The organism is Achromobacter insuavis, from assembly GCF_902859645.1.
In the GTDB taxonomy this organism is placed as follows: Bacteria; Pseudomonadota; Gammaproteobacteria; order Burkholderiales; family Burkholderiaceae_B; genus Achromobacter; species Achromobacter insuavis.
Genome location: NZ_CADIJR010000007.1, coordinates 1 through 57,671 on the forward strand (window position 1 = coordinate 1; position 57,671 = coordinate 57,671).

A 57,671-nucleotide genomic window follows, 5' to 3' on the forward strand; every position below is an offset into this window, starting at 1 on the left:
CGACTTCGCCGCCGCGCTGCAGGCGGCCGGCGCGCCGCTCAAGCAGACCTGCCCGGCCGGGTCCGGCGCCGCCAAGGCCCCCGGCAAGGCCGCCGCGCGCGTCGCCGGCCACTACTACCTGCGCGGCATGCGCGAAGTCGGCAGCGAGTTGCTGCTGTCGCCCGATGGCCGTTTCGATTACCTGATGAGCTACGGCGCGACGGACATCGAGGCCAGCGGCACCTGGCGCCTGGAGGGCAGGCAGGTGCGCCTGGACACGCCGCCGATCCAGCCGTTCTCGGCGATCGCGAAGGTCGGCGCGGACACGCGGCCGGCCCAGGGCGAAGACCTCACGGTGCGCGTGTACTACGAGGGCCGGCCGGTCAAGGTCGATGTGGCGATGTCGTCGACCAGCGCCGATTACGCCGGCACGCCGAAGCAGTCGGAAGGCGCCGATGGCGTCAGCGCGCCGATCGCACCGGGCGAGCTCAAGGCGCTGGCGGTGTTCGTGCCGCTGCCTGCCGGCGCGCGCTGGCACAGCGTGGATGTGAGCAAGTCCGATATCTCGTCGCGCGCGTTGCGCATCGATCTGGAACTGCCGGAATCGGCCAGTCGCACACCGTTGCACATGACATTGGCGTTGCGCGAAGACGGCGCGCTGGTGGCCGCGCAAGGCGGGCGCGAACTGCGCTATGAGAAAGAGTAGCGTTTACGCGCGCAAGGCATAAACACATGCTTGTTAACCCCGCGCCGCCGCGGGGTTAACGCGGTATCCTCGCAGAGTTGCCGATACAATTGAACGGCTTGATCGTGCACTCAACAGAAGGAACCGACACATGGCACATACTCTTCCCCCCCTGCCTTACGAACTGGACGCGCTGGCTCCGCACATCTCGAAAGAGACGCTGGAGTTCCACTACGGCAAGCACCACCAGACCTACGTCACGAACCTGAACAACCTGATCCCGGGCACCGAGTTCGAGACCCTGTCGCTGGAAGACATCGTCAAGAAGTCCTCGGGCGGCATCTTCAACAACGCCGCGCAGATCTGGAACCACACCTTCTACTGGAACAGCCTGGCTCCCAAGGCCGGTGGCGCGCCGACGGGTAAGCTGGCCGACGCCATCAACGCCAAGTGGGGCAGCTTCGACGCCTTCAAGGAAGCCTTCAACAAGTCGGCCGCCGGCAACTTCGGTTCGGGCTGGACCTGGCTGGTCAAGAAGGCCGACGGCTCCGTCGACATCGTCAACACCAGCAACGCCGCCACCCCGCTGACCACGGCCGACAAGCCGCTGCTCACCTGTGATGTCTGGGAACACGCCTACTACATCGACTACCGCAATGCCCGTCCCAAGTACCTGGAAAACTTCTGGGCCCTGGTGAACTGGGACTTCGCGGCCAAGAATTTCGCCTGATTCCGCTGCGCGCCCGGCGCGCACCGCTAGGCCTGGGCCCCTCGCGTCGCGAGGGGCCTTTTTGTTTTGGCGCTTTGCAAAACCCGACTGACATCCTGGATTGCAGTCCAAAATTTTGTATATTGTCGAATCCATTTTGTAGAAAATGAGAATGAATCTCCCTCTCTTCCTGGGTACCCGGGAGGAAAGCTGCCGCTATCGTTGATGGCAGTCTGCGGCTGAGCCATGGGGCCAACGATCGCGGCATGCCCGCCATAAAACACCGTGGTGTTTGACGGGAAGGGAAGCATGTTGCGGTTTTTTTCGGGGTTGAATATTGGCGCGCGCATCGGCGGGCGCCTGTCGGGGGGCTTCCTGATGGTGGCGCTGCTGGGAGGCATCATCGGCGCGTTCGGGGTGTGGGGCCTGTCCCGCATCAACGACATGAACGACCGCATCTTCGATACCGAATTTCGCGGACTCTCGGACATCAAGGAAGCCAATATCAGCCTGATTGCAGCGGGCCGCGCCCGCAAAAGCTATCTGGCGGCATCCACTGAAGAAGAGCGCCAGACGCTGCGCAAGCAGTTCGACCAGTCGCTCGAGAAGCTCGAGCGCATGCGCGCCAAGGCCGCCGACACCTTCATCCGCGAGAACGGCAAGCGGCTGCTGGCGCAATTCACGGAAGCCGAAGAGGTCTGGAAGCACGAGTCCATCGAATTCCTGGAGGATGCGCAGAAGTACCCGTTGGCGCAGGTCGATCCCGAGGCCGCGGCGCTCACCAAGCGCGCGGCGGCGGCGTCGGACAAGGCGGAGAAGCTCATGCGCGAACTGGCCGCGGCCAAGGAACAGGCCGCCGAGCGGGCCGTGCAGGAAGTCTCCGAGCTGTACTCGAGCACGCGCCTGATTCTGATCGTGCTGTCAGTGGCCGGCGTGGTGCTTGGCCTGCTGCTGGGCTGGCTGGTGACGCGCGGCATCGTGCGGCCGCTGGGTCAGGCGGTGGCGGCGGCGCGGCGCGTGGCCAATGGCGACCTCAGCGGCAACATCCAGGTCACCTCTCGTGATGAAACCGGCGACCTGATGGCCGCGCTCAAGGCCATGAACGAGAACCTGTCGCGCATCGTGCGCGACGTGCGCGACGGTTGCGAGAATATCGCCACGGCGTCGGCGCAGATCGCGCAGGGCAACGCCGACCTGTCGCAGCGCACCGAGGAACAGGCCGCTTCCCTGGAGGAGACCGCCGCCTCGATGGAGCAGCTGACGAGCACCGTACAGCAGAACGCCAGCAATGCCGGCGAGGCCGAAAAGCTCGTCACCCAGGCTTCGGCCGTGGCGTCGCGCGGCGGCGAAGTGGTCGATGTCGTGGTGCGGACCATGAGCGAGATCTCCGAGAGTTCGCGCCGCATCGCCGATATCACCAGCGTGATCGACGGTATCGCGTTCCAGACCAACATCCTGGCCTTGAACGCCGCGGTCGAGGCCGCGCGCGCCGGCGAGCAGGGCCGCGGCTTTGCCGTGGTGGCGGGCGAGGTCCGCACCCTGGCGCAGCGCTCGGCCGTCGCCGCCAAGGAAATCAAGGCCCTGATCGACGAGTCCGTGCATCGCGTCGAGGGCGGCACGCGTCAGGCCGACGAGGCCGGCAACACCATGCGCGAGGTCGTGGAAAGCGTGCGCCAGGCCGCGATCCTGGTGCACGAAATCGCCAGCGCTTCGGCCGAGCAATCCACCGGCATCGGCCAGGTCAACCAGGCCGTGGCGCAGATGGATACGGTGACCCAGCAGAATGCCGCGCTGGTGGAGCAGGCCGCCGCCGCGGCCGGCAGCATGCAGGACCAGGCCGGTCGCCTGTCGCAGCAGGTGCGGCGCTTCAAGGTCGATGCCGGCGTGGTGGCGATGGGCGCCGAGCCGCAGGCCCGGCTGATCCAGGCCGGCCGGGCCACGCCGCATCCGGCGGCGGTGGCGGCGCGCCAGGAACCGGTGGTGGCGCGTCCGGCCCTCATCAAGCACGGCGCGGACGAGGACGACTGGTCGTCGTTCTGAATGGCGCGCCGTTGTGGGCTGGCAGTCAGGCGGCAATGGTAAGGTTGAGCCACTTCTGGTTTCGCCGCCCTTTGCCGCTTGGCCCCGCTCATGTTCCTGCCCACTCCGCTGCGCCGCATCGCCACCGGTTCCCGCCACTTCCTGCGCCGCAAGCTGCGGCAAACCAACCGCCTGTCGCGCAAGAGCCTGCAGATGGCGCTGTTGCTAGGCGGCGCGGCGCTGGTCGCGCTGGTGTCGCTGGGCTTTGCCTATCTGGCCGACCGCGCGCTGGAATGGAATCGCGAATGGGTCGGGCACGCCGGCTGGCTGGCGCTGCTGGTGCTGCCGTGCGCATTGGCCATCCTGCGCTGGGCCACGCTGCGGTTCGCGCCCAACGCCGCCGGCAGCGGCATCCCGCAGGTCATCGGCGCGCTGTCGCTGCCGCCCGGCGCGAGCCAGCGCAGCCTGGTGTCGCTGGCGCAGGCGTTATGGAAGATTCCCCTGGCGTTCTTCGGCATGCTGGCCGGCGCCTCGATCGGCCGCGAAGGGCCGTCGGTGCAGGTCGGCGCCGCCGTGATGCTGGCCTGGGGCGATTTCTGGAAACGCCGCGGCCTGCAGCTGCGCGGCTTCCATGCCAACGAACTGATCGCGGCGGGCGCCGCCGGCGGCCTGGCCGCGGCCTTCAATGCGCCGCTGGCGGGCGTCATCTTCGCCATCGAGGAGCTGGGCCGCGGCACGGTGCTGCGCTGGCAGCGGCTGGTGCTGATCGGCGTACTGGCGGCGGGTTTCCTGGTGGTGGCGGTGCAGGGCAACAACCCCTATTTCGGCACCTTTGGCGGCGCGGTGCTGACGCACGGCATGCTGTGGTGGGTGCTGATCTGCGCCGCGCTCAACGGCGCGCTGGGCGGCATCTTCGCGCGCCTGCTGGGCAAGGGGGCGGCGGGCATGGCGCCCGCGTCCTGGCGCGCCTGGATCCGCGCCCATCCCATCTGGACCGCCTTCGCCATGGGCGTGGCGCTGGCGCTGATCGGCCTGGCCACGGCCGGCAGCGTCTACGGCACGGGCTACGGCGCGGCCGCCGACCTGCTGTCGGGCGAGACGCAGCACGCCTTGCCCGCCGGCTTCGGCCTGGCCAAGCTGGCCGCCACCGTGGCCTCGTACTGGGCCGGCATTCCCGGCGGCATCTTCACGCCGGCGCTGACCACCGGCGCCGGCATCGGCCATCACATCTGGCAGCTGGCGGGCGAGGGCGTGGACCAGCGCGTGCTGGTGCTGGTGTCGATGGCCGCCTTCCTGGCCGCCGCCACCCAGGCGCCGTTGACGGCCAGCGTGGTGGTCATGGAAATGACGGGCAGCCAACCGATGCTGTTCTGGCTGCTGGTCGGCTCGCTGCTGGCTTCGGGCGTGTCGCGCCAGTTCTGCCCGCAGCCGTTCTATCACCTCGCCGCCGGCCGTTTCCGGCGCCAGGCCATCGTCGACGCGGGCCGCGCCGCCCGTGCCGGCACACCCGCGCCGTGAGCGCGGGCCGTACGGTGAGTGAACAGCTGCTGGACACCGTCCGTTGTGCGGACATCCGCGGGATGCACCAACTTGGCGCGAAACCGCTGCGTTAAGATCGTGCGCATCCGATTCCTCCACTTCAATCCGAGCATCTCATGACCGTGCATGCCTATATTTGTGACGCGATTCGCACCCCCTTCGGCCGCTACGGCGGCGCACTGGCTTCGGTGCGCCCCGACGACCTCGCGGCCGTAGCCATCAAGGCGCTGGTGGCGCGCAATCCTGGCGTGCGCTGGGAAGAAATCGACGATGCCATCCTGGGCTGCGCCAACCAGGCCGGCGAAGACAACCGCAACGTCGCCCGCATGGCCACGCTGCTGGCCGGCCTGCCGGTCGAAGTGCCCGGCGCCACGGTCAACCGCCTGTGCGGTTCGGGCCTGGATGCCATCGGCAGCGCCGCGCGCGCCATCCGCGCCGGCGAAGCCGGTCTGATGCTGGCCGGCGGCGTCGAAAGCATGAGCCGCGCGCCGTTCGTCATGGGCAAGGCCGACAGCGCCTTCTCGCGCAACGCCGCGATCTATGACACCACCATCGGCTGGCGCTTCATCAACAAGCTGATGAAGGCCCAGTACGGCGTCGACTCGATGCCGGAAACCGCCGAGAACGTCGCCGACGATTTCAAGATCAACCGCGAAGACCAGGACCTGTTCGCGCTGGCCAGCCAGCAGAAGACGGCCCGCGCCCAGAAGGAAGGCTTCTTCGACGCCGAGATCGTGCCGGTCTCGATCGCGCAGAAGAAGGGCGATCCGCTCGTCGTGTCCAAGGACGAACACCCGCGTGAAACCAGCCTCGAGGCGCTGGCCAAGCTCAAGGGCGTGGTCCGCGAAGGCGGCACCGTGACCGCCGGCAACGCCTCGGGCGTGAACGACGGCGCCGCCGCGCTGCTGCTGGCCGACGAGAAGGGCGCCGCGCGCCACGGCCTGACGCCGCGCGCCCGCGTGGTCGGCATGGCCACCGCCGGCGTCGCGCCGCGCATCATGGGCATCGGCCCGGCGCCCGCCACCCGCAAGGTGCTGGCCCAGACCGGCCTGACGCTGGACCAGATGGACGTGATCGAGCTGAACGAAGCGTTCGCCGCCCAGGGCCTGGCCGTGCTGCGCCAGCTGGGCATCGCCGACAACGACCCGCGCGTCAATCCCAACGGCGGCGCCATTGCCCTGGGCCACCCGCTGGGCGCCAGCGGCGCGCGCCTGGCCACCACCGCGATCAACCAGCTGCACCGCACCGGCGGCCGCTACGCGCTGTGCACGATGTGCATCGGCGTGGGCCAGGGCATCGCCCTGATCATCGAGCGCGTCTGATTTTCGCGACGGCCCCGCTCGTCCGGGGCCGGGCCGGCCGCCGTGGCGGCGCGGCCAAACGACAAGGGAGCCCGCGGGCTCCCTTGTTGCGTGAGAAGGCGGGCTGGCTCAGGGCAGTCCGTCGATCTTCCTGCCGGCCTTCATGCCGTGGCTGTCGTACCAGCCCTGCGCCATTTCCAGCGCGTAGCGCACCGGTTTCTTGGAGCAATGGGTGTCGTCGGTCTGGGGCGCCATGTCCTCGATGTTGACGATCGTGCCGTCGTCGGCGATAAAAGCGATCGACAGCGGCAAAAGGGTGTTGCGCATCCAGAAGCACTGCACGTCGGGCTGCTCGAAGACGAACAGCATGCCGTCGTTGCCGGCCAGTTCCTTGCGGAACATGAGGCCGTCGCGGCGGCTGGCTTCCGTATTGGCGACTTCTGCGCGGATAATATGGATGCCGGCGGCCAGTTGCGCGATGGGCAGCGTCGGTTGCGGGCCGGTCGGCGTCTGGGCGCCAGCCGTCGCGGGCAGCGCCAGCGTGGCGGCGCCGAGCAGCGCCGCTATCGTCCCGCGCATCGCCGATTTAATGAACGCTGTTTTGAGCAACGCACGACCAACATGAAACAAAGCAGCATTCTTCAGCATAACCAGACGCGGTAATCGCAGTAATAAGAAAATAACAAGGCGGGGCCCGAAAGCCCCGCCTGATAATGGCGCAACCTTACCGTTGCGCTTTAAAGAGTAACTCAGGCAGCGGTGATATTGAGCGCCTGTTTGCCTTTGGGCCCCTGGATAATCTCGAAAGCCACTTTCTGGCCTTCTTTCAGGGTTTTAAAACCATTCATCTGGATGGACGAGAAGTGGGCGAACAGATCTTCACCGCCGTCGTCGGGCGTAATGAAGCCGAAACCCTTTGCATCGTTGAACCATTTGACGGTACCCGTCGATTTGGGATTGTCCCCTTGGACGGCGGTTGCGGTCGTATCAGACATGCGGACTGCCTCATTGAATCGTATGTTGACAGAAGGGCATCGCGGCCTAGACCCCTGTCCCCCCTCCGGCCTCCTGGCAGGTTTTCGATGAATTGAAAACCCCAGAATGCGTGGATAATGCGCCGCTTTTCTTTGCGGAGTCAAGTATGGAAACTACGCATTTCTACGTGTAATTTTGCGTAAGTTACATGCAAGCCGTCCCCTGATTAAATAGAATAGCCGCCCTATGAGTTCTACCTTGGATACCCAACAAGATTTGGCCGTCGAGAAGGCGCCGGCCCGCGTCGCGCCGCCTCCGATGTACCAGGTCCTGTTGCTGAATGACGACTACACCCCGATGGAGTTTGTCGTGAAGGTGCTGCAAAAGTTCTTCAACAAGAATCACGAAGAAGCCACGCGCATCATGCTGCAGGTGCATCACGAAGGGCGCGGCGTCTGCGGCGTCTATCCGCGCGACCTGGCCGCCACCCGGATTGCCCAGGTGGCCCAGTATGCGCGGGCGCGCCAGCACCCGTTGCAGTGCGTGATGGAACCGGTCTGAACTCGCAAGAACAGCGCCGCCGGAACAGGCGGCGTTCTGCTGTACAGGGTTGCAAAGCAGGAACCGCGCACCGAGAAGCGCGCGGCAATATCAGGTCGGCAGCTCCGCCGCAAAGGAGCATCGCATTCGAGTAGGCGGGGAGGTTTGCCGTGAGTGGAAAGAACAGCAAGACCTGGCTGGCGGTAGCCGGCGCGATCGTGGTGGCCGGCGCCATCGGCGTGGGCTGGTGGATGGGCAAGGGCGGTCAACCGTCCGCGCCCGCGACGCCGCAGACGGCCACGCCGGCGGCAACCACGGCGGCGCCCGCCACGGCGGCCGGCGGCGCCAAGCCCGAGGCCTTGCCGGCGACGGCCACGGTCGGCAGCGCCGATCCGTTCGCGGTCCTCAATTGCCAACCGCGCCAGTACAACGACTCGCTGTCGCTGGCGGTCACCTTCACGCAGCCGGTCGAAGCCAAGGCCGACCTGAGCAAGTTCCTGCAGGTCACCGACACCGGCGCCCCGTCGGGCAAGGCGGACCAGGACACCGAGCGCAGCGCCAACGGCATGCAACCGGCTTCGGTCCAGCCGGGCGACGCCGCGCCCAAGGGCAAGATCGTCCAGGGCAACTGGGTGGTCGGCTCCAACCCGCGCATGGTGTATTTCCCCTACGTGCAGCCGCAGCGCTCGTATTCGGTCTCGGTGCGCGCGGGCCTGCCCGGCGCCGGCGACAAGGTCGCCCTGGCCAGCGGCTCGCACTGCGACGTGGTGACCGACGCCATGCCGCCCTCGTTCTATTTCGCCAGCCGCGGCGTGGTGCTGCCGGCCGGCCAGAACGGCGGCCTGCCGGTGGCGACCGTCAACATGCCCGAGGTCGACGTGCAGTTCCTGCGCGTCGCGCCCGAGCGCGTGCCGGAACTGTTCGAGTCGGTGCTGGGCATCGGCCGCAACGCCCCTTCGTCGGACGATGACGAATCCGGCGGCTACGACGAAGACGGCTGGCGCTATTCCGACAACCGCAGCCTGAAGGGCTCGGTCAGCAACTGGGACCTGGACCGCTTGAATTCGCTGACCACCAGCGTCTACCAGGGCCGTTTCGTGACGGACGACAAGCCGAACCGCCGCCACGTCACCTTCCTGCCGGTCGAAGGCATCAAGGAACTGCAGGAACCCGGCATCTACGTCGCGGTGATGAGTCAGCCCGGCCGTTTCCGCTATGAATACCAGGTCACCTATTTCTACGTCAGCGACATCGGCCTGCACGCGCGCCGCTACAGCGACCGCATCGAGGCCTACTCGGTGTCGCTCAAGAGCGGCCAGGCGATCTCGGGCGCGCTGTTCGAACTGGTGGACGGCGCCGGCAAGACGCTGGCCAAGGCCCAGGCCGACGGCCAGGGCCACGTGCGCTTCGATGGCACCTTCACCAATGCCCGCGTCATCCGCGCCTCGCGCGACAAGGAAATGACCGTGCTGGCGCTGGCCGAGCCGGCGCTGGACCTGTCCGAATTCGATACCGGCGGCCATATCTCCCGCCCCAACAACCTGTTCGTCTACGCCGGCCGCAATCTGTACCGCCCCGGTGAAACCTTCCATGTCTCGGTGTTGCCGCGCGACCTCGACGGCCGCGTGATGCCGCCCGCGCCGCTGACCGCCACGCTCAAGCGTCCCGACGGCCGCGTGGTCTCGACCAACCTGTGGCAGCCCGCCAAGGACCTGCAGGGTTATGTCGAGCGCGCCATCGACCTGCCGCCCGACGCCCAGACCGGCGCCTGGATGCTGGAATTGCGCGTCGACCCCGCGTCGCGCGCGCCCGATGCCTCGTGGAAGTTCCAGGTCGAGGAATTCCTGCCCGAACGCATGAAGATGGCGCTGACCTCCGACCAGGACGTGTTGTCGCCCAATGACACCCTGACCGTCGACGTGCAGGGCGACTATCTGTATGGCGCGCCCGCCGCCGGCAACCGCCTGCTGTCCAGCTTCCAGGTCAAGCGTGACCGCTTTGCGCTGCCGCAGCAATGGCCCGGCTTCATCTTCGGCGACGTGGCCGACGATTCCCGCCGCCATTTCGAGGAACTGCCGGAAGCCGCGCTGGATTCGACCGGCGCCGCGCAACTGGAAGTCGAACCGCGCACCGACGGCACCCATTCGCCGATGAAGGTGCGGGTCTCGGCCAGCCTGCTGGAATCGGGCGGCCGCCCGGTGGTGCGTTCGATCGAGCGCAGCGTCTGGCCCGCCGACAAGCTGATCGCCGTGCGCCCGCAGTTCGACAGCGATGTCGCGCGCGAAGGCGCCCCGGCCTCGTTCGAGGTGCTGCGCGTGGACGCGCAGGGCAAGATCGCGCCGCTGGCGCAGGCCCAGATGCGCCTGTACCGCGAGGAACGCCAATACTACTGGCGCTTCGACGACCAGCGCGGCTGGAACAGCGGCTACACCGAAACCGAGGAACTGCTCGACTCGCGCGAGATCGCGCTGCAGGACCGCAGCCAGTTCACGGTGCAGGTCAAGTGGGGCCGCTACCGCCTGGAAATCGCCGATCCCGAGACCGGTGAAACCCTGCGCTACCGCTTCTATGCGGGCTGGGACGCCCAGGACGCCGACGCCATGGGCAACCGCCCCGACCGCGTCCAGATGAAGCTGGAAGGCGTGCCCGCCAAGCCGGGCGACAGCGTCAAGCTGACCCTGACGCCGCCGCACGACGGCCAGGCCCTGATCACCGTCGAGGGCGACCGCATGCTGTGGTCGACCTGGGTGGCCGTGAAGGCGACCGGCACGCAAGTGGAAATCCCGATCGACAAGAGCTGGAAGCGCCATGACCTGTACGTGGCCGCGGCGGTGTTCCGTCCCGGCAGCGAAGGCGACCGCGTGACCCCGGCGCGCGCGCTGGGCCTGACCTTCCTGCCGATCGCCAGCGCCGACCGCAAGCTCGACGTCAAGCTGACGGCCGCCGCCAAGACCGAGCCCGAGACCAAGACCACGGTCCGCGTGAAGGTCGATGGCGCCCAGGGCAAGCAGGCCATGGTGACGCTGTCGGCGGTCGACGTCGGCATCCTCAACATCAACCAGTACCGCACGCCCGACCCGCTCGACTTCTTCTTCGGCAAGCACCGCTACGCGGCCGAACTGCTGGACATGTACGGCAAGCTGATCGAGAAGATGGACGGCACCAAGGGCAAGCTGAAGTGGGGCGGCGACGCCGCCATGCGCGGCGACAGCAAGAGCCTGCCCAAGAAGGTCAAGCTGGTCGACCTGTTCTCGGGTCCGGTCAAGCTCAACGACAAGGGCGAGGCCGACATTACGCTGGATCTGCCCGACTTCAACGGCACGCTGCGCCTGATGGCCGTCGCGTTCACCGCCGACAACTTCGGCAGCACCGACACCGAAATGGTGGTGGCGGCGCCGATCGTGGCCGAGCTGAACACGCCGCGCTTCATCACCCCGGGTGACCAGGCCGCCATCGCGCTGGACGTGACCAACCTCAGCGGTTCCGACCAGAAGGTGACGGTCAAGCTGGAAGCGCTGGATCCGGTCGGCATCGTCGACGGCACCCGCACCGTGACGCTCAAGGACAAGCAACGCACCACGCTGCGTTTCACCGCCAGCACCACCGGTTCCTACGGCCTGGGCCTGATGCGCCTGACCGTGGACGGGCAGGGCGGCGCCAAGCCGATCCACATCGTGCGTGAATCGGTGCTGCAGGTGCAGCCGGCCTACGCGGCCGAGCGCCAGATGCGCCGCCTGCGCCTGAACCCGGGCGAGTCCAACACGCCGCAGGCATCGTGGGTGGCGTCGTACTACCCGGACTCGACCACGATCAGCATGACGGTCTCGAACCGTCCGCCGATCAACGTCAACCGCGTGGTCGAAGGCCTGCTCAACTACCCGTATGGCTGCACCGAGCAGACCATCAGCGCGACCCTGCCGTGGGTGCTGATCGACGAGGAAGCGGCCAAGCAGTTCGGCCTCAAGCCGCGCACCCAGGCCGAGCGTGAAGCCAAGGTCGCGGGCGCCATCGGCCGCCTGTCGGGCATGCGCAATGCGGTCGGCTCCTACAACCTGTGGAGCAGCTCGTCGGCGCGCGATGTGTGGCTGACGGCCTACGCCGTGGGCTTCCTGCAGGATGCGCGCGACAAGGGCTTCTCGATCCCCGAGGCCTCGCTGGACCGTTCGCGCCAGTGGCTGCTGGAGCAGGTGCAGCAGAGCAGCGGTTCGTTCGGCACCTGGTCGGCCAACCTGAAGCGCGACTTCGAGTCGGGCCGCCTGGACAGCAGCGGGCTGAACGTGCTGCGCGAGGACCATCGCCGCTTCGCCGGCCTGGCCACCGCCGCCCTGGCGCTGGCCCGCGACAAGAAGGCGCCGCTGTCCACGGTGCGCCAGCTGTTCGACAACTACCAGGACCGCGCGCGTTCGCCGCTGCCCCTGATCCAGCTGGCCGCCGCGTTCAAGCTGATGGGCGACGAAGGGCGCATGAAGAGCGCGCTCGACCTGGCCATGACGCGCGAATACGGCATCACCCGCCGCGCCAACAGCTACTACGACGACTGGCTCGGCGACTACGGCAGCGCCGTGCGTGACTACGCGCTGGCCTACGCCCTGGCCAACCAGTACGAGCTGCGCCATGACCGCGTCGAGAACCTGATGACGCAGCTGGCCGCGCGCATGGGCAACCGTTCGTACCTGTCGACCCAGGAACAGATGGCCCTGCTGATGGCCGCGCGCGCCGCGGGCGGCGACAAGTCGACCCCGTGGCAGGCCGCGCTGACCGTCAATGGCGTGCGCAAGGAACTGGAAGGCGGCAGGTCCGACCGCACCGTGTCGCTGACCGCGGCCGACCTGGCCGGCACCCAGCTGACCAACACCGGCAGCCAGTCGCTGTTCATCGAGTACGACATCCAGGGCAGCCCGACCACGGTGCCGGCGCCGCGCAGCGACGTCATCCAGCTCAAGCGCGGCTGGTACCGTCCGGACGGCAAGCCGTGGGATGGCGGCACGCTGCAGACCGGCGACATGCTGGTGGTGTGGGTCCAGGCCAGCGCCAACCAGAACATTCCGGACGGCCTGCTGGTGGACCGCGTGCCGGCCGGTTTCGAGGTCGAGAACCTGAACCTGTCGCAAAGCCCCGAAATGCAGGACTGGAGCATCGGCGGGCGCCGCGTGGCCGACGCGATGGCCGACCCCAACATCAAGCACCGCGAATTCCGCGATGACCGGTATGTGGCGGCGGTATCGCTGGGCCGCGGCAAGGTGGACGTGTTCTACCTGGTGCGGGTCGTGACGCCGGGCCGTTATTCGGTGCCGTCGACCGTGGCCGAAGACATGTACCGGCCCGAGATCCGTGGCGTAGGCGAGCAATGGAGCACGGTCGAAATCCGCGATCGCAGCGCCAAGCAGCGTCCTTGAACACCGCCGCCACCCCGCCGGCGGGCGTCTCGCGCGCCCGCCGCTGGCGGCGGCGCGGACTCTTCGCGGCCAGCGTGCTTCTCGCGCTGGCCGCGTTGTTATTCGTGTTCGACCGCCTCTATCCCCTGCCTGCCATCGACTCCGGCGGCGCGGCCGTGGTGGTCGCCGCCGACGGCACGCCGCTGCGCAACTATCCCAGCCGCGACGGCATCTGGCGCTACCCGGTCAAGCCCGACCAGGTGTCGCCGCACTACCTCGATACCCTGCTGACCTACGAGGACCGCTGGTTCTACTGGCACCCCGGGGTCAATCCGGTGTCGCTGGCGCGGGCCGGCTGGCAATGGGCCACCAACCGCCGCATCGTCTCGGGCGGCTCGACCCTGACCATGCAGGTGGCCCGCCTGATCGACCCGCAGCTGGCCGGCAAGCCGTCGCGCTCGATGAGCGCCAAGCTGCGCCAGGCCTGGCGCGCGGTGCAGCTGGAGATGCACTACAGCAAGGACGAGATCCTGTCGCTGTACCTGACCCACGCGCCCATGGGCGGCATCGTCGAGGGCGTGGAAATGGGGTCGCGCCTGTGGCTGGGCAAGCCGGCGCGCGATCTGAGCCCGGCCGAGGCCGCCATGCTGACGGCCTTGCCGCAGGCGCCGTCGCGGCTGCGGCCGGACCGCCATCCCCAGGCCGCGCAGACCGCGCGCGACAAGGTGCTGGACCGCATGGTGGAACTGGGCCGCTGGACGCCCGCCGAGGTGGCCGACGCCAAGATCGAGCAAGTGGTGGCGCCGCCGCTGCGGGCCCGCTGGCTGGCGCCCCTGGCCGCGCAGCGCCTGTTGCAGGAGGCCGGCCGCCCGGCGGCCGGTTCGCGCCGCCCCGGCAGCCGCCCGCCGCTGCTGACGTCGACCCTGGACGCCGACATGCAGGCCGCGGTCGAGCGCATGCTGCTGGACCGGGTCGACAACCTGCCGCCCAAGGTCTCGATGGCGGTGCTGGTGATGGACAACGACTCCCTTGAGGTCAAGGCCTACGCCGGTTCCGCCGACTTTTCCGATGATTCCCGATACGCGCACGTGGATATGGTGCGCGGGGTGCGTTCGCCCGGCTCGACCCTCAAGCCGTTCCTGTACGCGCAGGCCCTGGACGACGGCCTGATCCACTCGGAAAGCCTGCTGATCGACGCGCCGTTGTCGTTCGGCGGCTACGCCCCGGGCAATTTCCAGGCGGCGTTCTCCGGGCCGGTGAGTGTGGCGCAGGCGCTGCAGCGCTCGCTCAACGTGCCGGCGGTGGACCTGCTGGACCGGGTCGGACCCACCCGTTTCGCCTCGGTTATGCTGACGGGCGGGGTCTGGTTACGTTTGCCGGCCGGCGCCGAGCCGAATCTGAGCTTGATTTTGGGCGGGGGCGGCACCACATTGGGAGAATTGGTCGGCGCTTATCGGGCCCTGGCCCGTGGCGGCATCTCCGGGCGTCCGCGCCTGCGGCCGGAGCAGCCGCGGGTCGAGTCCCGTATGATGAGTGCTGGCGCGGCCTGGATCGTGCGCGACATCCTGGAAGGCGGCGGCCACCCGGACCGGCCCTTTTACCAGTCGGGCAGTCCGGCCCGGCAACTGGCCTGGAAAACCGGGACGAGTTTCGGATTCCGGGACGCCTGGGCCGTCGGAGTGACCGACAGCTGGACGATCGGGGTCTGGGTGGGCCGTCCTGACGGCACGCCCAATCCCGGGTTTTTCGGTGCGAATGTGGCGGCGCCGCTACTGCAGGACATCGTGGCGGCGTTGCCGGAAGGCGCCCAGCACGTGCGCGTTCGGCCTGCCTCGGTGCAGGCGGTCGTGACGTGCTGGCCGCTGGGTTACCGGCTGGGCAGCGTGCCGTCCGGGGAATGCCCCGAGCAGCGCGCGGCCTGGGCCCTGAATGACACGGTGCCGCCGTCGTTCGCCGGCTACGCCGATGCCACGCAGGGGCCGTTGCGCCTGGGTGGCGTGGCCACCGGCTCGGTGCTGCGGCCCGTGCCGGGCAGCACGCAGGTGTCGGTGGATGTGGATGTGCAGGGCGCTGAGGGTGAAGTATGGTGGATGCTCGATGGTCGCGTGGTGGGTCATGCCGCGTCGGGTCGTCCGTTTAATCTGGTGCTGACGCGGGACGGGCGGTATACGTTGACCGCCATGGACGCGCAAGGCCGCCACGACAGCGTGGTTTTTGAAATCGCTGGCGTTACGCCCTGATCGGCATAGAATATGAATCGTGTATTTGACCGCTTCGATGCGTTACGGAGGAAGCGTGATTTCCCAAGAGCTTGAAGTCAGCCTGCATATGGCTTTCGTCGAGGCCCGTTCGGCCCGGCACGAATTTATTACCGTCGAGCACCTGCTGCTGGCGTTGCTCGACAACGCTTCCGCGGTTGAAGTGTTGCGCGCCTGCGCCGCCAATCTGGATGACCTGCGCCGCAACCTGCGTCAGTTCGTTTCGGAAAACACGCCGGTGATCCCCAGCGGCGCGGAAGTCGACACCCAGCCCACGCTGGGTTTCCAGCGCGTGATCCAGCGCGCGATCATGCATGTGTCCGCGGGCGGCACCGGCAAGAAGCCGGTCACCGGCGCGAACGTGCTCGTGGCCATTTTTGGCGAAAAGGATTCGCACGCCGTGTACTACCTGCAACAGCAGGGCGTCACGCGGCTGGATGTGGTGAATTTCCTGTCGCATGGCATTACCAAACAGCCACAGGTGGAGTCCGCCGCCGTGCAGAAAGAGCAGCAAACCAATGGTGAAGAGCAGGGCGAATCGCGCCAGTCGCCGCTGGACCAGTATGCGACCGACCTGAACGCCGCGGCGTTGGCCGGCCGCATCGATCCGCTGATCGGGCGCGAGCACGAAGTCGAGCGCGTGATCCAGGTGCTGTGCCGCCGCCGCAAGAACAACCCGCTGCTGGTCGGCGAGGCCGGCGTGGGCAAGACCGCCATCGCCGAGGGCCTGGCCTGGCGCATCACGCGCGGCGAGGTCCCCGAGATCCTGCAGGCCGCGCAAGTGTTCGCGCTGGACATGGGCGCGCTGCTGGCGGGCACCAAGTACCGCGGTGATTTCGAGCAGCGCCTGAAGGGCGTGCTCAAGCAGATCCGCGGCAATCCCGACGCGATCCTGTTCATCGACGAAATCCACACGCTGATCGGCGCCGGTTCGGCCTCGGGCGGCACGCTGGACGCCTCCAACCTGCTCAAGCCGGCCCTGTCCTCGGGCCAGCTCAAGTGTATCGGCGCCACCACGTATACGGAATACCGCGGCGTCTTCGAGAAAGACCACGCGCTGTCGCGTCGCTTCCAGAAGATCGACGTGCCGGAACCCAGCGTCGAGCAGACCGTGCAGATCCTGCGCGGCCTGAAGAGCCGCTTCGAGGAACACCACAACGTCCGCTACTCGGCCGCCGCGCTGTCGGCCGCCGCGGAACTGTCGGCGCGCTTCATCAACGACCGCCACCTGCCGGACAAGGCCATCGACGTGATCGACGAGGCCGGCGCCGCGCAGCGCCTGCTGCCGCGTTCGCGCCAGAAGAAGGTGATCGGCAAGGTCGACATCGAGAACATCGTTTCCAAGATCGCGCGCATTCCGCCGCAGTCCGTCTCCAACGACGACCGCAGCAAGCTCGCCACGCTCGACCGCGACCTCAAGACCGTGGTGTTCGGCCAGGACAACGCCATCGAGGCGCTGTCGGCCGCCATCAAGATGGCGCGCTCGGGCCTGGGCAAGCCGGAAAAGCCGATCGGCGCCTTCCTGTTCTCCGGCCCCACCGGCGTCGGCAAGACCGAAGTCGCGCGCCAGCTGGCCTTCACGCTGGGCGTGGAGCTGCTGCGCTTCGACATGTCCGAGTACATGGAACGCCACGCGGTGTCGCGCCTGATCGGCGCGCCGCCGGGATACGTCGGCTTCGACCAGGGCGGCCTGCTGACCGAGGCCATCACCAAGCAGCCGCACTGCGTGCTGCTGCTCGATGAAATCGAAAAGGCCCACCCGGACGTCTTCAACATCCTGCTGCAGGTCATGGACCATGGCACGCTGACGGACAACAACGGCCGCAAGGCGGACTTCCGCAACGTCATCCTCATCATGACGACCAACGCGGGCGCCGAGACCTTGAACCGTCCGTCCATCGGCTTCGCCAATTCGCGCGTGGTGGGCGACGAGATGGCGGAAATCCGCCGCATGTTCACGCCCGAGTTCCGCAACCGGCTGGATGCGATCATCCCGTTCGCGCCGCTGGACCGCGAGATCATCCTGCGCGTGGTCGACAAGTTCCTGATGCAGCTCGAAGACCAGTTGCACGAGCGCCGCGTCGAAGCCGTGTTCACCACGGCCCTGCGCGAGCACCTGGCCAAGGAAGGCTTCGATCCGCTGATGGGCGCGCGACCGATGCAGCGCCTGATCCAGGACACCATCCGGCGCGCGCTGGCCGACGAGCTGCTGTTCGGCAAGCTGGTCGATGGCGGCACCGTCACGGTGGACCTGGACGAGGCCGGCAAGGTCACGCTCGATTTCGACGACCACGGCAAGCCGCCGTCGGCCGCGCCCGACAAGCAGGAAGTCGAGCTAGTCGAATAGGCCTATGACGACCGCGGAGAGCCAGCCGCTGATCGAGTGCGAACACTGCGCAAGCATCTATCGCCGACATCAGCTCGAACCTGGCGAGACCGCCAATTGCGCCCGCTGCGGCACCATACTCTGGCGCTACAGCGGGCTTACTTTGTCCAATTGGCTGGCACTCGCCATCGCCGCGCTGATCATCTTTGGCGTGGCCAACGCCTACCCGGTCGCCTCGATGTCGGTGCAGGGCATGGTGCAGCAGGCCTCGCTGCTGGATGCCATCGGCATCACCTGGCGCCAGGGGCATTACGCCGTGGCGATCATGACCGGCCTGGCGGGTTTCGTGCTGCCGCTGTTCCAGTTGACGTTGTTGCTGTGGGTGCTGGGCCCTTTGTCGCGCGGCGTCGAGCCGGCCGGATTCCGTGGCGCGATGCGCCTGCTGGGCCTGTTGCGGCCCTGGTGCATGGTGCCGGTGTTCCTGCTGGGCGTGCTGGTCGCGGTGGTGAAACTGGCCGGCATGGCCGCGGTCTCGCCCGGCATCGGCCTGATCGCCTTCGGCATCCTCACCATTTTCCTGACCATGCTCGGCCGCCTCTCGCCGCACGTGTTGTGGCGCTATGCCGAAAGCGACGGCGTGGTGCCGGTGCACGTGCCCGAGGCGGGTCCCGGCGTGGTGCTGACGGGCTGCCATGTCTGCGGCCAGGTGCAGGCCGTGGCGCACGCGGAAGACGCCGAGGCCGAGCACCACTGCGTGCGTTGCCACGCCGTGGTGCATTACCGCAAGCCCGACCACCTGGCCCGCACCTGGGCGCTGTTGCTGGCCGCCGTGGTGTTCTATATTCCCGCCAATGTGCTGCCGGTGATGAAGGTCAGCTCGGTGCTGGGCGACAGCGCCCACACCATCCTGGGCGGCGTGGTGGAACTCTGGGACATGGGTTCCTGGGACATCGCGCTGATCGTCTTCATCGCCAGCGTGGCCGTGCCGCTGACCAAATTGCTGGCGCTGATTTTGTTATTGTTGACCGAGCAGTGGCGCAGCACCACCAACCTGCGCCCGCGCACCCGGCTGTACCAGATGGTCGAGTTCATCGGCCAGTGGTCGATGCTGGATGTGTTCGTGGTGATTCTGCTGGCGGCCCTGGCCGATTTCCAGGGCCTGATGGAAATCAGCGCCGGCGCGGGCGCGGCGGCGTTCGGCGTGGTCGTCATCCTGACCATGCTGTCCGCCATGAGCTTCGATCTGCGCCGCAGCTGGGACCTGGAAGAAGCGGGTGAATTGGACGACCCGGAACCGGCCGCGGGCCGGCGTCCGGCGTCCGCCGCTGGCGCGCAAGCGGGTTGACGCCAGCACGATTGCGGCGCGTGGGCGGGAACGCCGCGCGCCGTTCAAAGAAGAAAAGGAAAACCGATGTCCGACCAAGCACCTGGATCTGGTGAAGAGAAGTACGCGTCACCCACGATCTCGCGCAAGCGCAAGAGCCGGATTTCATGGATCTGGCTGGTGCCGATCGTCGCGGCGCTGATGGGCCTGTCGCTGGTGGTGCGGACCTGGATGCAGGCCGGTCCCGACCTGTCGATCGAATTCAATACCGCCGAAGGGCTGGAAGTCGGCAAGACCCAGCTGCGCTACAAGGACGTGAACGTCGGCACCGTGCGCTCGATCGGCTTCAATGCCGACCGCAGCAAGGTGGTGGTCAACGCCGAGCTGTCCAAGGACTTGGCCGACCTGGCGCGCGAGGGCACCAACTTCTGGGTGGTGCGGCCGCGCCTGGACGTCAGCGGCGTGTCGGGCCTGGGCACCTTGCTGTCGGGCGCCTACATCGGCGTGGACGCGGTCGAGGGCAAGGATGCGTCCAAGAAGGCGACCAAGCTGCACTTCGTCGGCCTGGAGACGCCGCCCGCCGTCACGCATGATCGCGCCGGCAAGCGCTTCAAGCTCAAGGCGGCGGACCTGGGTTCGCTGGACATCGGCTCGCCGGTGTATTTCCGCCGCATCAACGTCGGCCGCGTGATCGGCTATGCGCTCGACAAGACCGGCAACGCGGTCAACGTCGAAGTGTTCGTGGACGCGCCCAACGACAAGTTCGTCACCAACGGCACGCGTTTCTGGAACGCCAGCGGCGTGGATTTCAGCGTCAATGCCGAAGGCCTGAAGGTGCGCACCCAGTCGCTGGTCTCGATGGCCGTGGGCGGCGTGGCCTTCGAGCCGGTCTACAGCGTGCGCGACGCCAGCACGCCGGCGCCGGCCGACGCGCACTTCGAACTGTATGCCACCGAGGCGGCGGCCAAGGCCAACCCCGATGGCGAGGCCTTCCCGATCCGCATGCGCTTCGACCAGTCGATCCGCGGCCTGGCGGTGGGCGCGTCGATCGACTTCTCGGGCATCACGCTGGGCAATGTCACGCAGATCAACATGGACTTCGATCCGGTCAGCAAGCGTTTCTACGCGCTGGTGGACGCGACGCTGTATCCGGAACGCCTGGGCCGCGTCTACGAAGACGTGCGCGAACACGCCATCAAGGACGGCGACGAGGCTGGCGGACGCCTGCTCGGCATCATGATCAAGCACGGCCTGCGCGCCCAGTTGCGCACGGCCAACCTGTTGACGGGCCAGCTGTACGTGGTGCTGGACGACTTCCCCAACGCCAAGCCGGTGGAGTTCAAGATGTCCAACCCGGCCTTGATCCCGACCGTGCCGGGCAACCTCGACCAGTTACAGCAGCAGGTCAGCAACATCGTCGCCAAGATCGACAAGATCCCGTTCGACAAGATCGGCGAGGACCTGCGCACCACGCTGGCCAGCACCTCCAAGCTGATGAACCGCCTGGACAAGCAGGTGGCGCCGGAGGCGCAGAACGTGCTCAAGCAGGCGCGCGATTCCATGGCCAGCCTCAACGCCCTGGTGGCCTCGGACGCCTCGCTGCCGGTCAACGCCGAAAAGGCCATGCAGGAACTGAGCCGCGCCGCCCGCTCGCTGCGCGCGCTGGCCGACTTCCTGCAATCGAACCCCGAAGCGCTGCTGCGCGGCCGCGGCAGCGACCCGATCCCCGGCGCCGGCCCCGTCAGGAACTGAACCCATGACCCATATCCGTTTCCGTCCCGTCCGCGCCGCCGCGCCGTCCCTGCGCCGCGGGTTGGCCGTGCTAGCCCTGCCGCTGCTGCTGGCCGCCTGCGCCTCGTCGCCGCCGGTCCATTACTACACCCTGCAGGGGCCGGCGCCCCAGGCGCCGGCCGTGCCGCGCGCGGCGGCGCCGTTCCTGCTGGAAGTGCAGGGCGTCAACGTGGCGGCGCAGGCCGACCAGCCGCAACTGATGGTCCGCACCGGCGACGGCAGCGTGGCGGCGCTGTATTCGGAGCGCTGGAGCTCGCCGCTGGGCGACGAGATCCGGGGCGCCTTGTCCGATGCCCTCAAGCACGACCTGGGCGCGCTCGATGTGCAGGTGGTCAAGCCCGGTCCGTCCGCGCCGCTGTGGCGGGTGCAGACCGACGTGCAGCGCTTCGACCTGGTGTCGGGCCGCATGGCGCAGCTGGACGCCACCTGGCGGGTGCGGCCGGTCAACCTCAAGGGCAACGGCCTGCTGTGCCGCAGTGTCGTCACCGAAACCGTGTCCGAGGCCGGCGTGCCGGCGCTGGTCGCGGCGCAGCAGCGCGCGGTGGCGGCGCTGGCGGGCGCGATGGCATCCGCCATCCGCGGCCAGACGCCGGACAGCGCCGGCGCGGTGCAGATGCTGGGCTGCTCGCCGCTGCCCGAATCCGGCAAATAAAAAGGGACGGGCAGGATACCAAAACCTGCCGTGATCTCAACCGGTTAACCCCTAGGGTTAACCTTAATACAAAGCCGGTTGCAACCTGACTAGCATACGGTCCTACCGATGCCGGGCCCCCTTGCGGGCCCGGTGTGACCTCTGCCATGCGACAGGAAGCAATCTCTTATGGCCAGCACCACCCTCGGCGTCAAGGTCGATGACGCGCTGCGCGACCGCCTGAAGGCCGCCGCGCAAAAACTCAATTGCACGCCCCACTGGCTGCACAAGCAGGCGATCCTCGCCTACCTGGACAAGATCGAGCGCGGCCACCTGCCGGCCGAGATGTCCCATCTGGGCGGCGAAGAGGGCGGCGATGAAGAGGGCGGCGAACAGCAGGCCGCCGCCACGCCACCGTTCTACGAATTCGGCCAGGACGTGCAACCGCAATCGGTGCTGCGCGCCGCCATCACCGCCGCCTACCGCCGCCCCGAGCCGGAGTGCGTGCCGCTGCTGCTGGGCCAGGCCCGCATGCCGAACCTGGAAAAGGTCCACGCGGTTGCCACCGATCTGGTCAAGAAGCTGCGCGGCAAGCGCACCGGCGGCGGGGTCGAGGGACTGATCCAGGAGTTTTCTCTGTCGAGCCAGGAAGGCGTGGCGCTGATGTGCCTGGCCGAGGCGCTGCTGCGCATTCCCGACCGCGCCACGCGCGATGCGCTGATCCGCGACAAGGTTTCCCGCGGCGACTGGAAGTCGCACATGGGCGGTTCGCAGTCGCTGTTCGTCAACGCCGCCACCTGGGGCCTGATGATCACCGGCAAGCTGGTGGCCGTGAGCAGCGAACAGTCGCTATCCAAGGCGCTGACGCGCCTGATCGGCAAGGGCGGCGAGCCGCTGGTGCGCAAGGGCGTGAACATCGCCATGCGCATGATGGGCGAGCAGTTCGTGTCGGGCCAGACCATCTCCGAGGCGCTGGCCAACAACCGCAAGATGGAAGGCCGCGGCTTCCGCTATTCCTACGACATGCTGGGCGAGGCCGCCACCACGGCCGAGGACGCCGACCGCTATTACGCCTCGTACGAGCAGGCCATCCACGCCATCGGCAAGGCCGCCGCCGGCCGCGGCATCTATGAAGGCCCGGGCATTTCCATCAAGCTGTCGGCGCTGCACCCGCGCTATTCGCGTGCCCAGCGCGAGCGCGTCATGGCCGAGCTGCTGCCGCGCGTGAAGGCGCTGACCATCCTGGCGCGCAGCTACGACATTGGCCTGAACATCGACGCCGAAGAGGCCGATCGCCTGGAGATCTCGCTGGACCTGCTGGAGGCGCTGTGCTTCACACCCGAGCTGGAAGGCTGGAGCGGCATCGGCTTCGTCATCCAGGCCTACCAGAAGCGCGCGCCATTCGTGATCGACTACGTCATCGACCTGGCCCGCCGCAGCCGCCATCGCGTGATGGTGCGCCTGGTCAAGGGCGCCTATTGGGACAGCGAGATCAAGCGCGCCCAGGTCGACGGCCTGGAAGGCTATCCGGTCTACACCCGCAAGGTCTACACCGATGTGGCCTACCTGGCCTGCGCCCGCAAGCTGCTGGGCGCGCCGGAAGCCGTGTACCCGCAGTTCGCCACCCATAACGCCTACACGCTGGCGGCGATCTACCAGCTGGCCGGCCAGAACTACTACCCGGGCCAGTATGAATTCCAGTGCCTGCACGGCATGGGCGAACCGCTGTACGACGAGGTGGTCGGACCGCTGGCGCAGGGCAAGCTGAACCGCCCCTGCCGCATCTACGCCCCGGTCGGCACGCACGAAACGCTGCTGGCCTACCTGGTGCGCCGCCTGCTGGAGAACGGCGCCAACACCTCGTTCGTCAACCTCATCGGCGACGAGAGCATTCCGGTCGAGACGCTGGTGGCCGATCCGGTCGAGGCCGCCTCGCGCATCGTGCCGCTGGGCGCGCCGCACGAGAAGATCCCGCTGCCGCGCGAGCTGTACGGCAATCCGCAGCAGGGCGCGCGCGCCAACTCCGCCGGCCTGGACCTGAGCAACGAACACCGCCTGGGCTCGCTGTCGGCCGCGCTGCTGACCAGCGCCGCCACGCCCTGGCGCGCCGCGCCCATGCTGGGCGAGGGCGACGGCGCCTGGGACATGGCCCGCGCCATCGAAGTGCGCAATCCCGCCAACCTGCGCGACGTGGTCGGCCATGTCATCGAGGCCAACGGCGAGGAAGCCGAGGTGGCCCTGCGCGCCGCCGCCAACGCCGCGCCCATCTGGCAATCGACCCCGGTGGCCGAGCGCGCGCAATGCCTGCGCCGCGCCGCCCAGTTGCTGGAAGAGCAGATGCAGACCCTGCTGGGCCTGATCGTGCGCGAGGCCGGCAAGTCGCTGCCCAACGCCATCGCCGAAGTGCGCGAGGCGGTGGACTTCCTGCGCTACTACGCCGACCAGGCCGACCGCGAATTCAGCAACGACACGCACCGCCCGCTGGGCACCGTGCTGTGCATCAGTCCGTGGAATTTCCCGCTGGCCATCTTCACCGGCCAGGTCGCGGCCGCGCTGGCCGCCGGCAACACCGTGCTGGCCAAGCCCGCCGAGCAGACGCCGCTGATCGCGGCGCAGGCGGTGGCGATCCTGCGCGCCGCCGGCGTGCCGCCCGGCGCGGTGCAACTGCTGCCGGGCCGCGGCGAGACCGTCGGCGCGCAACTGGTGGCCAGCCCCGGCGTGCGCGGCGTGATGTTCACCGGTTCCACCGACGTGGCGCGCATCATCGCGCGCACGCTGGCCGACCGCCTGGACGATGACGGCCACACCATTCCGCTGATCGCCGAGACCGGCGGCCAGAACGCCATGGTGGTGGATTCGTCGGCGCTGTCCGAGCAGGTGGTGTTCGACGTGCTCAGCTCGGCCTTCGATTCGGCCGGCCAGCGCTGCTCGGCGCTGCGCGTGCTGTGCGTGCAGGAAGACAACGCCGATCACGTCCTGACGATGCTGCGCGGCGCGATGCGCGAGCTGAGCGTGGGCAACCCGGACCGCTTGTCGGTCGACGTCGGCCCGGTCATCGACACCGAGGCGCGCAACGGCATCCAGCGTCACATCGACACGATGCGCACGGCGGGCCACCGCGTCGACCAGGTCGAGCTGAACGGCGAATGCCGCCACGGCACCTTCGTGGCGCCCACCATCATCGAGATCGACCACATCAGCGAGCTGACCCGCGAGGTGTTCGGCCCGGTGCTGCACGTGGTGCGCTACGCCCGCGACGAGCTGGACGCGTTGCTGGACGCCGTCAACGGCACCGGCTACGGCCTGACGTTCGGCGTGCACACCCGCATCGACGAAACCATCGCCCACGTGACCGGCCAGGTCCACGCCGGCAACGTCTACGTCAACCGCAACATCGTCGGCGCCGTGGTCGGCGTGCAGCCCTTCGGCGGCGAGTGCCTGTCGGGCACCGGTCCCAAGGCTGGCGGCCCGCTGTATATGTACCGCCTGCTGGGAACGCGCCCCGAGGGCCTGCCGCCGGCGCTGGACGCGGCGGCGCCGCTGCCGCAGCGCATCGCGCTGCCGGGCCCCACGGGCGAGACCAACACCTATCTGGTCGAGCCGCGCGGCGCGGTCTATTGCGTGGCTGCCACCGAGGCCGGCGCGCGCGCGCAGTGGTCGGCGGCGCGGCTGACCGGCAACCACGCCTGGTTCGCGGATACGCCCGCGGCGCAGGCGCTGCTGGCCACGCTGGATGCCGAGCAGCAGGGCCAGGCGGGCATCCTGGCGGATGCCGAGGTCGACCAGGCCGATTACCAGGCGGTGCTGTTCGAAGGCGACGGCGACGCGCTGCGCGCCCTGAATCAGCGCATCGCGCAGCGTCCCGGCGCGATCCTGGCGGTACACGGCCTGACCTCGGATGCGCTGGCGGCCGGCGTCTCGTATGTGCCGGAGCGCCTATTGACCGAGCGCTCCATCAGCGTCAACACGGCCGCGGCCGGCGGTAACGCCAGCCTCATGACCATCGGCTGAGGGTGACCGAGGGGTAACCCTTGGGAAACCAAGGGTTATCTCCAATATCTCGTGAGGTTGCACTGGAAGCAAAATCCGGTCGCACCTGAAGTTCGATTGTGGCAACCCGGCAATCGCACTCAAATAGAAAGACCTGGCCCAAAAGCCCAGGTATAACAAAGCCACATCCGACATACCGGAGGATTCCAATGAAGTTTCGCACCACTTTGAAGCTTGTCGCCGCCAGCATCGCCGCCGTCGGCATGGCCGCCGCCGCGCAGGCCGCCGACATCAAGTTCGGCTTTGCCGCGCCCCTGACCGGTCCCCAGTCGCACTATGGCGAGGACATGCAGAACGGCCTGAACCTGGCGCTGGAAGAAGCCAACAAGAAGGGCATCAAGATCGACGGCCAGCCGGCCAAGTTCGTGCTGGTGTCGCGTGATGACCAGGCCGACCCGCGCGTCGGCGTGCAGGTGGCGCAGCAGCTGGTCGACGAGAATGTCGTCGGCATCCTGGGCCACTTCAATTCGGGCACCACGATCCCCGCGTCGCGCGTCTACCACGAAGCCGGCCTGCCGCAGATCGCCATGGCGACCTCGCCCGAGTACACCAAGCAGGGCTACGAAACCACCTTCCGCATGATGACCAGCGATACCCAGCAGGGCGCCGCGGTCGGCAAGTTCATGGTGCAGAGCCTGAAGGCCAAGAAGGTCGCGATCATCGACGACCGCACCGCCTACGGCCAGGGCCTGGCCGACGAGGTCGAGAAGGCCGTCAAGGCCGCCGGCGGCCAGGTGGTGCGCCGCGAGTACACGACCGACAAGGCCAACGACTTCACGGCTATCCTGACCAACATCAAGGGCTCGGCGCCCGACGCCATCTTCTACGGCGGCCTGGACGCCCAGTCCGGCCCGATGAAGCGCCAACTGGCCACGCTCGGCCTGAAGTCGCCGCTGGTTTCGGGCGAAATGACCCGCAGCGACACCTTCATCAAGCTGGCTGGCGACGCCGCCGACGGCACCTTCGCCTCGCTGGCCGGCGTGCCGCTGGACAAGATGGCCGCGGGCAAGGACTTCGAGCAGCGCTACCAGGCCCGCTTCAAGAAGGCCCCCGGCGTCTACGCGCCCTACGCCTATGACGGCGCCTGGAACATGATCAGCGCCATCGAAGCCGCCGGCTCGGCCAAGCCCGAGAAGTACCTGCCGGAACTGGCCAAGCTGAACCGCAAGGGCGCGACCAGCGAGCACATCGCCTACGACAAGAACGGCGATCTGAAGGAAATCTCGGTCACCATCTACGAAGTCAAGAATGGCAAGTGGGAGATGGTTGAAACGATGGTCAGCCAGGCCAACTAAGGCCGCCTGACCCGGCCAGGACGCGGCGCCGCCGCGCCTGGCCATCTTGACCCCGCGCGCGCCGCCCGGCGCGGCGGCGATTTGCGCGAAGGCGGCCCCCGGGCCGCGCCGCATCCGATTCTCGCGCGATTTTTCCCAGGCTTATTTCCCACGGCCCCTATGGATATCTTCATTCAACAACTGATTAACGGCGTCACGCTCGGCAGCGTGTACGCCCTGGTCGCCCTTGGCTACACCATGGTGTACGGCATCATCGGGCTGATCAACTTCGCGCATGGCGACGTCGTCATGATCGGCGCGATGGCGGCGACCACGATCGCCATCTCGCTGGTCGGCGGCGACCCGTCCGCGTCCGCCTTCCTGGTGCTGGGCCTGGGCCTGCTGGTGTCCGTGCCGCTGTGCATGGCCGTGGGCTGGACCGCCGAGCGCGTGGCCTACCGGCCGCTGCGCCGCGCCCCGCGCCTGGCCGCCCTGATCACCGCCATCGGCGTGTCGATCATCCTGCAGAACGTGGCGATGATGGGCTGGGGCCGCAACTACCTGAACTTCCCGCAGGTGCTGACGCCGCAGGTGTTCGAGATCTTCGGCGCCCGCATGAGCACGCTGCAGATCGCCATCGTCGCGATTGCCGCGCTGATCATGGGCGGGCTGCTGGCCGTGGTGCACAAGACGCGCCTGGGCACCGCCATGCGCGCCACCGCGCAGAACCGCGAGGTGGCCGGCCTGATGGGCGTGAACATCAACACCGTGATTTCGGCGGCGTTCCTGATCGGCTCGGCGCTGGCCGCCGTGGCCGGCATGATGGTCGCCACCTACTACGGCGTGTCGCAGTACACCATGGGCTTCATGCTGGGCCTGAAGGCCTTCACGGCCGCGGTGCTGGGCGGCATCGGCAACCTGGTCGGCGCCATGGCGGGCGGCCTCTTGCTGGGCATCATCGAATCGCTGGGCGCCGGCTACATCGGCGACCTGACCGGCGGCTTCCTGGGCAGCCACTACCAGGACGTGTTCGCGTTCTTCGTGCTGGTGCTGGTGCTGATCTTCCGTCCGTCCGGCCTGCTGGGCGAACGCGTGGGGGACCGCGCATGAGCACCACCCTGAAAAACAGCGGGCTGTCGACCCGCAACCTGATCGGCATCGCGCTGATCGGCATCGTGCTGGCGGTGCTGCCGTTCGTGATCGGCATGGCCGGCCAGAGCTGGGTCCGCATCCTGAACTTCGCGCTGCTGTACGTGATGCTGTCGCTGGGCCTGAACATCGTGGTGGGCTTCGCCGGCCTGCTGGACCTGGGCTATATCGCGTTCTACGCGGTGGGCGCCTACACCTGGGCGCTGCTGGCCTCGCCGCACTTCGGCCTGCACCTGCCGTTCTGGGCGATCCTGCCGATCGCGCTGGCGGTGGCGTGCCTGTTCGGGGTGCTGCTGGGGGCGCCGACGCTCAAGTTGCGCGGCGATTACCTGGCCATCGTGACGCTGGGCTTCGGCGAGATCATCCGCATCTTCCTGAACAACCTGAACGCGCCGGTCAACATCACCAACGGCCCGCAGGGCATCAACCGCATCGATACGTTCAAGGTGGGCGAGTTCGCCTTCGGCCGCACGGAAAGCCTGCTGGGCATCCGCGTGACCGGGCCGGAGAAGTACTACTACCTGCTGCTGGCGCTGACGCTGATCATCATCCTGGTGTGCGTGCGGCTGCAGAACTCGCGCATCGGCCGCGCCTGGGAAGCCATCCGTGAAGACGAGATCGCCGCCAAGGCGATGGGCATCAACACCCGCAACATCAAGCTGCTGGCCTTCGCCATGGGCGCCTCGTTCGGCGGCGTGGCGGGCGCGCTGTTCGCGTCGATGCAGGGCTTCGTCAGCCCCGAGAGCTTCTCGCTGATGGAATCGATCTCGATCCTGTGCATGGTGGTGCTGGGCGGCATGGGCCACATCCCGGGCGTGATCCTGGGCGCGCTGATCCTGGCCGCGCTGCCTGAGTTCCTGCGCGCCGTGGTCGAGCCGGTGCAGCACATGCTGTTCGGCGCCGTGGTGCTGGATCCCGAGGGCATCCGCATGCTGCTGTTCGGCCTGGCGATGGTGTGCGTGATGCTGTTCCGTCCCGCCGGCCTGTGGCCGTCCGCCGTGCGCAAGCGCGAGCTGGCCACCAAGACCCAGGGAGGCGCGGCATGAGCAAGTTGCTGCAAGCCCAGGGACTGGGCAAACGCTTCGGCGGCCTGCAGGCCTTGTCGGACGTCAGCTTCGATATCGAGCAGGGCGAGATCTACGGCCTGATCGGGCCCAACGGCGCGGGCAAGACCACGCTGTTCAACGTGCTCACGGGCCTCTACATCCCGGAAGACGGCAGCTGCACCTTCAACGGCGTGTCGATGTCGGGCAAGAAGCCGCACGAGGTGGCCTATGCCGGCCTGGCGCGGACCTTCCAGAATATCCGCCTGTTCGCCAACCTGAGCGCGATCGAGAACGTCATGATCGGCCGCCACATGCGCACCCGCGCCGGCGTGCTGGGCGCGGTGTTCCGCACCCGCGGCACGCGCGCCGAGGAAGCCGCCATCGAGGCCCGCGCCCAGGAGCTGCTGGACTACGTCGGCATCGGCCACCGCGCCAACGACGTGGCGCGCTCGCTGCCGTACGGCGACCAGCGCCGCCTGGAGATCGCGCGCGCCCTGGCGACCGACCCGAAGCTGCTGGCGCTGGACGAGCCGGCCGCCGGCATGAACGCCTCGGAAACGGTGGTGCTGCGCAAGCTGATCGAGAAGATCCGCGACGACGGCGTCACGGTGCTGCTGATCGAGCACGACATGAAGCTGGTCATGGGCCTGTGCGATCGCGTGCTGGTGCTGGAATACGGCAAGGTGCTGGCCATGGGCAAACCCGCCCAGGTGCAGCGCGACCCCAAGGTCATTGAAGCGTATCTGGGCGCGGGCGCCGCCCAGGATCCGCTGATTCATCAGGAGCGCCCGGCATGACGACGGCAAGCAAACCCCTACTGGAACTGCGCGGCCTGCAGGTCGCCTACGGCGGCATCCGCGCGGTGCGCGGCATCGACCTGCGCGTGGACGAAGGCGAGCTGGTGTGCCTGATCGGCGCCAACGGCGCCGGCAAGAGCACGACCCTGCGCGCCATCTGCGGCCTGGTGCCGCTGGCCGGCGGCGAAGTGGTCTACGGCGGCCAGTCCATCGGCGGCCAGAAGTCGCACGAGCTGGTGCGCCAGGGCTTGGTGATGGTGCCCGAGGGCCGCGGCATCTTCGGCCAGCTCACCATCGAGGAAAACCTGGCGATGGGCGCCTACATCCGGCGCGATGCGGCGCAGGTGCGGCAGGACACCGACCGCGTGTTCACGCTGTTCCCGCGCCTGGCCGAACGCCGCAAGCAGGCGGCCGGCACGCTGTCGGGTGGCGAGCAGCAGATGGTGGCGATGGGCCGCGCGATGATCGCGCGCCCCAAGCTGCTGCTGCTGGACGAGCCGTCGATGGGCCTGGCGCCGCTGATGGTCGAGAAGGTCTTCGAGGTGGTGCGCACCATCGCCAGCGAAGGCGTGACGATCCTGCTGATCGAGCAGAACGCCCGCCTGGCGCTGGAGAACAGCCATCGCGGCTATGTGATGGAGTCCGGCGAGATCACCCTGTCGGGGCCGGCGCGCGACATGCTGCACGACCCCAAGGTGCGCGCCGCGTACCTGGGCGAAGTGGAAGAGGCCTAGGCCCGTCCATTTGCCGCAATGAAAAAGCCCGGCCATGCCGGGCTTTTTTTTATGCGCGTCGGACTCAGCCGGCCTGGCGCTTGAGGAAGCCCTCGATCAGGGCGGCGAAGGCGGGCGGGCACTCCTGCATCGGGTAATGGCCGCAATGCGCAATGACGTGCAGCGTCGCGTTGGGATGCCAGGCCAGGAAGCTGCCTTGCATCGCTTGCGCGTCGATTCCCGGATCCCGGTCGCCGACCACGACCAGGAACGGCGTTTCGATTCCGCGCACGGCGTCGACGAAATCCGCCGTCACCAGCATGTCGAGGTACTTGCGCCGGCAGGCGGGCGCCACGGTCGCGCGGTTGTGGCGGACCTTGGCGTCGGCCCAGCCGTCGGACAGGCCGCTGGAGACATGCCGGAACAGCCGCCGCAAGGCCTCGTCGTCCTCGGTCGTGCTGGCGAAGAACGCCAGGGCCTGCGGCCCCAGGCGGTTGCCGGCGGCCGAGACGGGGCATACCGCGATGGCGCTGGCGATGCGTGACGGCGCGTCCGCCGCCAGGCGCTGCGTGATCATGCCGGTCATCGAATGGCCGACGACGTGGAACCGCTGCCAGCCGAGCCGGTCGGCGAGCGCGAGGCAATCGGCGGCGATTTCCTCGACAGTGCAGGCGCCGGTCAGCGCGATGGACTGGCCGTAGCCGCGCAGATCGGCGAACACGTAGGTGAAGGCCTGGCCGTCGAGCCAGGGCATGGCGGCATCGTAGCTGCCGTGGTCGCCGAGCCAGTCGTGCAGGACCAGCACGGGGATCGGGCCGTGGCCCAGGCGCGCGTAGCCGAGACCGGCCTGCGAGCCGGGATGGATTTCAAGGGACGTCTTCATTCCAGGTTTCCTTGTGTGAGGGGAACGAAAACGAAACGCCCTCCCGGCGGACCGGGAGGGCGTTTTCAAAGTGCCGCCATCCTATCAAATCGGCGGCGCGGGCGTCAACGGGGCGGCATCGCCGCCGGCGCGCGAGCGGGAAGGCCGGCTCAGGCCGGCTGCGGCACGGCCCGCTCGCGGCCGATCAGCAGCGCGATGACGGCGGCGATCAGGCCGGTGGCGCCGGCCGCGACGAAGGCTATCAGGTAGCTGCCTTGCGACTGGCGCACCACGCCCGCCATCCAGGCCGCGCTGGCCGCGCCCAGCTGGTGGCCGGCGACGATCCAGCCGAACACGATGGGCGCCTCGCGGTCGCCGAAGGCTTCGGTGGCCAGGCGCAGCGTGGGCGGCACGGTGGCGATCCAGTCCAGGCCGAAGAACACCGCGAAGATCGCCAGGCTGTAGAACGAGAAGTCGGAATAGGGCAGGTAGATCAGCGCCAGGCCGCGCAGTCCGTAATAGACGAACAGCAGCTTGCGCGGATCGTAGCGGTCGGTCAGCCAGCCCGAGGCGGTGGTGCCGAACAGGTCGAAGATGCCCATGATCGCCAGCAGGCCGGCCGCCTGCACTTCGGGCATGCCATGGTCGCCGCAGAGCGCGATCAGGTGCGTGCCGACCAGGCCGTTGGTGGTGAAACCGCAGATGAAGAAGGTGGCGAACAGGAACCAGAAGGTGCGGGTCTTGGCGGCGCGGCCCAGGGCGCCGAAGGTGGCGGCGATCATGCCGGTGCGCGGCGCGGCGGGCGCGGGCGGCGCATGCGGATCGCTGCCGAACGGCACCAGGCCGACGCTGGCGGGGCGGTCGGGCACCAGCCACCAGGCCAGCGGCACCAGCGCGGCGGCGGCGCCGGCCACGGTCCACACCACCCGGGTCCAGTCGCCCGACGACGCCAGCGCCGCCAGCAGCGGCAGGAAGATCAGTGTGCCGGTGGCGGTGCTGGCCGTCAGCAGGCCCATCATCAGGCCGCGATGCTTGCTGAACCAGCGGTTGACCACGGTCGCGCCCATGACCACGGCGACGGCGCCCGAGCCGATGCCCGAGAACACGCCCCAGGTCATCAGCAGGTGCCACGGCTGGGTCATGTAGGCGCTGATGGCGCTGGAGGCGGCCATCAACGACAGGGCGGCGATCAGCACGCGGCGCAGGCCGAAGCGCTCCATGGCGGCCGCGGCGAACGGCCCGACCAGGCCATACAGGAAGATGCCGACGGCGGCGGCGAACGAAGTGGTGCTGCGGTTCCAGCCGAAGCTTTCCTCCAGCGGCACCAGCAGCACGCTGGGCGAGGAGCGCAGGCCGGCCGACACCAGCAGGGCCAGGAACACGACCGCGACCACGACGAACGCGTACTTCTGGCCGGCGCGGCGGAAGGGGATGGGGGGTTGGGCTATACTCATGTTACTGACCGGTACGTAAATTGGTTTGCGAATAGTACGTACCGGTTAGTAACATCGTCAAGAGGTATTTTTGACGTCCCTGTTTTCAGGGCGGCCGGCCTTGCCGGCCGGTCTCAGTGAGGAGTTCCAGTCATGGCCAGCAAATCCCCGGTGGGCGGCAAGAAAGCCGCCGCCGATACCCCCGCGAAGCCGCTCCTGGCGGCCGATCGCATCCGCAAGACCGCGCGCGAGATGTTCTACCGCGACGGCATCCGGGCGGTGGGCGTGGACGCCATCGTCAACCAGGCCGGGGTCACCAAGCCCAGCCTGTACCGCAGCTTTTCGTCCAAGGACGAACTGGCCGCGGTCTACCTGCGCGACTACGACGCCGAGTTCTGGGGGCGCTTCAACGCCGCCTGCGACGCGCATCCGGGCGATCCCCAGGCGGGGTTGCGGGCCTATCTGTCGGGCCTGAGCGTGCGGGCGGTGCAGAACGGCTATCGGGGCTGCGGATTGACCAATGCGGCGGTGGAATATCCCGAGGCCGGCCATCCGGCCCGCGTGGTCGCGGTCGAGCACAAGGTCGAGCTGCGCCGGCGCCTGGCCGCCATGGCCGCCGAGATGGGCGCGCCCGATCCCGCCAAGCTGGGCGACGGGTTGCTGCTGCTGATCGAGGGCGCCTTCGTCTCCAGCCAGTTGTTCGGCGAGGGCGGTCCGGCCGCCCGGGTGGCCGACATGGCCGACCTGCTGATCGACGCGCATCTGGGGCGGCGCTAGATTTTTGCACTGCACAATACTGGTGCCAGATATGGTGCCGGATGCACCGTTGTGGTGGTGTTTGTACCCATTCCGCAACGGCAAAAATAATGCTAGGCATTTTTATTGCAACGCAGCATGCGCGGATCTAAGATGAATTCGTGCTGTTCCCCTGTCGCGCTTTCTCAAGGAGAGAATCATGAGCGATACCGCGTTGAAAAATGCCCGCATGTCGGATGCGCTGGAGCGGTCCCTGATCCGCGAGGCCATCAAGGCGGAAACCCTGTCCGGCCCGTTCTCGCGCATGGGCTGGCGCCGGCTCAAGCTGCGCCTGCGCCGCTTGGGCGGGGCCGTCGGCGAAGTGCTGCATGACATGGACGCCGGCCGCCGCCAGCATCCGGTGATCTCCGCCCGCCGCTGAACCGCGGGTCCACGCCAGAAAAAACGCCAGCGATTGCTGGCGTTTTTCATTGATGCGGGCATCATGGGATCCTGCCCTATGATTGCGTCTTGATCATTCATCGGGAGTCGTCATGGCGCGTCCGGATCTCAACCTGCTGTTGGCGTTGGATGCGTTGCTGGATGAGGGCAGTGTCATTGGCGCGGCGCGCCGCATGAACCTGAGCCCGCCGGCGATGAGCCGCACGCTGGGCCGCATTCGCGAAGCCCTGGGCGATCCGGTGTTCGTGCAGGTGGGCCGAAAGCTCATGCCGACCCCCAAGGCGCTCGCGTTGCGCGAGCAGGTGCGCGCGGCGCTCGATCAGGCCACACAGGTGTTCGCGGCCGGCGCCGCGATCGACCTCAAATCCCTCGACCGGCGTTTCAACGTCCGCGCCACCGACGAGTTCGTCAGCGTTCATCTGGGGCAACTGCTGGACGCCATGGCGACCGAGATGCCGCGCGCCACGCTGCGCTTTTCGCCGGAAGAGGACGACGTCGATGACGAGGCGCTGCGCAGCGGCCGCATCGATCTGTTCATCAGCGGGTCGCGCAAGCTTGGCCCGGAGATCCGCGTGCAGTCGCTGTTCACCACCACTTTTGTTGGCGTCGCCCGCGAGCATCACCCGATTTTCGACGATGAGATCACGCCCGAGCGCCTGACCCGCTGGGAGCACATCAACGTGTCGCGGCGCGGCAAGTCCGCGGCGCCGATCGACACCGCCCTGGAGGCGCATGGCCTGCGCCGTCATGTGGCCCTGGTCGTCTCGAGCCCCTACACGGCACTGTTCGCGCTGCAGGATTCGGATCTGCTGCTGCCCTTGCCCCGCCACCTTGCCAGCGGCGCGCTTGCCGCGGGCCTGCGCATCCGCCTGTTCGACCTGCCGATGCCCCTGGAAACCGCGCTGTTGACGCAGGCCTGGCACCCGCGCCTGGAAGGCGACCCCGCGCATCAGTGGTTGCGGCAGACGATCCACGCCCTGTGCAGCGGCGAGGCGCGGCAGGGGCGCTGACCTCTCGCTGCGGGGCGGGTGGCGCGCGTCGATAAGTGCGCCGAACGCAATCATGACCGTGCGATAAATTCACTTTTCCGCATGCATGGCGGTCTCTACAGTGGTGCGTCCGAATCACCATTGAAGAGTGTCATCGTGCGTTCAACGAACGTATCCGCCGCGGCGTCGGCCCGGCCGTACCCCAGCCTCCAGTCGCTCCGGGCAGGGGCGGTGCGCGGGCTGCGATGCCTCGACCTGACGACGCCCCGAGCCGCCTACGTGATGCGCTCGATCCTGGCGGCCTGGCTGGCGCTCGTCCTGGCCTTTCTGCTGGATCTGCACGCGCCTTACGCGGCGGCCTCCAGCGTGCTTCTCGTCATCAATCCGGTGCAGGGGGCGGTGATCGGCAAAGGCATATGGCGGGTGATCGGCACACTGGTCGGCATGCTGGCCGCCTTCGTCCTGATGAGCGCCTTTGGCCAGATGCCCTGGTTGTTCCTGCTGGGTTTCGGCCTGTGGCTCGGGGCCTGCGTGGCCGCCATGACGTTGCTGCGCCATTTCCGGGCCTATGGCGCGACGCTGGCGGGATACACCGTGGGGCTGGCGGCCTATGGCGCCATGCAGAATCCGCAGTTGACCTTCGATCAGGTGATGGGGCGGGGCGCGTCCGTGTTGATCGGCGTGGCGAGCCTGGGCGTGGTGTCGGCGCTGTTCAGCCGCCGCGGCGCACGCGGCCGCCTGACGGCCCAATTGCACCGGTTGGCGGCGTCCGCCGCCAGTGTCCTGGCGCAAGATATCCAGGCGCATCAAGGCGCGGGCCGGCAGGGCGGCAAGGCGCTGGATGCGGACAGGCGCGGCCTCATCGTCGACATCTACGCCGTGGATGACCTGCTGGCGCTGGGCAAGGCCGAGTCCGCCGACCTGGCGCGACGCGCCGCCGCGGTGCGGCGCGCCATGGTGTCCTTGTTTTCCGCGCTGGTCGGCGGCGTGGCGTCGAGGCGGCTGGGCGATGCCAGCCAGCAGGCCCTGGCGGCGTTGCAGCCGGCCTGGGAACAGGCGTGGCGGCAAGCCAGCCAGGCGCTGGCGCGGGAGCCGGGGCCCGGCGGATTGATGCTGGCGGCGCGGTCCTTGTCCGCGATGCGTGCGCAGCTGGCGCAAACCCTGTCGGCGACAACGCCCGACGATCCCCGGGCGCAAGCCATCCTGATGATCGCGGGCGACCGGTTGATCGAGCAGCTCGACGACTACCTCGAGGTCCTCGATGGCATCGCGATTCTGCATCAGCCTCGGCGACCGGCGGCGGCGCCGGTCCCGGTGCCGTTCCACCGCGACACGGGGGCCGCGCTGCAGAACGGCCTGCGCGCCTTGTTGACCGTGACGCTGGGCGGCGCCTTCTGGATCGCGACCGGCTGGTCGAACGGCAACCTGATGCTGGCGGGACTGGCGGCGGCCTGCGGGCTGCTGTCCACCGCGCCGAATCCGGCGCTCGGCGCCGTGGCCTTGATCCAGGGCACCGTCGCCGCCGTCGTGATGGCGTTCCTGTGCGCCTTTCTGGTCTTGCCCGAGGTCTCGGGGCTGCCGCTGCTGCTGGCGGTCCTGGCGCTGTTCTGGTTGCCCGGGGTCTATGCCAGCGCCATGCCCCGCTACGGATTGGCCGGCGTCGCCTATCTCGTCGCCTTCACGACGCTGGTGGCGACGGACAACCCCATGCGCTATGACGTCGTCTCGTTCCTGAATGGCGCGGTGGCCTGGATACTGGTGGCCTTCTTCACGCTGCTCGGGTTCCGGATCGTGCTGCCGCGCAATCCGTCACGCGACATGGCGCGCCTGCGCCTGACCATTCGCGACGACGCGCTGGCCCTGTTGCAAGGCGGCCGCGCCGACGCGCGTGCGTGGCAATGGCGGCAGCAGCATCGCACGGCGCAACTCGGCGCGCTGCTCAGGACGCGGCTTGACGCGATGGACCGGGCCATTGCCGATGCCCTGGCCAGTATCCATCTCGGCCGGGAGCTGCTGCGCCTGCGCGAGGGATGGCGGCGGATGCCTGCGGACGCCAGGCCGCGCCGCCTGCTCTCGGCGGCGTTTCGCCACATGCGGCGACGGGCCGGCGATCCCCGGCTGGCCGCCAGGCATGCCCGCCGGGCGGCGCAATCCCTGTCGCGGTTGCCGCTGGCGGATTGCATCCGGTCCGCCGACATCGGGCGATCGCGGGCCATGCTGCTCGATATCGCGGCGCTGCTCGAAGCGCACGCGGATTATTTTTCTCGACGCCCCAGGAGGCCCCCCCATGCTCAGTGAGTTCGCAGTGGCAGGCATCTACCTGCCGCCATTTTTCGTCTATGCGTGCGCGGCGCTGCCGCTCTACCTCGGCGTTCGCCTGGCGCTCGCGCGCAGCGGCGTGCTGCGCCGGGTCTGGCACCCCGGCCTGTTCGAGTTCGCCATTTCCCTTTGCCTCGTTTCGGTGTTGATTCTCTATGTCTGATCGTTCCTTGCCCGATCGTTTATGGCCCTTGAGGCTGATGGCGCGCGTCGGCCTCACGCTGTGCGCCGTGGCCGCCGCCGTCATGCTGGTCGGCGCGCTTTGGCGCGCCTACGTCGTGGCGCCCTGGACGCGCGATGGCCGCGTCAGCGCGCAGAGCGTCCGCATCGCCCCGGAGGTCTCCGGCACGGTCCTGGAAGTGCCGGTGACGGATGATCAGTACGTGAAGCGGGGCGAGGTGCTCTATCGCATCGATCCGGCCCGCTTCGAGCTGGCGCTGGCGCAGGCCGAGGCGCGGCTGGCCGCGGCCGACGCGTCGTTGCGGCAGAAAACCGAGGACGCGCGACGCCGGCGGGGCATGGAGAACCTGGTGCCCGCCGAAGACATCCAGCGTGCGATCCAGGCGGTGGCCATCGCCGAGGCCGAGCAGCGCGGCGCGCGGGTCGCCGTGGACATGGCAAGACTGGATGTGGCGCGCACCGTCCTGCGCGCCCCGGTGGACGGCTATGTGACACGGCTGAAACTGAACCAGGGCGACTACGCGGTGACGGGCCAGCCCAATATCGCGCTGGTGGATGCCCACAGCTTCTGGATCATCGGCTATTTCGAGGAGACCAAGCTGCGCGGCATCCGGCCCGGCGCGGCGGCGCGCATCCGCTTGATGGGGTCCGATGACATCATTGCCGGCCGGGTGGTGAGCATCGGGCGCGGCATCGCCGATGCCAACCAGCAGGCCGATGCCCAGGGCCTGCCCAGCGTGGCCCCGACCTTCAGCTGGGTCCGCCTGGCGCAACGCATTCCGGTGCGCGTCGCGTTCGAGCAGTTGCCGCCGGACCTGGTGCTGGCCGCCGGCATGACAGCCAGTGTCGAGGTGGCGACGGCGGGAGGCGACGCGCCTGCCCAGGGCCGCCTCCTGTCGCTGCTGTACCACTGGATGTGAGGGGCGACGATGCAGCAAGAATCGAATCGTCCGCGATCCGGCCTGCGCCGCGCGGCCCTGATGGTCTCGCTGGTAATGGCGACGTCCGGCTGCGCGACCGTGGGTCCCGACTATCACCCGCCCACCGTCGAGGTGCCTGCCAATTGGGTCGAGGCCGGTAGCGCCCTGAGCCCGCGCGATCAGGAGGGGCTGCGCGCCTGGTGGCGCGCGTTCGACGATCCGATGCTCGATCGCCTGGTCGATCAGGCGCTGGACCGGAACCAGGATCTCGATATCGCGCTGGCGCGCCTGCGGCAGGCGCGCGCCGAACGCATCCAGATCGCCTCCGCGTCCTTGCCGGCGCTCGGGGTGGGCGCGGCGGGCGAGGCCCGGCGCGGCAGCAAGGCGCTCGGTCCGCTGCCCGGCGGTGAGTCGCGCACCTGGCAGGTCGGCTTCGATGCGAGCTGGGAGCTGGATCTGTTTGGCGGCACGCGCAGGGCGGTCGAAGCGGCCGACGCGGATATCCAGGCGCTGGCCGATGACCACCGGGCGTTGCGGGTGAGCCTGGTCGCCGAGTTGGTGTCCCACTACGCGGGGTTGCGCGCCACGCAGATGCGCCTGGCCATCGCCCATGACAACCTGCGCACCTTGCGCGAGGCGGAACGACTGGCGGAGCAGTCTTGGCGCAGGGGCCTGGGCAGCCAGGCGGAGGTGATGCAGGCGCGCGCCGAACGCGAGACAGCCGAGGCGCAGCCGCCCTTGCTGGAGGCCGACGTTGCCCGATTCAGCCACGCCATCGGCGTCCTGGCGGGGGGCTTTCCCGGCGATTGGCATGCCGCCCTGGCAGAGCCCGCGGCCGTCCTGCCCGCGCCGGTCCGCCTGCCGTTGTCACTGCCATCCGAGGTGCTGCGCCAGCGGCCCGATCTGCGGGCGGACGAACGGCGCCTGGCGGCCGCGACTGCGCGCATCGGCGTGGCCGAGGCCGAACGCCTGCCCACGTTCCGCATCCCTTTGGGCATCGACACCACGGCCAGCCTCATTCACAGTCTGTTCTCGAGCGCCAGCCTGGCCTGGGCGGTGGGGGCGCAGGCCAGCCAGCGCCTGTACGATGGCGGCCGGGCCCGCGCCGGCGTGACGGCGGCACAGGCGAATGCCGACGCGGCGCGTCTGGCCTATGAGCGCGACGCGCGGGTGGCGCTGCGCGAGGTGGAAGACGCCCTGACGGCGTTGACCAGCGAGCGCCAGCGGCAGGCCTCGCTGCGGGATGCCGTTGCCGACAGCGGCAAGGCGCTGGACCAGTCGACCCGGCTCTATTCGCGCGGGCTGAGCGCCTATCTGCCGGTCCTCGTGGCGCAACGCACGGTCAACCAGGCGCGAGACGCGCTGGCCCTGAGCCAATGGGAGGAAATGCGCGGGGTGATCGCGCTCTACAAGTCCCTGGGCGCGGGCTGGCCGGACGAGCCATCCGCGCAAGCCGCGGATCACACCACCATGTCGACCAGCAGATAGCCGTCCAGCAGGATGATGCCGACGGTGGCGATGACCGCGGCCCAGGCCCAGGCGCCGCGCAGCGCATGGCGGCCCATCAGGGGCTTGCGGCAGGCCAGCACCACCAGCGGACCCAGCGCGAAGGGCAGGGCCAGGCTCAGGATGACCTGGCTCAGCACCAGCAGCTGGTCGGGGTCCTGGCCGCCGGTGAAGGCCAGCAGCGCGGCCGCCACGGCGCCGGCGATCAGGCGCGTGACCAGCGCGCGGCGGCGGTCGGACCAGCCGCTGTTGACCTGGAAACCGCGCGACAGGATGCGGCCGGCCAGCACGCCGGTGATGGTGGAGCTTTGTCCGGCCGCGTACAGCGCCACCGCGAACACGATGGCGGCGCCGATGCCGAGGGTCTGGCCGATCACGGCGTGGGCGTCGTCCAGGCTGGAGACGATGAGGCCGGAGCCCGACAGCGAGGCCGCGGCGACGATCATGATGGCCGAGTTGATCAGCATGGCCACGCCCAGCGACACCACGGTGTCGTTGCGCGCCACGCGCATGGCCAGGTCGCGGGCGTCGGCCGGCAACGCGCGGGCGCGTTGCGCCAGCGAACCGGAATGCAGGTAGAGGTTGTGCGGCATCAGGGTCGCGCCGAGGATGCCGAGCGCGATCAGGAAGCCCTGCGGGTCGCGCAGCGCGTGGCCGGTCTGGGTCATGCCGTGGGCCACGTCGGTCCAGGCCGGATTGGCCTTGAACAGCAGGAACACGAAGGACGCGGCCACCACCGACAGCAGCACGGCGATGACGCGCTCGTGGCGGTCGGCGTTGCCGCGCGTCAGGGCCAGCACGGCGAAGGTGCCGACGCCGGTGACGGCCACGCCGCCCAGCAGCGGCAGGTTGAACAGCAGGCGCAGCGCGATGGCGCCGCCGATCAGCTCGGCCAGCGCGGTGGCCAGGATGGCGGCTTCGCCGGCCAGCCAGGCGGCCTTGGCGGTGCGCGGCGACAGGTGGCGGGCGGTGAGGGTGGCGAGGTCTTCGCCGGTGGCCAGCGCCAGGCGCGACACCAGCACCTGGAACCCCAGCGCCAGGAGGGCCGAGGCGATCACGACCAGCAGCAGGCCGTAGCCGAAGCCGCTGCCGCCGGCGATGTCGGTGGCCCAGTTGCCCGGGTCGATGTAGCCGACCGCCACCAGGATGCCGGAACCGACCACCCGGCGCAGGTTGGCCGTGACCTGGGCGTCCTGGGGATACGCCGTCTTGCCGCCTGAAATTGCGTAAATGAATCGGGTCATGTCAGTTTCCTGAGAATGGTTCTCATTTTCCATTGCTCTGGCATGACCGTCAAATTGATTTTCAGCAAGCCCTGGATAGGGCGGGCCAATGGCGCCGCCCGTGGCCGGGCCTGCCGCGGCCGGTCAGGACCTGAGCTTGGCGTCCATGGTGATCTTGGCGTTGAGCACCTTGGAGACGGGGCAGCCCTTTTCGGCCTTGCGCGCGGCCTCGTCGAAGGCTTCGGCGCTGGCGCCCGGGATCACGGCTTCGACGGTCAGGTGCACCGCCGTGATGGCAAAGCCGCCCTCGACCTTGTCCAGCGTGACCTCGGCCTGCGTGTCCAGCTTCTGCGGGGCCAGGCCGGCCTCGCTCAGAATGTTGGACAGCGCCATGGTGAAGCAGCCGGCGTGGGCGGCGCCCAGCAGTTCCTCGGGATTGGTGCCGGGGGTGTCGCCGAAGCGTGTATTGAAGCCGTAGGGCTGGTTCTTGAGCGCGCCGCTCTGCGTGGAAATCGTACCCTTGCCCGTCTTCAGATCGCCGGACCAGGCGGCGGTTGCGGTTTTCTTCATGCGTGACTCCTGTTGAGGGAACGCGCCCGCGACGGACGCGTCCGGTGGGGGGAGCGCGCGGCCCGCCTGATGGCGGCGCGCGTTGCCGGAAGGGGCATGGACCATGATACGGCGGCCGCGGCGAGGCGTCGCGTGCCAGCCGCCCGCATCCGGCAAGCCGATGTAACCGACGCCTGCCGCGGCTTGCCAGCGCTGCGCCGCGCCGTCACACTTCGCCCCTGACTCAACCCGAACAGGCATTGGATACAGATGGTAGTGATCGACACCGAACAAACCCGCCGCGCATTGTCGTTCGACGCGGCGATCCCGGCATTGCGCGAGGCGTTCCGCCAGGGCGCTCACGTGCCCACGCGCCACGTCCATGCCATCGAGTCGGGCGGCGCGCACGGCACCACGCTGATCATGCCGGCCTGGAACGAGCAGGGCTATTTCGGCGTCAAGGTCATCAACATCTTTCCCGAGAACACGCGCCAGTCGCTGCCCGGCCTGCACGCCACCTACAACCTGTACAGCGCCCGCACCGGCGTGCCGCTGGCGCAGGTGGACGGCGACCAGGTGACGGTGTTCCGCACCGCCGGCGCGGCCGCGCTGGGCGCGTCGTACCTGGCGCGGGAAGACGCGCGGGTGCTGGTCATCGTCGGCTCGGGCCGCATTGCCGGACTGGTGGCGCAGGCCATGCGCACGGTGCGGCCGATCGACAAGGTGTGGGTCTGGAACGTGCGTCCGGCCGGCGCCGAGGCGCTGGCGGCGGCGCTGCGCGAGCAGGGCTTCGACGCCAGCAGCACCCTGGACCTGGAAAAGGCCGTGCGCGAGGCCGACATCGTCAGCTGCGCGACGTTGTCGACGGTGCCGCTGGTGCGGGGCGACTGGCTGCGCCCGGGCGCCCACCTGGACCTGATCGGCAGTTTCAAGCCCGACATGATCGAGACCGACACGGCCTGCTTCGACGGCACCACGGTCTACGTGGATACCGACGAGGCGCCGACCAAGGCCGGCGACCTGCTGGCCGCGTTCGAGGCCGGCGTGCTGGCGCGCGAGGACATCCGCGGCAACCTCACCGACCTGGTGCGCGGCCAGGCGCCGGGCCGCACCCGGGCGGACGAAGTGACCGTGTTCAAGGCGGTCGGCAGCGCGCTGGAAGACCTGACGCTGGCGGCGCTGGTCTACGAGGCTTGCAGCGGTCAGGCAAAATAACGCCATCCGCCGTTTTTCTTTCTTGCGAGCTGTCGTCATGTCCCGCTTCTTCGTCCGCTATGCCTGCGCGCTCGCGCTGGCCGTTCCCGCCCTGTCCGTCCATGCCGAGATCGTGATCGGCGTGGATGTCTCCACCACCGGCCCGGCCGCGGCGATCGGCATCCAGACCAACAACGCCATCCGCCTGTGGCCCGGCACGCTGGGCGGCGAGCCGGCGCGCTACGTGGTGCTGGACGACGGCACCGACGTCAGCCGCGCGGTCAAGAACCTGCGCAAGCTGACCTCGGAAGACAAGGTCGACGCCATCGTCGGCCCCAACACCACCGCCGCCGCCCTGGCCGGGCTGGACGTGCTGGCCGAGACCGGCACGCCGATGATCGCGCTGGCGGCCTCCAGCGTGATCGTCGAGCCGCTGTCCGATCCCAAGCGCGCCTGGGCCTTCAAGATGCCGCAGAACGATTCGCTGATGGCGACGGTGCTGGTCGAGGACATGAAGAAAAAGGGCTTCAAGAACGTGGCCTTCATCGGCTTCGCCGACTCCTACGGCGACAGCTGGTGGAAGGAGTTCTCCGCGGCCGCTGGCAATGACATCAAGATCGTGGTGCAGGAACGCTTCCAGCGCACCGACGCGTCGGTGGTGGGCCAGGCGCTCAAGGTGATCGCCGCCAAGCCCGACGCGGTGTTGGTGGCCGGCGCCGGCACGCCGTCGGCGTTGCCGCAGAAGACGCTGCTCGAGCGCGGCTACACCGGCACCATCTACCAGACCCACGGCATCGGCACGCTGGAATTCCTGCAGGTCGGCGGGCGCGACGTCGAAGGCACGCTGTTCCCCACCGGGCCAGGCGTGGTGGCGCGCGAGCTGCCGGATTCGAACCCGGTCAAGAAGGTCGCGGTGGAATTCGCCGACAAGTACGAGCGCCAGTACGGCGCCAACACCCTGACGCAGTTCGCCGGCGACGCCTATGGCGCCTGGATGCTGCTGGATTCGGCGGTGGCGCGCGCCCTCAAGACCGGCGCCAAGCCCGGCACCCCCGAATTCCGCGTCGCCCTGCGCGACGCGCTGGAGAACACCCGCGACCTGATCGTGCCCAACGGCGTGCTCAACATCTCCAAGGACAATCATCAGGGTTTCGACGAGCGCGCCCGCGTGATGGGCGTGGTGCGCAACGGCAAGTTCTCGTACGCGGACGCGGCCGAGAAAAAATAGGGGACGACATAGTCCCCTACGGTTCGTAACGAGTGCTCACCCGTCATAGGGCAGGGCGCGGGAAAAGCAGGCTTCGGCCTGCTTTTTTTGTCCACATCATTAGAGGTGAAATGATTTAATGTCGTATCATTTTTAGCGAAGCCATGTACCTAGAAATAAATACGGGAGAAATAGACCATGATCGTCCAACGCACCCGCGCCATCCTGCTGGCCCTGAGCCTGGGCCTGCTGGCCGCCTGCTCCGACTCCGGTTCGGACAAGCCCGCGCAGGGAGCCAGCGCGCCCGCCGCCGGCGGCACGCTGGAAGCCGCCAAGGCCGCCGGCAAGATCCGCATCGGCTATGCCAACGAGGCGCCGTTCGCCTTCATGGACAGCAAGGAAGCCAAGGTCACCGGTGAATCGGTGGAAATCGCGCGGGTCGTGCTCAAGCGCATGGGCATCAACGAGGTCGAGGGCGTGCTGACCGAGTTCGGCTCGCTGATCCCGGGCCTGCAGGCCAAGCGTTTCGACATCATCGCGGCCGGCATGTACGTGACGCCCGAGCGCTGCGGCCAGGTGGCGTTCTCGAACCCGACCTATGGCGTGGGCCAGGCGTTCCTGGTCAAGCAGGGCAACCCGAAGAACCTGCATAGCTACGAGGACGTGGTCAAGAACCCGGACGCCAAGCTGGGCGTGGTGGTGGGCGCCATCGAAGCCGAATACGCGTCCAAGGTGAAAGTGCCGGCCGGCCAGATGGTGGTGTTCCCCGATGCCGTGAGCGCGCTGTCCGGCGTGCAGGCCGGGCGCGCCGACGCCTACGCGGCCACCGCGTTGACGGTCAACGACCTGATGGGCAAGACCGACGCCGGCAGCGGCCTGGAGAAGGCCGAGCCGTTCACCGATCCGGTGATCGATGGCAAGGGCGTGCGCGGCTACGGCGCCTATGCCTTCCGCACCGACGACAAGGCCTTCGCCGACGCCTTCAACGCCGAGCTGGCCAAGTTCATCGGCACCGACGAGCACAAGCAGCTGGTGGCGCCGTTCGGCTTCACGCCCGAGGAGCTGCCCAAGGACGTCACGGCCGCCAAGCTCTGCGCCGCGAAGTAGGGGGCGCCGATGCCGCTCATATCCGAACATATCGCCGAACTGGCGCCGCCGCTGCTGGAAGGCCTGGCGGTGACGCTGGAAATCATGGCGGGCGCCGTGGTGCTGGCGGTGCCGCTGGCGCTGGCGGCGGGCGTGGGGCGCCTGTCGACGCTGCGGCCGGTGCGCTGGCTGGCGTCGATCTATGTCGAGGTGTTCCGCGGCACCTCGGCGCTGGTGCAGCTGTTCTGGTTCTATTTCGTGCTGCCGCTGTTCGGCGTGCAGTTGCCGGCCATGCTGGTGGGCATCGTGGTGCTGGCGCTCAATGCCGGCGCCTATGGCGCCGAGGTGGTGCGCGGCGCGATCCGCGCGGTGCCGCCGGGCCAGCGCGAGGCCGGCGTGGCCCTGAACCTGACGCGCGGCCAGATCATGCGCCGCATCGTGGTGCCGCAGGCCATCCCGGCCATGCTGCCGCCGGCCGGCAACCTGCTGATCGAACTGCTCAAGAACACCGCGCTGGTGTCGCTCATCACCATCACCGACCTGACCTTCCGCGGCCAGCTGCTGCGCAGCGAGACCCTGCGCACCACCGAGATCTTCACGCTCATGCTGTTGCTGTATTTCGCGGTGGCGCTGCTGATCACCGCCGGCGTGCGGCTGCTTGAACGGAGGGTCCGCGTCCGATGAAACCGATATTCGACTGGTCCTTCGCGCTGGAGATCCTGCCCACCCTGGGCTCGGCGCTGGTCATCACCATCCAGGCCACGGTGCTGGGCATGCTGGTGGCCGTGACGCTCGGCCTGGCGCTGGCGTTGCTGCGGCGCTCGCGCCTGGCGCTGCTGCGGCTGCCCACGGCGTTCGTGATCGAGTTCGTGCGCAGCACGCCGCTGCTGGTGCAGATGTACTTCCTGTTCTACGTGCTGCCCCTGACCGGGGTGCGGATGTCGCCGCTGGCGACCGGCATCGTGGCGCTCGGCCTGCACTACGCCACCTATTGCGCCGAGGTCTACCGCGCCGGCATCGAGGCGGTGCCGCGCGGCCAGCTGGAAGCGGCGCGGGCGCTGAACATGTCGCCGTGGCGCACCGCCGTGGGCGTGGTGTTGCCGCAGGCGATCCCGCCGGTGGTGCCGGCGCTGGGCAACTACCTGGTGGCCATGTTCAAGGACACGCCGCTGCTGTCAGCGATCACGGTGGTCGAGCTGCTGCAGCAAAGCAAGATGATCGGCTCCACCACCTTCCGCTACACCGAGCCCCTGACGCTGGTCGGCGTGCTGTTCCTGGCGCTGAGCCTGATCGCGGCCTGGGGCGTGCGCGGCCTGGAGACCCGCCTGCAACGATATGGAGGAAAGCGATGAGTTCCAGCATCACCATCAAGAACCTGCACAAGCGCTATGGCGAGCTGGAGGTGCTCAAGGGCATCAACCTGGAGATCCCGGCCGGCCAGACGGTGGCCGTGATCGGGCCGTCAGGCTCGGGCAAGTCGACCCTGCTGCGCGTGCTGATGACGCTCGATCAGCCCAGCAGCGGCGAGATCGAGATCGACGGCGAGCCGATGTGGACCGACGCCCAGGGCCGCCCGGCCGGCGCCAATTCCGAGCACCTGCGCAAGGTGCGCGGCAAGATCGGCATGGTGTTCCAGCACTTCAACCTGTTCCCGCACATGACCGCGCTGGGCAACGCCATGGAGGCGCCGGTGCACGTGCTGGGCATGACGCGCGACCAGGCCCGCGAACGCGCGGTGGAATACCTGGAAATGGTCGGCCTGGGCGACAAGCTCGACGTCTATCCGGCGCAGCTGTCGGGCGGCCAGAAGCAGCGCGTCGGCATCGCCCGCGCGCTGGCGATGTGCCCGGAGATCATGCTGTTCGACGAGGTCACCTCGGCGCTCGATCCGGAGCTGGTGGGCGGCATCCTGCAGATCCTGCGCGACCTGTCGGCGCGCAAGAGCATGACCATGATCATCGTCACCCACCAGATGAAGTTCGCCGAGCGCAGTTCCGACCGCACGCTGTTCTTCGACCAGGGCAACATCGTCGAGGACGCCGCGTCGCAGACGCTGTTCAGCGATCCGAAGGAAGCGCGCACCCGGCAATTCCTGGACAGCGTGATCGAAGGTCAATAAGAATGGGTAATAAGGCCGGCGCCATCACGCCCTAAACCCCCACGCGGGCGTCGGAATTGGCGGCCCGGGCGGGTGTCGGCGCTATGCTGTGCATCCGCGTCCATCGCCCGGAGCCCTACGCATGAGTCATCTTTTCAGTCCCACGTCAGTCGGCAATGTCGAACTGGCCAACCGCATCGTCATCGCGCCCATGTGCGAGTACTCGGCCGACGAGGGCCGCGCCACCGATTGGCACATGATCCACCTGGGCCACCTGGCCCTGTCGGGCGCGGCGCTGCTGTTCACCGAGGCGACCGCGGTCGAGGCCGACGGCCGCATCTCCCCGGGCGACCTGGGACTCTGGTCCGACGAGACCGAAGCCGCGCTCGGTCGCGTGGTGCAGGCGGTGCGCCGCTATTCGCCGATCAAGCTCGGCATCCAGCTGGGCCACGCCGGCCGCAAGGCGTCGAGCCACGCGCCCTGGGAAGGCGGCCAGCTGGTGCCGCCGGAGCAGGGCGGATGGCAGGGCTGGGCGCCGTCGGCGTTGCCGCACAACGCCTCCGAGCCGGCGCCGCGCGCGCTCGACGCGGCAGGCCTGGCGCGGGTGCGCGACGCTTTCGTCGACAGCGCCCGCCGCGCCATCCGCCTGGGGTTTGACGCCATCGAGCTGCACGCGGCCCATGGCTATCTGCTGCACCAGTTCCTGTCGCCGCTGGCCAACCAGCGCGACGATGCGTACGGCGGTTCGCTGGAGAACCGCATGCGCTTTCCGCTGGAAGTGTTCCGCGCGGTGCGCGAAGTGACGCCGTCGTCGGTGGCGCTGGGCGTGCGGGTGTCGGCCACCGACTGGGTCGAGGGCGGCTGGGACCCGGCGCAGACCGAGGCGTTCGCGCTGCGGCTCAAGGAACTGGGCTGTGAGTTCATCGACGTCTCCAGCGGCGGCGTGTCGTCGCTGCAGAAGATCCCGGTGGGGCCGAACTACCAGGTGCCGTTCGCCGACGCGATCAAGCGCGCGGTCGGCCTGCCCACCATCACGGTCGGCCTCATTACCGAGGCGCAGCAGGCCGAGGACATCGTGGCGCAAGGACAGGCCGACATGGTGGCGCTGGCCCGCGGCATGCTGTTCGATCCGCGCTGGCCCTGGCATGCCGCCGCGCAACTGGGCGGCCAGGTCAATGCGCCGCGCCAGTACTGGCGCTCGCAGCCGCGCGAGTTGAAGGAACTGTTCGGCGAGACGCGCTTCGGCCAACGCTAGCGCGCGCGCCCCAACGAAAAACGCCGCATCATGATGCGGCGTTTTTCATGGGCGGGCGGCGCGCGCTTACAGGCGCGAATAGGCCGCTTCCAGCTCGCGGTGCAGGATGTCCGCGAAGTCGGCGCGGGCGGCGTCGTGCTGCGACAGCAGGCGCGCCAGCACCACGTTGTCCTCTTCGCCGTTCCAGATCTTGATGTAGGTGCCTTCCTTGTAGCCGTGCTGCTGGCGGAAGATGTTCAGCACGTTCTTGGAAACGTACTGGGTGTAGGCGTCGTTCCAGCTCATCTCGCAGGCCGTCATGCTCTGCTCGAGCAGCTTGAAGCTGGCGCGGCCACACACGGCCAGGCCGCCGATCAGTTCCAGCAGTTCGGGCACGTTCAGGCTGGCCAGCGCGTAGCTCTTGCCATCCAGCGTGATCGATGCGGGGCCTGCCAGGTCGGCCACCAGCGCGGCGGCGGCGGCGTTGACGTCGCCCTTGGCCTGCACGATGGTGTGCGACAGGTAGAAATGCAGGATGTCGACCAGTTCCATCTGCACCTGCGGCAGGTCGATGGTCTGCTTTTTCCACCACTTCCAGCCGTAGTGCTCCAGGGCCTCGGCCGATTCGACGAAGGCGGCGCGCAGGAAGCGGGCGCCACCGTTGATCCAGTCCGGATTGATCATGCTGTTCAAGTCGCCTTGCAGCTTCAGCATCGTGGCCGCCTGGGCCTGGTTCAATCCGACAACGTTATTCACTTTTACTCCGGTATTCGTGGGGTCTGTTCGACAGCGGCGGAAATGTTAGCACCAATGCCGCCGCGGCCGTGGCCGCTCACGCGTCCTTGCGGTACGACGAGGTCTTGAGCGGCGGCAGCTTTTCCAGCGGCCGCTTGCGCGGGTCGCGGGCGCCGCTGGCGGCCTTGAACAGCATCAGCGCGAAGAAGCCCAGGAACACCGCCGGCATGAAATCATCCAGGTCGAAGCGCGGCGCGTGCAGCGCCTTGAAGGCGACATTGACCGCGGCCCAGCCGGCCACCGCGCCGGCGATGGTCAGGAAGATGCCCTGCTTGCGCTGGCGCGCGCGCTTGGCCAGCGAGACCGCTTCGGCGTCGGTCTGGCCGGGGGCGACGGTGGGCGGCACGCTGTCGGCGCGGCGCGACTGCAGCGGCGGCGGGGCCGTCTTGCCCCAGGTCAGGTCGTTCAGGGAGCCCTGGCTCGGCACGGGCGCGGGCGTCGGCGCGGGCGTGGCCACCGGCGCGGCGGCCTGGCGCTTGGCCTCGGCCTTGCTCGGCACCCGTCCGGGCGTGGCGCCGCCGGCGCGCGACAGATTCTCGATGTAGCGCGCGAAGTCGCCGTTCTTCGGCTCCAGGTCGATGGCCATGCTGTTCTCCGCTAGTTGCCGCGACGGATGCGGGCCGGCTGCCGGCGCTTGCGCATCATCGCGACCAGAAGCCCGCATCCTAGCAGCACCGAGAAGCCGGCGCCGATCATCATGGCGATCTGCTGCGCGTTCTGGGCGGCGCCCAGGCTGCGCGCGGTGATGTAGCCCGGCGCCAGCATCAGCGGCATCCACAGCACGGCCGACAGCACGTTGGCCATCTGGAAGCGGCCATGGGCCATGCCCATGACGCCCGCCACGGTCGGGATGGTCGAGCGGATCGGGCCCAGGAAGCGGCCGATCAGCACCGAGGCGAAGCCATAGCGGTAGAAGAACAGCCGGGCGCGGGCGACGGCGGTGCGTTGCTGCTTGAGCGGCCAGCGGCGCAGCACGCTGGGGCCGGCCCAGCGGCCCAGCGCGTACGACAGGGCGTCGCCGACGATGGCGCCGGCAATGCCCCAGGCCAGGATGCTCCACGGGTCCAGCGTGCCCGCGCCGATCAGGCCGCCGGTCAGCAGCATCAGCGCGGTCGCGGGGATGAACAGGCCCAGCAGCACCATCGATTCCCCCAGCGTGAGCAGGAAGGTGATGGGGCCGGCCCAGGCCTGGTTGGTTTCGATCAGCACGCCGATCTTGTCGATGTATTGGTCCATGGGTCGAAACTTGAAAATTAGCTGAATGCAATCGGGTATCTTAACGCCTGCGTGATGGCCGGCAGGTGAAAATGGCGGTCCATCGAAGGCTTTCGTCGGAGTGTTATGGATTCGGTTACACAAGCCGTGCTGGGCGCGGGCATACAGGGGGCGCTGCTGGGGCGCGTGCAGGGGCGCCGGGCGCTGATCTACGGCGCCGCGCTGGCGACGGTGCCGGACCTGGACGTGCTGATGCGCTACCCGGATCCGGTGTCGCTGATGACCTACCATCGCGGCTTCTCGCACTCGATCTTCGTGCTGACCGGCCTGGCGCTGCTGCTGACCTGGCTGATACGCAAGTACTGGCCGCAGGCCCCCTATAGCGGCAGGCGATTGTTCCTGACGCTGTGGCTGGTATTGGTGACGCATCCATTGCTGGACGCCTTCACCGTCTATGGCACGCAGTTGTTCTGGCCGCTGCCATCGATCCCGGAAAGCTGGGCGGCGGTCTTCATCATCGACCCGGTCTACACCGTGCCGCTGCTGCTGGCGTCGGTCTACGCGATCATCGCGGGCATGACGCGCAACGCCCGGCGCTTCCTGGCCGGGGCGCTGATCTTCAGCACCGCCTATCTGGGGTTCGGCCTGGCCGGCCGCCTCGCCGCCGAGCACCGGGTGCGCGACGCGATGCAGGCGCAGGGCATTGCCGTCACCGAGCTGCGGGCAGTCCCCATGCCGCTCAACACGCTGCTGTGGCGCGTCATCGCCAAGACGCCCGACGGCCATTACTACGAGGCCGTCAGCAGCTGGTTCGATCGCGAGCCGCCGGAATGGCTGCGCCAGCCGCTGCATCCGGAACTGGGCCAGGCGCTGGCGGGCGTGCCGCTGCACCAGCGCCTGCGCTGGTTCACCGACGACTGGCTGCGCTATGACGCGATGGGCGATGCGCTGGTGGTGACCGATCTGCGCATGGGCATGGCGGGCCACTACAACTTCCGCTTCAAGATGGCCGAGCGCGGACCCGACGGCAACTGGCGGCCGGTGACCCCGTCCAGCTGGCCGGGCGAGCGGGGCGGCTGGGCCGAACTCAAGCTGGTGCTGGCGCGCATCCTGCATGCCCAGCCGCCGCTGCCGTTGGCGCAATGGGCGGACACCGCCACGCGCTAGACCGGCCTTCGAGCCCCGATACCCGCCGCGATCCGGCGGGTTTTTTCATGCCCCGCCGCGGCGCCGGGATGAGTCCGTATTGACCGTCCGTCCGGCCCTGCATTATTCTTGTTCGATATTAAGGAACAGTAGTTCCGTTTTGTGGAACATTGAATGAGTATTCTCGACGGCGTCCAACGCGTGCTGGCGCTTTATGCGGAAGGCGCGGCGGAGCTCAGCTTCACCGACGTGGCGCAGCGGCTGTCCATGCCCAAGAGCACGGCATCGCGCCTGCTCAACCAGATGCAGCACTACGGCATGCTGGACCAGGACGCGGCCTCGCGCCGCTACCGTCCCGGCCTGCTGCTGTCGCAGGCGGTGCGAGCCGGCCTGGCGGCGACGCCGCTGGATGAGGCCTGCCGCAAGGTGCTGGCGCGCCTGTCCGCCGACAGCGGCCTGACCGCCTATCTGTCCACCCTGAACCAGCGCGAAACCGTGGTGCTGCAGCGCCTGAATGGTTCGCACCCGGTGCAGGTGCTGTCGCCGCCCGGCTCGCGCCGCGCCGCCTCGGGCACGGCGATGGGGCGGGCGCTGCTGTCGCGCCTGAGCCAGGCCGAGTTCGACGCGCTCTATGGCGCCGATCCGGCGCAGTCGCTGCCGATGGAAGGCAAGGATTGTCCGGCCACCGTCGGCGAACTGGCCCAGCGCGTGGCGCAGACCCGCGCCGACCATTACGGCGTCGCCATCGACCAGGCGATGCCCGGCATCGGCGCCGTGGCGGCGGCCGTGCGCGATCCGTCCAGCGGCGAACTGCGCGGCCTGTGCCTGTCCTTCGTGTCGTTCCAGGTCGACGCGGTCCGCGTGGCCGCGTTGCGCGATGCCCTGACGCAGCAGGTCGCCGCGCTGGGGCGCGAACTGAACGATCCCTACTGGCTGGACTGACGCCCCGGCCCGATCCTTTTTACCGATTCCCGCTATCCGGCCGCGTTCGCGCGGCACTCCGACTTACCGAATCCACGGAACCTTGCACATGAACCTTCTGCTCCTCAGCAATTCCAGCAGCGACGCCGGCTACCTGGTGCACGCCTTGCCCGACATCCGCGAACTGATCGCCACGCTGCCGGCCGGCGCGCCGGCGGTGTTCGTGCCGTACGCCGGCGTCACCCGCGACTGGGACGACTACACCACGCTGGTGGTGTCGGCGCTGGCCGACACCGGGCTGGACATCCAGGGCCTGCACCGCGCCGCCGATCCGGCGGCCGCGCTGGAACAGGCCGCGGTCATCATCGTCGGCGGCGGCAACACCTTCAACCTGCTCGGCCAGCTGCGCCGCCAGGGCCTGCTGAGCGTGGTGGCGCGCCGCGTGCGCGAAGGCGCCGCCTACCTGGGCTGGAGCGCCGGCTCCAACCTGGCCTGCCCCAGCATCTGCACCACCAACGACATGCCGATCACCGATCCCGAAGGCTTCGACGCGCTCGGCCTGCTGTCCTTCCAGATCAATCCGCACTACACCAACGCCCATCCTCCCGGCCACCGCGGCGAAACCCGCGCGCAGCGCCTGGCCGAATTCTGCACGCTGAACCCAACCATGCCGGTCCTGGGCCTGCCCGAAGGCGCCGCGCTGCGCGTGCGCGATGCCGCCATCACGCTGGTCGGCCCGCATGACGCGACCCTGTTCCTGGGCGGCAACGAGCCGCGCGTGTTCCAGCCCGGCGTCCTGGAGATCCCGGCATGAAACAGGTCATCGATACCATCGAGCTGCTGTCCTCGGCCCATGTCACGGGCGAGGCGGTGGCGCAGGTCCTGCGCGAGGCCGGCCATTGTGAAGTCGAGGTCACGCGGCTCGGGCGCGACGGCCTGTCCACCGACTTTCTTTCCATCGTCATTCCCGGTTCCGACGCGAACGCGCCGCAGTTGGGCATCGTCGGCCGCCTGGGCGGCATCGGCGCGCGTCCGGCCGTCACCGGCCTGGTGTCCGACAGCGATGGCGCCGTGGTCGCCGTCGCCACCGCGCTCAAGCTGATGGCCATGGCGCGCCAGGGCGACGTGCTGCCCGGCACCGTGCGCATCCGCACCCACATCTGCCCGCGCGCCGGCACCCGGCCGCACCACCCGGTGCCGATGATGCGCTCGCCGTTCCCGATGCGCGAAATGATGTCGCACGAAGTCGATCCGCGCATGGACGCGATCCTGTCGGTCGACACCACCCGCGGCAACCGCCTGGTGAACCAGCGCGGCGTGGCGCTGACGCCCGTGGCCAAGCAGGGTTACCTGCTGCGCATTCCCGAGACCATGCTGGACGTGCTGGGCTGGGTCAGCGGCCAGCTGCCCCTGACGCTGCCGTTGACCACGCAGGACATCACGCCCTACGAGAACGGCCTGTGGCACGTCAATTCGCTGATGCAGCCGGCCATTGTCACCGACGCGCCGGTGGTGGGCGTGGCGCTGACCGCGCAGACCGCCGTGCCCGGCTGCGCCACCGGCGTGACCAACGCGGTCGACGCCGACGTCGCCATGCGCTTCTGCATCGAGATCGCCAAGCTGTTCGGTCAGGGCGCGATGACCTTCTTCGACGCTGCCGAATGGGGCGCGTTGCAGGCCCGCTACGGCTCGATGGCGCACCTGCAGACCACCGGCCAGGAACCCGGGGGCGCGCAATGAGCGCGCCCAAACCGCGCCGCGTGGCGTTCTTCACCATCGGCCAGTCGCCGCGCAGCGACGTGGTGCCCGAGATGGCGCCGTTGCTGGGCGCGCACGTGCGCATCGACGAATTCGGCGCGCTCGACGGCCTGGACGCCGCGGCGCTGGCCGCGCTGGCGCCGCGACCCGGTGAATACCGCTTCGCCACGCGCATGCGTGATGGCAGCCAGATCGAGCTGGACGCCGCCGCCGCCGAGGCCCGCCTGGCGCAGGTGATGCGCGAGGCCGACGCCGCCGGCTACGACCTGCTGGTGCCGCTGTGCACCGGCACCGCGATCGCGCCGATGCGCACGCTGGTGGTCGAGCCGCAGCAGGTGGTCGACCATCTGGTCGCCGGCCTGTCGCAGCACAGCCGCAAGGTCGGGCTGGTGGTGCCGCTGGAGGCGCAGGTCGACGCCTTCCACATGGCCGTGCCGCTGGAATGCCCGGCGGTGGTGGTGCATGCCTCGCCCTACGAAACGGACGCGGCGCGCGCGGCCGCCAATTTCACGCAGGCCGGCCGCGAATTGGCCGACTGCGATTTCATCGTCATGCATTGCATGGGTTACGCCGAACGCATGCGCCAGGCCGTGGCGCAGGCTTCGGGCCGCCCGGTCCTGCTGTCGAATCGTGTCGTCGCGCAGATGCTTGCGCAAATACTGGAATAAGGGAATCCACTTCATGTTCAGCCGTAGTTTGCAACGCGCCGCGGGCGCACTGTTCGTCGTCAGCACCCTGGCGGCCGCGCCGGCCATGGCCGCGGATGCCTGGAAGCCGACCAAGCCGGTGCGCCTGCTGGTCGGTTTCGCGCCCGGCGGCTCCGCCGACACGCTGGCGCGCCTGCTGGCCGAGCCGCTGTCGCAGCGCCTGGGCCAGACGGTCGTGGTCGAGAACCTGGCGGGCGCGGGCGGCAACATCATGGCGTACCGCCTGTCGCAATCGCAGCCCGATGGCTACACCATCGGCATCGCCGCGGCCGGCTCCATGGCCATCACCCACGTGCTCAACGCCAAGGGCACCAGCTACAAGCCGACCGACTTCACGCCCATCACGCTGGCCGCGGTGCAGCCCAACGTGGTCATCGTCAACAAGGACGTGCCGGCCAACAACCTGGCCGAGCTGAAGGACTACTTCCAGAAGACGCCGACCGCCACCTACGGCACCGCCGGTGTGGGCATTTCCAACCACCTGATCGCCGAGACCATGCTGTATAAGCTGGGCGTGAAGGTGCCGCACGCGGCCTACCGTGGCGCGGCCCCGGTCATCACCGACCTGCTGGGCGGCCACATCGCGATGACGATGGACAACATCTCCACTGCCGCGCCGCTGGCGCTGCAGGGCAAGGTCAAGGCCATTGGCGTGGCCTCGCTCAAGCGCTCGCCGCAATTGCCCAACGTGCCCACGCTCGACGAGCAGGGCCTGAAGGGCTTCGACATGCCGACCTGGCAGGGCGTGTTCGCCCCGGCCGGCCTGCCGGCGGACGTGCTGGCCGCCTACTACGCGGCGCTGCAGGACGTGCTCAAGCAGCCGTCGGTGATCGAGAAGATGGCCGGCCTGGGTTCGGAACCGGTCAGCGGCATGACGCCCGAGAAGTTCGGCCAGTTCCTGGAGAACGACCGCAAGCAATGGGCCGACATCGTGCGCGCCGCCAACATCAGCCTGGAACAATAAGGCCACCGCGCGCGCCGGCCTTGGCGGGCGCCGCAAACAAAAACGCCAGACTCGCGTCTGGCGTTTTTTTTGGCCCGGACGAACGCGGGCGTGTCAGGTCGGCAGCCGGGCCGCGATCTCGGCGATCAGGCGGCGCGCGGCATCGAGCTTGTCGGCGGCCGGCAGCGGGTGCGCGCCCTGCGCGTCGAACAGCACCAGTTCGGTGGTGTCGGCGTCCATCACCTTGTGCGCCAGGTTGCCCACCAGGAGCGGGATGCCCTTGCGCTGGCGCTTGGCCTCGGCGTGCTCGGCCAGCTTCTCGGTCTCGGCGGCAAAGCCCACGCACCACGGGCCGTCCGGCAGCTTGGCCACTTCGGCCAGGATGTCGGGGTTGGGTTCGAATTCCATCTGCGGCGCGCCGCCGCCTTCGCTGGTCTTCTTCAGCTTCTGGTTGCTGACGTTCTTGACGCGCCAGTCGGCCACGGCCGCCACGGCGATGAAGATGTCGGCATCGGCGGCGCTGGCCATCACCGCGTCGTGCATCTGCCGCGCCGTCATCACCGACAGGGCGGTGACGCCGCGCGGCACGGGCAGGGCGGTGGCGCCGGTGATCAGCGTGACGCGGGCGCCGGCCTCGCGCGCGGCCCGCGCCAGGGCGTAGCCGGTCTTGCCCGACGAGCGGTTGCTCAGCACGCGCACCGGGTCGACCGGCTCGGACGTGGGGCCGGCGGTCAGCAGCACGTGGCGGCCGGCCAGCAGCTTGGGCTGGAAGAAGGCGATCAGGTCGGTCAGGATTTCATGGGCTTCGAGCATGCGCCCGTCGCCGGTCTCGCCACAGGCCTGTTCGCCGGCTGACGGGCCCAGGATGCTGATGCCGTCGGCGCGCAGTTGCGCCACGTTGCGCTGGGTGGCCGGGTTGGCCCACATCTCGCGGTTCATGGCGGGCGCCACCAGCAGCGGGCAGGCGCGCGCCACGCACAGCGTCGACAGCAGGTCGTCGGCCATGCCGTGGGCCAGCTTGGCCATGAAGTCGGTGCTGGCCGGCGCGATCAGCACGGCGTCGGCGCCGCGCGTCAGGTCGATGTGCGCCATGTTGTTGGGCACCCGCGGGTCCCAGGCATCGACGAACACCGGGCGGCCGGACAGGGCCTGCATCGTCACCGGCGTGATGAAGTGCGTGGCCGCTTCGGTCATCACCACGTCGACGACGGCGCCTTGTTCGGTCATGCGCCGCACCAGCTCGGCGATTTTGTAGCAGGCGATGCCGCCGGTCAGGCCGAGGACGATGCGTTTGCGGGCGAGGTCGAGCATGGGTGTCGGACGGCGGTTTGAATGCCGTCAAATCAGGGAACGGACAGTGATTTTATTCCGCATTGCCGCATCGCGCCGTTCGCCATGCATGCAGGGGGGCTCAAATAGACAAAAACCCGGCCGAGGGCCGGGTTTCGAAGGGGGCGGGGAGGGCGTCAGGCGCGCGGCTTGCGGGCCCGCAGCAGCTCGTCCAGCACCAGCAGCACGGCGCCGCAGCTGATGCCGACGTCCGCCAGGTTGAAGGCCGGGAAATACCAGTCGCGCCAGTAGAACAGCAGGAAGTCCACCACGTGGCCATACACCACCCGGTCGATCACGTTGCCGATGGCGCCGCCCAGGATCAGGGTCAGCGCCAGGCAGAAGCGCGGCTGGCCGCGGGTGCGGCGCAGGATCACGG

At 68.5% G+C, this 57,671-nt stretch carries 48 protein-coding genes and 1 pseudogene (1 of these 49 running past the window's edge); 38 read left to right on the forward strand and 11 right to left on the reverse strand.

What is annotated here, in order from left to right; all coding sequences use genetic code 11:
* The 5 genes and pseudogenes from H0523_RS06030 to pcaF all read left to right on the forward strand — a co-directional run.
* Positions 1-685: pseudogene (locus tag H0523_RS06030) on the forward strand (ankyrin repeat domain-containing protein); the annotation flags it as partial.
* A gap of 130 nt (positions 686-815) precedes the next feature.
* Positions 816-1,394: a superoxide dismutase [Fe] gene (sodB, locus tag H0523_RS06035; protein WP_054430101.1), complete on the forward strand. Its 579-nt coding sequence runs from the start codon at positions 816-818 to the stop codon at positions 1,392-1,394.
* 288 nt (positions 1,395-1,682) lie between these two features.
* Positions 1,683-3,413, forward strand: coding sequence for a methyl-accepting chemotaxis protein (locus tag H0523_RS06040; RefSeq protein ID WP_054430099.1), 1,731 nt, complete (start codon positions 1,683-1,685; stop codon positions 3,411-3,413).
* Between the two features lie 90 nt (positions 3,414-3,503).
* Positions 3,504-4,910 (forward strand): chloride channel protein, encoded by a 1,407-nt coding sequence (locus H0523_RS06045; RefSeq protein ID WP_054430342.1) that lies wholly within the window; start codon positions 3,504-3,506, stop codon positions 4,908-4,910.
* 137 nt (positions 4,911-5,047) lie between these two features.
* The gene (gene pcaF, locus H0523_RS06050) at positions 5,048-6,253 is read left to right on the forward strand and encodes a 3-oxoadipyl-CoA thiolase (RefSeq protein WP_006396026.1); all 1,206 of its coding nucleotides are present in this window, start codon (positions 5,048-5,050) and stop codon (positions 6,251-6,253) included.
* 108 nt (positions 6,254-6,361) lie between these two features.
* On the opposite strand, the gene H0523_RS06055 is transcribed toward pcaF, so the two are convergent.
* Together H0523_RS06055 and H0523_RS06060 are read right to left on the reverse strand one after the other, a co-directional pair.
* Entirely contained in the window at positions 6,362-6,880 is a 519-nt protein-coding gene (locus H0523_RS06055) for a DUF192 domain-containing protein (RefSeq protein ID WP_156349999.1), read from the reverse strand.
* Positions 6,881-6,981: 101 nt separating this feature from the next.
* Entirely contained in the window at positions 6,982-7,227 is a 246-nt protein-coding gene (locus H0523_RS06060; protein ID WP_006220277.1) for a cold-shock protein, read from the reverse strand.
* 226 nt (positions 7,228-7,453) lie between these two features.
* On the opposite strand from H0523_RS06060, the gene clpS reads away from it, so the two are divergent.
* The 13 genes from clpS (at position 7,454) to H0523_RS06125 (ending at position 30,502) form a co-directional block, all read left to right on the forward strand.
* Positions 7,454-7,768, forward strand: coding sequence for an ATP-dependent Clp protease adapter ClpS (clpS, locus tag H0523_RS06065; protein ID WP_054430097.1), 315 nt, complete (start codon positions 7,454-7,456; stop codon positions 7,766-7,768).
* 230 nt (positions 7,769-7,998) lie between these two features.
* Complete coding sequence (locus tag H0523_RS06070; RefSeq protein WP_238924891.1) at positions 7,999-13,143, forward strand: alpha-2-macroglobulin family protein; 5,145 nt, start codon at positions 7,999-8,001, stop codon at positions 13,141-13,143.
* Entirely contained in the window at positions 13,140-15,362 is a 2,223-nt protein-coding gene (pbpC, locus tag H0523_RS06075) for a penicillin-binding protein 1C (RefSeq protein WP_156349998.1), read from the forward strand. Before H0523_RS06070 ends, pbpC begins: the two co-directional genes overlap by 4 nt.
* Before the next feature lie 55 nt (positions 15,363-15,417).
* A complete protein-coding gene (gene clpA / locus H0523_RS06080; protein WP_054415980.1) occupies positions 15,418-17,727 on the forward strand; it encodes an ATP-dependent Clp protease ATP-binding subunit ClpA in 2,310 nt (769 codons plus the stop codon).
* 4 nt (positions 17,728-17,731) lie between these two features.
* Positions 17,732-19,051: a paraquat-inducible protein A gene (locus H0523_RS06085; RefSeq protein WP_054430095.1), complete on the forward strand. Its 1,320-nt coding sequence runs from the start codon at positions 17,732-17,734 to the stop codon at positions 19,049-19,051.
* A gap of 66 nt (positions 19,052-19,117) precedes the next feature.
* Positions 19,118-20,782, forward strand: a complete 1,665-nt coding sequence (locus H0523_RS06090; RefSeq protein WP_054430093.1) for a PqiB family protein — start codon at positions 19,118-19,120, stop codon at positions 20,780-20,782.
* A 4-nt stretch (positions 20,783-20,786) separates the two neighbouring features.
* Positions 20,787-21,473 (forward strand): PqiC family protein, encoded by a 687-nt coding sequence (locus tag H0523_RS06095; protein WP_082404403.1) that lies wholly within the window; start codon positions 20,787-20,789, stop codon positions 21,471-21,473.
* Positions 21,474-21,641: 168 nt separating this feature from the next.
* The gene (gene putA / locus H0523_RS06100) at positions 21,642-25,463 is read left to right on the forward strand and encodes a trifunctional transcriptional regulator/proline dehydrogenase/L-glutamate gamma-semialdehyde dehydrogenase (protein WP_054430091.1); all 3,822 of its coding nucleotides are present in this window, start codon (positions 21,642-21,644) and stop codon (positions 25,461-25,463) included.
* 188 nt (positions 25,464-25,651) lie between these two features.
* The gene (locus H0523_RS06105) at positions 25,652-26,797 is read left to right on the forward strand and encodes a branched-chain amino acid ABC transporter substrate-binding protein (RefSeq protein WP_054430089.1); all 1,146 of its coding nucleotides are present in this window, start codon (positions 25,652-25,654) and stop codon (positions 26,795-26,797) included.
* A 237-nt stretch (positions 26,798-27,034) separates the two neighbouring features.
* Complete coding sequence (locus H0523_RS06110; protein WP_371741520.1) at positions 27,035-27,886, forward strand: branched-chain amino acid ABC transporter permease; 852 nt, start codon at positions 27,035-27,037, stop codon at positions 27,884-27,886.
* Positions 27,883-28,971 (forward strand): ABC transporter permease subunit, encoded by a 1,089-nt coding sequence (locus tag H0523_RS06115; protein WP_054430087.1) that lies wholly within the window; start codon positions 27,883-27,885, stop codon positions 28,969-28,971. The genes H0523_RS06110 and H0523_RS06115 overlap by 4 nt, the downstream gene beginning before the upstream one ends.
* Complete coding sequence (locus tag H0523_RS06120) at positions 28,968-29,768, forward strand: ABC transporter ATP-binding protein (RefSeq protein WP_054430085.1); 801 nt, start codon at positions 28,968-28,970, stop codon at positions 29,766-29,768. Before H0523_RS06115 ends, H0523_RS06120 begins: the two co-directional genes overlap by 4 nt.
* A complete protein-coding gene (locus H0523_RS06125) occupies positions 29,765-30,502 on the forward strand; it encodes an ABC transporter ATP-binding protein (protein ID WP_054430083.1) in 738 nt (245 codons plus the stop codon). Before H0523_RS06120 ends, H0523_RS06125 begins: the two co-directional genes overlap by 4 nt.
* A gap of 64 nt (positions 30,503-30,566) precedes the next feature.
* On the opposite strand, the gene H0523_RS06130 is transcribed toward H0523_RS06125, so the two are convergent.
* Together H0523_RS06130 and H0523_RS06135 are read right to left on the reverse strand one after the other, a co-directional pair.
* The gene (locus H0523_RS06130) at positions 30,567-31,364 is read right to left on the reverse strand and encodes an alpha/beta fold hydrolase (protein ID WP_054430081.1); all 798 of its coding nucleotides are present in this window, start codon (positions 31,362-31,364) and stop codon (positions 30,567-30,569) included.
* 149 nt (positions 31,365-31,513) lie between these two features.
* Positions 31,514-32,797, reverse strand: coding sequence for an MFS transporter (locus tag H0523_RS06135; protein WP_054430079.1), 1,284 nt, complete (start codon positions 32,795-32,797; stop codon positions 31,514-31,516).
* A gap of 132 nt (positions 32,798-32,929) precedes the next feature.
* On the opposite strand from H0523_RS06135, the gene H0523_RS06140 reads away from it, so the two are divergent.
* The 7 genes from H0523_RS06140 to H0523_RS06170 all read left to right on the forward strand — a co-directional run bounded on the left by H0523_RS06140 (position 32,930) and on the right by H0523_RS06170 (position 39,869).
* On the forward strand, positions 32,930-33,553 hold the full coding sequence (locus tag H0523_RS06140) for a TetR/AcrR family transcriptional regulator (RefSeq protein WP_054430077.1): 624 nt from the start codon (positions 32,930-32,932) through the stop codon (positions 33,551-33,553).
* Positions 33,554-33,731: 178 nt separating this feature from the next.
* A complete protein-coding gene (locus H0523_RS06145) occupies positions 33,732-33,953 on the forward strand; it encodes a hypothetical protein (RefSeq protein ID WP_054430075.1) in 222 nt (73 codons plus the stop codon).
* Between the two features lie 112 nt (positions 33,954-34,065).
* The gene (locus H0523_RS06150; RefSeq protein ID WP_054430073.1) at positions 34,066-34,983 is read left to right on the forward strand and encodes a LysR family transcriptional regulator; all 918 of its coding nucleotides are present in this window, start codon (positions 34,066-34,068) and stop codon (positions 34,981-34,983) included.
* Between the two features lie 120 nt (positions 34,984-35,103).
* The gene (locus H0523_RS06155; RefSeq protein WP_231689761.1) at positions 35,104-37,260 is read left to right on the forward strand and encodes an FUSC family protein; all 2,157 of its coding nucleotides are present in this window, start codon (positions 35,104-35,106) and stop codon (positions 37,258-37,260) included.
* Positions 37,250-37,444, forward strand: coding sequence for a DUF1656 domain-containing protein (locus H0523_RS06160; RefSeq protein ID WP_049073118.1), 195 nt, complete (start codon positions 37,250-37,252; stop codon positions 37,442-37,444). The genes H0523_RS06155 and H0523_RS06160 overlap by 11 nt, the downstream gene beginning before the upstream one ends.
* 7 nt (positions 37,445-37,451) lie before the next feature.
* Complete coding sequence (locus H0523_RS06165; RefSeq protein WP_369817052.1) at positions 37,452-38,381, forward strand: HlyD family secretion protein; 930 nt, start codon at positions 37,452-37,454, stop codon at positions 38,379-38,381.
* A 9-nt stretch (positions 38,382-38,390) separates the two neighbouring features.
* Positions 38,391-39,869: an efflux transporter outer membrane subunit gene (locus H0523_RS06170; RefSeq protein ID WP_054430067.1), complete on the forward strand. Its 1,479-nt coding sequence runs from the start codon at positions 38,391-38,393 to the stop codon at positions 39,867-39,869.
* On the opposite strand, the gene H0523_RS06175 is transcribed toward H0523_RS06170, so the two are convergent.
* The gene (locus H0523_RS06175) at positions 39,842-41,131 is read right to left on the reverse strand and encodes an Nramp family divalent metal transporter (RefSeq protein WP_054430065.1); all 1,290 of its coding nucleotides are present in this window, start codon (positions 41,129-41,131) and stop codon (positions 39,842-39,844) included. The two genes, H0523_RS06170 and H0523_RS06175, sit on opposite strands and share 28 nt — an antisense overlap.
* 123 nt (positions 41,132-41,254) lie before the next feature.
* Positions 41,255-41,680 carry an OsmC family protein gene (locus tag H0523_RS06180; protein ID WP_054430063.1) on the reverse strand — a complete coding sequence of 142 codons (426 nt, stop codon included), beginning with the start codon at positions 41,678-41,680 and terminating at the stop codon, positions 41,255-41,257.
* A gap of 249 nt (positions 41,681-41,929) precedes the next feature.
* Here H0523_RS06180 and lhpI point away from each other — a divergent pair, with 249 nt between their 5' ends.
* The 7 genes from lhpI to H0523_RS06215 all read left to right on the forward strand — a co-directional run bounded on the left by lhpI (position 41,930) and on the right by H0523_RS06215 (position 48,499).
* Positions 41,930-42,874, forward strand: coding sequence for a bifunctional Delta(1)-pyrroline-2-carboxylate/Delta(1)-piperideine-2-carboxylate reductase (lhpI, locus tag H0523_RS06185; RefSeq protein WP_054460484.1), 945 nt, complete (start codon positions 41,930-41,932; stop codon positions 42,872-42,874).
* Positions 42,875-42,911: 37 nt separating this feature from the next.
* The gene (locus H0523_RS06190) at positions 42,912-44,081 is read left to right on the forward strand and encodes an ABC transporter substrate-binding protein (RefSeq protein WP_054430059.1); all 1,170 of its coding nucleotides are present in this window, start codon (positions 42,912-42,914) and stop codon (positions 44,079-44,081) included.
* A gap of 177 nt (positions 44,082-44,258) precedes the next feature.
* Positions 44,259-45,167, forward strand: coding sequence for an ectoine/hydroxyectoine ABC transporter substrate-binding protein EhuB (gene ehuB, locus H0523_RS06195; RefSeq protein WP_054430057.1), 909 nt, complete (start codon positions 44,259-44,261; stop codon positions 45,165-45,167).
* A gap of 9 nt (positions 45,168-45,176) precedes the next feature.
* A complete protein-coding gene (ehuC, locus tag H0523_RS06200; RefSeq protein ID WP_054430055.1) occupies positions 45,177-45,830 on the forward strand; it encodes an ectoine/hydroxyectoine ABC transporter permease subunit EhuC in 654 nt (217 codons plus the stop codon).
* On the forward strand, positions 45,827-46,498 hold the full coding sequence (gene ehuD / locus H0523_RS06205) for an ectoine/hydroxyectoine ABC transporter permease subunit EhuD (RefSeq protein ID WP_054430053.1): 672 nt from the start codon (positions 45,827-45,829) through the stop codon (positions 46,496-46,498). Before ehuC ends, ehuD begins: the two co-directional genes overlap by 4 nt.
* Positions 46,495-47,265, forward strand: coding sequence for an ectoine/hydroxyectoine ABC transporter ATP-binding protein EhuA (gene ehuA, locus H0523_RS06210; RefSeq protein WP_054430052.1), 771 nt, complete (start codon positions 46,495-46,497; stop codon positions 47,263-47,265). Before ehuD ends, ehuA begins: the two co-directional genes overlap by 4 nt.
* Before the next feature lie 121 nt (positions 47,266-47,386).
* Positions 47,387-48,499 carry an NADH:flavin oxidoreductase/NADH oxidase gene (locus H0523_RS06215; protein WP_054430049.1) on the forward strand — a complete coding sequence of 371 codons (1,113 nt, stop codon included), beginning with the start codon at positions 47,387-47,389 and terminating at the stop codon, positions 48,497-48,499.
* Between the two features lie 66 nt (positions 48,500-48,565).
* On the opposite strand, the gene H0523_RS06220 is transcribed toward H0523_RS06215, so the two are convergent.
* The 3 genes from H0523_RS06220 to H0523_RS06230 form a co-directional block, all read right to left on the reverse strand.
* Positions 48,566-49,192, reverse strand: coding sequence for a dUTPase (locus H0523_RS06220; RefSeq protein ID WP_169537467.1), 627 nt, complete (start codon positions 49,190-49,192; stop codon positions 48,566-48,568).
* 118 nt (positions 49,193-49,310) lie between these two features.
* Complete coding sequence (locus H0523_RS06225; protein WP_054430047.1) at positions 49,311-49,859, reverse strand: hypothetical protein; 549 nt, start codon at positions 49,857-49,859, stop codon at positions 49,311-49,313.
* 11 nt (positions 49,860-49,870) lie between these two features.
* Complete coding sequence (locus H0523_RS06230; RefSeq protein ID WP_054430045.1) at positions 49,871-50,509, reverse strand: DedA family protein; 639 nt, start codon at positions 50,507-50,509, stop codon at positions 49,871-49,873.
* Between the two features lie 105 nt (positions 50,510-50,614).
* Here H0523_RS06230 and H0523_RS06235 point away from each other — a divergent pair, with 105 nt between their 5' ends.
* The 6 genes from H0523_RS06235 to H0523_RS06260 all read left to right on the forward strand — a co-directional run bounded on the left by H0523_RS06235 (position 50,615) and on the right by H0523_RS06260 (position 55,984).
* Positions 50,615-51,655 (forward strand): metal-dependent hydrolase, encoded by a 1,041-nt coding sequence (locus H0523_RS06235; RefSeq protein WP_054430043.1) that lies wholly within the window; start codon positions 50,615-50,617, stop codon positions 51,653-51,655.
* 153 nt (positions 51,656-51,808) lie between these two features.
* Entirely contained in the window at positions 51,809-52,576 is a 768-nt protein-coding gene (locus H0523_RS06240) for an IclR family transcriptional regulator (RefSeq protein ID WP_054430041.1), read from the forward strand.
* 88 nt (positions 52,577-52,664) lie between these two features.
* On the forward strand, positions 52,665-53,369 hold the full coding sequence (pepE, locus tag H0523_RS06245) for a dipeptidase PepE (protein WP_054430039.1): 705 nt from the start codon (positions 52,665-52,667) through the stop codon (positions 53,367-53,369).
* Entirely contained in the window at positions 53,366-54,295 is a 930-nt protein-coding gene (locus tag H0523_RS06250) for a DUF1177 domain-containing protein (RefSeq protein WP_054430037.1), read from the forward strand. Before pepE ends, H0523_RS06250 begins: the two co-directional genes overlap by 4 nt.
* Positions 54,292-54,981 (forward strand): AroM family protein, encoded by a 690-nt coding sequence (locus H0523_RS06255; RefSeq protein ID WP_054430036.1) that lies wholly within the window; start codon positions 54,292-54,294, stop codon positions 54,979-54,981. Before H0523_RS06250 ends, H0523_RS06255 begins: the two co-directional genes overlap by 4 nt.
* Before the next feature lie 13 nt (positions 54,982-54,994).
* The gene (locus H0523_RS06260; RefSeq protein WP_054430035.1) at positions 54,995-55,984 is read left to right on the forward strand and encodes a Bug family tripartite tricarboxylate transporter substrate binding protein; all 990 of its coding nucleotides are present in this window, start codon (positions 54,995-54,997) and stop codon (positions 55,982-55,984) included.
* A gap of 93 nt (positions 55,985-56,077) precedes the next feature.
* Here H0523_RS06260 and coaBC read toward each other — a convergent pair whose 3' ends face one another.
* Together coaBC and lspA are read right to left on the reverse strand one after the other, a co-directional pair.
* Entirely contained in the window at positions 56,078-57,274 is a 1,197-nt protein-coding gene (coaBC, locus tag H0523_RS06265) for a bifunctional phosphopantothenoylcysteine decarboxylase/phosphopantothenate--cysteine ligase CoaBC (RefSeq protein WP_054430033.1), read from the reverse strand.
* 155 nt (positions 57,275-57,429) lie between these two features.
* On the reverse strand, positions 57,430-57,671 hold the end of the coding sequence (lspA, locus tag H0523_RS06270) for a signal peptidase II (RefSeq protein WP_054430031.1). Its footprint extends 283 nt past the window's final position; the window shows 242 of its 525 coding nt (coding positions 284-525); its start codon lies beyond the right edge, outside the window; it ends in the stop codon at positions 57,430-57,432.

Coding starts and splice junctions, on each gene's coding strand:
- sodB (WP_054430101.1), top strand. CDS start 816: ATGGCACATACTCTTCCCCCCCTGCCTTACGAACTGGACGCGCTGGCT.
- H0523_RS06040 (WP_054430099.1), top strand. CDS start 1,683: ATGTTGCGGTTTTTTTCGGGGTTGAATATTGGCGCGCGCATCGGCGGG.
- H0523_RS06045 (WP_054430342.1), top strand. CDS start 3,504: ATGTTCCTGCCCACTCCGCTGCGCCGCATCGCCACCGGTTCCCGCCAC.
- pcaF (WP_006396026.1), top strand. CDS start 5,048: ATGACCGTGCATGCCTATATTTGTGACGCGATTCGCACCCCCTTCGGC.
- H0523_RS06055 (WP_156349999.1), bottom strand. CDS start 6,880: ATGCTGAAGAATGCTGCTTTGTTTCATGTTGGTCGTGCGTTGCTCAAA.
- H0523_RS06060 (WP_006220277.1), bottom strand. CDS start 7,227: ATGTCTGATACGACCGCAACCGCCGTCCAAGGGGACAATCCCAAATCG.
- clpS (WP_054430097.1), top strand. CDS start 7,454: ATGAGTTCTACCTTGGATACCCAACAAGATTTGGCCGTCGAGAAGGCG.
- H0523_RS06070 (WP_238924891.1), top strand. CDS start 7,999: ATGGGCAAGGGCGGTCAACCGTCCGCGCCCGCGACGCCGCAGACGGCC.
- H0523_RS06085 (WP_054430095.1), top strand. CDS start 17,732: ATGACGACCGCGGAGAGCCAGCCGCTGATCGAGTGCGAACACTGCGCA.
- H0523_RS06090 (WP_054430093.1), top strand. CDS start 19,118: ATGTCCGACCAAGCACCTGGATCTGGTGAAGAGAAGTACGCGTCACCC.
- H0523_RS06095 (WP_082404403.1), top strand. CDS start 20,787: ATGACCCATATCCGTTTCCGTCCCGTCCGCGCCGCCGCGCCGTCCCTG.
- putA (WP_054430091.1), top strand. CDS start 21,642: ATGGCCAGCACCACCCTCGGCGTCAAGGTCGATGACGCGCTGCGCGAC.
- H0523_RS06105 (WP_054430089.1), top strand. CDS start 25,652: ATGAAGTTTCGCACCACTTTGAAGCTTGTCGCCGCCAGCATCGCCGCC.
- H0523_RS06110 (WP_371741520.1), top strand. CDS start 27,035: ATGGTGTACGGCATCATCGGGCTGATCAACTTCGCGCATGGCGACGTC.
- H0523_RS06115 (WP_054430087.1), top strand. CDS start 27,883: ATGAGCACCACCCTGAAAAACAGCGGGCTGTCGACCCGCAACCTGATC.
- H0523_RS06120 (WP_054430085.1), top strand. CDS start 28,968: ATGAGCAAGTTGCTGCAAGCCCAGGGACTGGGCAAACGCTTCGGCGGC.
- H0523_RS06125 (WP_054430083.1), top strand. CDS start 29,765: ATGACGACGGCAAGCAAACCCCTACTGGAACTGCGCGGCCTGCAGGTC.
- H0523_RS06130 (WP_054430081.1), bottom strand. CDS start 31,364: ATGAAGACGTCCCTTGAAATCCATCCCGGCTCGCAGGCCGGTCTCGGC.
- H0523_RS06135 (WP_054430079.1), bottom strand. CDS start 32,797: ATGAGTATAGCCCAACCCCCCATCCCCTTCCGCCGCGCCGGCCAGAAG.
- H0523_RS06140 (WP_054430077.1), top strand. CDS start 32,930: ATGGCCAGCAAATCCCCGGTGGGCGGCAAGAAAGCCGCCGCCGATACC.
- H0523_RS06145 (WP_054430075.1), top strand. CDS start 33,732: ATGAGCGATACCGCGTTGAAAAATGCCCGCATGTCGGATGCGCTGGAG.
- H0523_RS06150 (WP_054430073.1), top strand. CDS start 34,066: ATGGCGCGTCCGGATCTCAACCTGCTGTTGGCGTTGGATGCGTTGCTG.
- H0523_RS06160 (WP_049073118.1), top strand. CDS start 37,250: ATGCTCAGTGAGTTCGCAGTGGCAGGCATCTACCTGCCGCCATTTTTC.
- H0523_RS06170 (WP_054430067.1), top strand. CDS start 38,391: ATGCAGCAAGAATCGAATCGTCCGCGATCCGGCCTGCGCCGCGCGGCC.
- H0523_RS06175 (WP_054430065.1), bottom strand. CDS start 41,131: ATGACCCGATTCATTTACGCAATTTCAGGCGGCAAGACGGCGTATCCC.
- H0523_RS06180 (WP_054430063.1), bottom strand. CDS start 41,680: ATGAAGAAAACCGCAACCGCCGCCTGGTCCGGCGATCTGAAGACGGGC.
- lhpI (WP_054460484.1), top strand. CDS start 41,930: ATGGTAGTGATCGACACCGAACAAACCCGCCGCGCATTGTCGTTCGAC.
- H0523_RS06190 (WP_054430059.1), top strand. CDS start 42,912: ATGTCCCGCTTCTTCGTCCGCTATGCCTGCGCGCTCGCGCTGGCCGTT.
- ehuB (WP_054430057.1), top strand. CDS start 44,259: ATGATCGTCCAACGCACCCGCGCCATCCTGCTGGCCCTGAGCCTGGGC.
- ehuC (WP_054430055.1), top strand. CDS start 45,177: ATGCCGCTCATATCCGAACATATCGCCGAACTGGCGCCGCCGCTGCTG.
- ehuD (WP_054430053.1), top strand. CDS start 45,827: ATGAAACCGATATTCGACTGGTCCTTCGCGCTGGAGATCCTGCCCACC.
- ehuA (WP_054430052.1), top strand. CDS start 46,495: ATGAGTTCCAGCATCACCATCAAGAACCTGCACAAGCGCTATGGCGAG.
- H0523_RS06215 (WP_054430049.1), top strand. CDS start 47,387: ATGAGTCATCTTTTCAGTCCCACGTCAGTCGGCAATGTCGAACTGGCC.
- H0523_RS06220 (WP_169537467.1), bottom strand. CDS start 49,192: ATGCTGAAGCTGCAAGGCGACTTGAACAGCATGATCAATCCGGACTGG.
- H0523_RS06225 (WP_054430047.1), bottom strand. CDS start 49,859: ATGGCCATCGACCTGGAGCCGAAGAACGGCGACTTCGCGCGCTACATC.
- H0523_RS06230 (WP_054430045.1), bottom strand. CDS start 50,509: ATGGACCAATACATCGACAAGATCGGCGTGCTGATCGAAACCAACCAG.
- H0523_RS06235 (WP_054430043.1), top strand. CDS start 50,615: ATGGATTCGGTTACACAAGCCGTGCTGGGCGCGGGCATACAGGGGGCG.
- H0523_RS06240 (WP_054430041.1), top strand. CDS start 51,809: ATGAGTATTCTCGACGGCGTCCAACGCGTGCTGGCGCTTTATGCGGAA.
- pepE (WP_054430039.1), top strand. CDS start 52,665: ATGAACCTTCTGCTCCTCAGCAATTCCAGCAGCGACGCCGGCTACCTG.
- H0523_RS06250 (WP_054430037.1), top strand. CDS start 53,366: ATGAAACAGGTCATCGATACCATCGAGCTGCTGTCCTCGGCCCATGTC.
- H0523_RS06255 (WP_054430036.1), top strand. CDS start 54,292: ATGAGCGCGCCCAAACCGCGCCGCGTGGCGTTCTTCACCATCGGCCAG.
- H0523_RS06260 (WP_054430035.1), top strand. CDS start 54,995: ATGTTCAGCCGTAGTTTGCAACGCGCCGCGGGCGCACTGTTCGTCGTC.
- coaBC (WP_054430033.1), bottom strand. CDS start 57,274: ATGCTCGACCTCGCCCGCAAACGCATCGTCCTCGGCCTGACCGGCGGC.